The sequence below is a fragment of the Paenibacillus sp. FSL H3-0469 genome, assembly GCF_038051945.1.
Classification (GTDB): domain Bacteria; phylum Bacillota; class Bacilli; order Paenibacillales; family Paenibacillaceae; genus Paenibacillus_AQ.
Genome location: NZ_CP150302.1, coordinates 3,917,142 through 3,974,812 on the forward strand (window position 1 = coordinate 3,917,142; position 57,671 = coordinate 3,974,812).

The window sequence follows — 57,671 nt, forward strand, 5'->3', positions numbered from 1 at the left end:
CAGAATGTCCGCATTCCGCTCGTTCCTTCTGCTCCTGCGGCTGGTGCTGCGGGAGCTGGCGCGGCTGTTACAGGGGCCGGGGCCGCAGGCGGTGCACCTTCAGGCGGTGCCGGTGCTCCGGCTGGCGGTACGGGTGCCGGTGCCACAAGCGGTGCAGCTTCAGGCGGTGCCGGAGCTGCGGCTGGCAATGCCGGCGCGGGCGCGGGTGCCATGACCGGGCTGCCGACGGTGAAGCTGAGCGAGCTTGCTGCTATTGAAGTAGTCGGTAAATCGGAATCGATCTCCCGCACCAACGGCAAGGAATCCATCGGGATTCAGATTGTGAAGGCCAATGATGCCAACACCGTCGATGTCGTGAACGGGGTCAAGGACAAGACCGAAGAACTGAAGCAGCAATACAAGTCGATGGATCTCACCGTGCTGCTGGATCAAGGCAAGCCGATTGAGGATTCCGTGAACACGATGCTGTCCAAGGCCGCCTTCGGCGCCCTGTTCGCCGTGCTCATCATCCTGCTGTTCCTGCGCAATATCCGTTCTACCATTATTTCTATTATCTCGATTCCATTATCATTGCTGATCGCAGTATTATGCCTGCGGCAAATGGATATTACGCTGAATATGATGACGCTCGGCGCCATGACCGTGGCCATCGGGCGGGTAGTCGATGACTCCATCGTCGTCATTGAGAACATCTTCCGGCGGCTTACATTGTCCGGCGAGAAGCTGCGCGGCAGAGAGCTGATCAGCGCGGCTACCCGTGAGATGTTTGTGCCGATTATGTCTTCAACTATTGTGACGATTGCCGTCTTCCTGCCGCTCGCTTTTGTCAGCGGGATGGTCGGTGAGCTGTTCCTGCCGTTTGCTCTCACTATGGTATTCGCACTGCTGGCTTCACTGGTGGTTGCCATTACCCTGGTGCCTGCGCTGGCCCATACCCTGTTCCGTAACGGACTCAAGAAGGGGAAAAAGGGCCACGAAGACAAGCCCGGTGCATTGGCAGGCGGGTATGTCCGAATCCTGGACTGGTGTCTCTCGCATAAGCTGATCACCTTGGGTGTTGCTGTCCTGCTGCTGGCAGGCAGCCTGTTCCTGATCAAGCCGATCGGCGTAAGCTTCCTGCCTTCGCAGGAAGAGAAGAATGTTACACTCACCTTCTCCCCGAAGGCCGGGCAGACGCTGGAGGATGTGAAGGCACTGGGCCTGAAGGCGGAGAAATATATTCTGGCGCAGGAGCATCTGGATAAAATGCAATATTCGATCGGCGGCAGCGGCCCGTTCGGAATGGGCTCAGGCAATTCAGGCTTGTTCTATGTCACGTATGACAGCAATACCCCTGATTTTGATACCGTGAAGGAGAAGTTAATTGAAGGCTTAAGCCAAGAGGTGCCGGATGGCGTGTGGGGCGATCTGTCCGGTATGGCCGGAGGCGGACTCGGCGGCAGTACCCTTACTGTCAATATCTACGGCGATACGCTGGAGCAGCTCAAACCGGTAGCAGATGACATTGCCGGGATCGTTAAGTCAGATACCAAGAACTTCAAGGACGGGAAGACCAGCCTCTCTGAAGCCTACGATCAATATACCATCGTGGCGGATCAGGCCAAGCTTAGTTCTCTGGGTCTTACAGCCGGACAGCTTGCGATGAAGCTGAGCCCTGCCGGAACCCGGCCTGTACTGACTGAAGTAGAGCTGGACGGTAAGAATTACAAGGTCTACATTGAGACGGACAAGGATTCGTATAGCAGCATTGAAGAAATGAAGGCCGCCACGCTCACTTCGCCGCTGGGCCTTACCGTCCCGATTGGCGAGGTAGCAAGCATTGAACAGGGCCAGTCCCCGGATTCCATTACCCGTGAAGACGGCAAAATGAAAGTCGAGGTTACCGCCGACATTATCTCCAGTGACATTAATAGTGCGTCCAATGCTGTGCAGGATAAAATAGATGCTCTTGATCTCCCGGACGGCGTCACCATCACCTTCGGCGGAGTCACCGAGCAGATTAATGAGACCTTCGGGCAGCTTGGCATCGCCATGCTGGCGGCTATTGCGATTGTATACTTCGTGCTCGTAGTTACCTTCGGCGGCGGTCTGGCACCGTTCGCCATCCTGTTCTCCCTGCCGTTCACCGTCATCGGCGCACTTGTCGCCCTGCTCCTGGCTGGCGAGACCTTGAACGTCTCCGCACTGATGGGCGCACTGATGCTGATCGGGATAGTGGTCACCAATGCGATTGTCTTAATTGACCGCGTCATCCATAAGGAGCAAGAGGGGATGTCTACCCGCAAGGCGCTGCTTGAAGCCGGCGCTACGCGTCTTCGCCCGATTCTCATGACTGCGCTCGCGACCATTGGGGCTCTGTTGCCACTGGTTACCGGCCTTGAGAACAGCGCCGGAATCATCTCCAAGGGACTTGGCGTAACCGTCATCGGCGGCCTCGTCAGCTCCACGCTGCTGACTCTGGTCGTTGTACCGGTGGTGTATGAGTTCCTGATGAAGTTTCGGAGTAAGAAAACTTACGAATAAATAGGGGATGAACTTCAGTTTCAGTTATAGGGAGTGTACTGGCGAACCTCCACTTCAGGCAGGACCGTGACTGCAGAGAATGTTTGGACTTCCGGTCGCTGTTAGGTTGGAAATTCCTGATCCGAACCGCTCTTCGCGGTAGAATTTCCAACCTAAAGGCGAACGCTATCGCTCCTACAGTTCCAAACTTCTCCTCCGCCACTCTCCCTGAAGGGGATGCTCCAGATCACAACCTATAAAGTGAAAGCTTAAGTTCAAGACCCCCCGGAGCAGAAATAAGGCGCCCTTCCGATTGATGGAAGGGCGCCTTGTTGATTGTGTATGGTTGCTTATTACGCCATGGATGCTGCGCTGCTCTCCAGCGAAGCCTTCCAGGCACGCAGCATGTGCAGATCCTGCGGAAGGAATTCCTCCAGCATATGGCTGAGCCCCAGATAGAGCGGGCTGTCGGTGGCAGCGTTCATTCTTTCACAGAATTGTGGAGTCCACTTCAGCAGATGCTCTTCGAGGAACTTCTCCTGAATCTCCAGAAGCTCCATGGCACTACGGATGGAGAAGCTGTTGTACAGCATCCGCTCGTGCATCACCGCCATGAATTCCAGCTCAATGGCAATATGGTCGTCAGCTTCGCCGCTGCACTTCTTGAAGACAATGCCCGCCGATGCGTACACATCCGACAGCACGTTGCAGAATTCTTCCTCACGGCCCAGTTGGGCCGCTTCACGGGCTACGAAGGAGCTTACGGCTCGTTCGTTCATCAGACGTTTGTATTCGAGCTTTTCTTTCTCGCAGATGGCCGGGAGCATGGCTGGCTCCTGGCTGCACAGGTAACGCTTCAACTCACGGCCGCCTTCGGTCATCTCCGCAGCAACACTCATCTCACGGTTACGGCTCCACTGGGCAACCAGGGAGAGAGACGGTTTTCTTCCATAGAAGTCCACCAGAAGCTGATATATTAATCCCCGGCTCTCCAGCCAGCGGCTGCAAGCCTCCGGCACAACAAGCGATGGAACAGTTGGTATAGTCATTTTGCAAATCCTCCCTACTTAGTTTGCCGGATGCCCAGGGTATCCTTAGAGATTGCCGCCAAGTCTTCCGGTATCATAGCTGTGCTTCGCAAAAGTAAAAGTATCTAAAGTTTGAATCTTCCGCACCTAAATTATATCGAATATGTTAAACGCTTTCGGTGAGCATTCTATGACCATTCCCGGTAATTGTCGCACTTTTGTCATAATTAGGATGCTGCTTGGGCCTTCTATCCCCCTATGCTTTAGGTTATTCGCTTGTGCATTGACGCAGCGGAAAGCTTTCTTTAAAATTTAAACTAAAATGAACAGGTGAAGGAGCAACGTTATGGAGCCGCTAACTGATCCTTTTGGACGCATACATGATTACCTCCGTATCTCGGTTACAGACCGCTGCAACCTGCGCTGTATCTATTGTATGCCCGCAGAAGGAATGCAATTCCAGCCGCAGGACGAGATTATGAGTTACGAGGAAATTGCCGCTGTGGTGGAGGCGCTGGCCCCCCTCGGCTTGAGGAAGGTCCGGCTAACCGGGGGCGAGCCGCTGGTCCGCAAGGATCTGGAGAAGCTGGTCTCTATGATCGCCGTCATACCCGGCATTGATGATATATCCTTGACTACGAATGGCCTGATGCTGCCAGCCAAAGCGGCTATCCTGAAGCAGGCCGGGCTGTCGCGGGTGAACATCAGCCTAGATTCGCTACGGCCGGAGCGCTTCTCGATGATTACCCGGGGCGGCGATGTTGCCAAGGTGCTGAAGGGAATTGAAGCCGCTGAAGCCGCTGGCCTGTCCCCGATTAAGCTGAATGTCGTGCTGATGAAAGGCATTAACGATGACGAGATCAAGGATTTCATCGCCTTGACCCTGAATAGCCCGCTGAATGTGCGCTTCATTGAATACATGCCGATTGGCAGCGCCAGCGATGCCTGGCGGCAGACCTATCTGCCGCTGGAGACTGTAGTAGAGGCCTGCAAGGAAGCCGGCTGGACCACCGAGGAGGCCGACATGCCCTCCGGGAATGGCCCTTCCCAGAACCGGCGTGTCACCGGCGCGAAGGGCACCTTCGGGCTGATCCACCCGGTCAGCGAGCATTTCTGCGACAATTGCAACCGGCTGCGCCTGACCGCCGATGGTAACATCAAAGCCTGCCTGTACTGGCAGGACGAATATAATGTGCGCCCGCTGATCAGCGACCCTGCGGCGGTGCAGGCCCTGTTCCGCCAGGCGCTCGGCAACAAGCCGCATAACCATGAAATGGCCTTGGCCCTGGAGCACAAAGCCCAGAGCCATACGCCCACCGTCCGCCGCATGTCGCAGATTGGCGGGTAGATGGCACATAGAGAAATGTAACAGGCCCATGAACAAGTTCATGGGCCTGCTTAAGTAGAGCAGATTCATAGTTCAAGTGTTAAGCTACTCCAACACAGTCATTGAAGCAACCGCCTTTTCATAAGCCTCTGGATCAATTTCCTTGGCAGATTTCATGCTAAAGTAAATTCCATCAACCTCAAAATACAAAAACTCCTGGTCCCCTTTTTCCTTAATCCAGTTTCCTGTTATGGTTTGAGTAAGCTGAACTTTTCTTCTTGTTTCAATTTCATGTAACGGTTCAAGCTCTCTGGAGGACTCCGTAATTAAACCACGAATGAACGAGAGACTAACTTCATTTTCTTCGGCCTTAACGCTATGCAGGTAGTCATCAACACCCAAGCCAATTGTGGGTATGTACACTTTACTAAGTCCAGCTTTCTTCGCAGCAGTAAGGATTTCGTTTTTTTGCTCATCAGTGTAACTTAACAGTTCACCTTGTTGCTTCTCTGGATTGTCCCTCTCTCCTGAAGCGTTGCCTGCATTTACGGTTTGGATCGGCTCAGTCACAGACGGCCTAGCGGTCTGGGCTGGATCAGAAGAAGATATGTTACTAACCCGACTACAACCAACTAACAATATTTCTATTAATACGACACTCGCTAATAATCTTCTTTTATAATTCATTGTTAATTCCTCCCCACACTTCAGAAACCTATTCATCCATCATAGGCTAAACGAATTGCGGAAAGTTCTCATTAAGGTCTCAATAATATCTCATTTTTGGAAATCTATAATAATTCTATGCTGTCCAACGCATGAAGTCTGAGATTCCTTGAAGGATCTCAGACTTCATGTAAGGAGAATCTATAGTTTAAACCGTTCCTGAATACCTCAACCCGACTTAGGAATATCCGTAATCGCAATCTCGAAATCGACGGATATGGTCCCCCGGATCACTTGTTGCTCGCTGTCTAATTTGGCGGATAAGTCGACGCTTTGCATAATCACATCATCGCCTTTGTACCGCTTGCGGGTGAGATAATAGGTTGCCAGCTCACTACAGAATTGGGTGTAGTTTTTTTCATGGAGGAATTTGTTATGTTCACCAAAGATACTGTAAATCTTCCGGTACGGAATATAATCCGCAAATCTCTGTAAAACATGATCCACGTCCCACTTATACTGATTAGCCATTTGAACAATCTTGAACAGCGCCATGAATATTTCATTTTCGTGATTTGAGATGTATTCGACATATGCATCAAGAACCTCAATCTGCCCATCCATTAAGCAGTAAAGATACGTATTAGCCGTTCCCCAGTCTATATATTGAGCCTTAATACGCCATGCTTCTTCGTCATCTTCCCGTATCCAGCTATGATCCATATATATAGGTATCATATCGAGTGCAGTTTTGTAATCTCCAATCTCTTCATAAACACAGGATCTCATAAGCTGAGCATATAATATATATGTATACAGCGGCCTTTTATATAACTTATGATCTCTATGCCTACGGCCTGATTCACCATGAAGGTCATAATGGACAGAGGCCACTCGGAGCATTTCTTCTACAACCTCAGATACCTTGTCCCATTTCTGAAGCGCAAGATAGATATCCGCCAACTGCTTCAACGCATCCAACTGATTGACTTCATCCAGCTTATTGACATAATTCTCTAATAACGTAGCAGCGATTAGATTTTCCTGCGGATCATCGCCCAGATTAATCAGGAAGAGCCGATATTGGCAGAGCGCCAACCGTTCGGAATGCTGGTATTTCTCGCTGGCTCCCACATTGTCATAGATTAATGCAGCGGCCTGCCAGTTCTTCTGCTCAAATAACTCCTCCGCAACCTCGAACAGCAGCGGTGCATACAACAGATTATCCAGTAAATTCTGCGCCACGCGCTCAATACAATCCAGACGCGATAACGCCGCACATTGCAGCAGGAACGGCCGTAAACGCCGCCAAGTCGGTGTCGAATCATATAAACATTCATCCACATATTGACTGTAAAAGTAATCCTCCGGCAGCCCCATCCCGCTGGTCACACGGGTCAAATGATTCATCGCCAAAGCCTGCTGGCCTTTCATCACCCGGCTGAGTGTGCCGGAATGAATTCCGCTGGCAATTGCAAACTGATTAATAGACAATTTATGTTTTGTGAGATACGCCGCTATCTCGTCCCGGATTTTGACTGTATGCTCCACTGCATTTACCACCTTTTTTATACACGTATCCGTTGGATTTTATATTTGAATTTTAGTTATTTTCTAGATCAATGCTTAAGCAGTCGGCCGCTTGTTCATCCGATAGGCATTATCGTAGGCATTGAGCAACTCATCCAGCACTACGGATTGCCGCAAGACCTCCGGATGATTGAAACCGCCATATTGAATATGTAATTTATGAAGCATACTTCTAGCTTGCTCTATACGAATTCTAACGATTGCTGGACTATGCATGGGAATCCCGCCTCCTTATGCAACATTATAGATATTTATGTAAAACTGCATAAAATAGGTCTCTTTGCATTATCTACTATATTGGTTATAGATACAATTATTTCAAAACCATGGCGAGAAACAGTAAGTCTGCTCTGCCTCTTACAATTGACATCAACCGTTTGATAAATGTATGTACATCTACACGGCAGTTAGGTTCTGGATACATCCCCCTTTAGAAATCAGCAAATAAAAAACGTTCCCGGAATAAACGGGAACGTTAGTTGATGGATCAGTTAACCACCAATACCATGTGAGTTAGTTTGAATTATTGACTGAATGCTGCTATCTTTTACAATTCCACTAGTTGAAATTGCAGACAAAATTACGACAGATACGCTACATAGAACCAGAAGCTTGATAAATTGTTTTTTCATTTGGTTTCCACACCTCTCTCATTAAAAATTTGTATCTTTCCAACTCTTCTACACTGGCAACATCCCTGTATTGTTCAAACAAATTGACACAAGTGATTGCCACACTCTCATTGTTTATAATAGATGAAGATTCCAAACTTTCTAGTAAGAATTCAATCCCTCTGTTTCTTTTATTATGTAAATAATAGTTTGCCAATTCAGCAAGAAATCTCGCGTGTTTGTCTGCCATAATCTGTGAGTTGTATTGGCCGAATTCTGATTTATAAGTTCGATATGGGATATAGGCAGAGAAGCGCTCCAGAATGTGATCAACATTCCAATCATACCAATTTGCACATCGGATAATATTGTAAATCGCCGTAAATATCTCGTCTGTTTGTGCAGATATATATTCGACATACTCGTCTAGCACTTCTATTTGTCCGTCCAGCATACGGTATAAGTAAATATTCGCAGTACCCCACTCTCTAAACTGAACTAACGTCCGTCTCGCTTCTTCATCATCTTCCTTTATCCAGCTTCCGTCCATATAGCGCGGCACAAGTTCTATAGCAGATTTATAATCCCCGTATTCCATGCAAATACTAGAGAGAAAGAGATGAGATCGCAAAATATAGAGATATAGTGGAGTTTTAGAAGTCTTAATGTTGCCTCGATTTAAGTTTGACTGGAGCTGGAGATTATAACGTAGTGTAGCCAGTTCAAGCATCTTCTCTGCGAGTTCATTAACTTTAGGCCACTGCTGCAAGGAATAGTATACTTCCAACAAATCTTTCAGCCCATCCAACTGATCCGCCTCATTTAACCGCGGGATGTAGCTCTCGAACAGGGTAGCAGCACGCAGGTTCGTGCTCTGGTCATCACCCAGGGCAATCTGGAACAGACGGTATTGGCAGGTGGCTAAGCGTTCGGAATACTGGTATTTCTCGCTGGCGCTTACATTCTCATAGAGTAGTGCAGCCGCTGCCAAGTGGCCTTGCTGGAACAAGCCTTCCGCAACCTCGTATAGCATGGGGACATACGTCAGATTATCCAGCAAGTTCTGCACCAGCAGCTCGATACAATCTGTACGCCCGAGTTCCGCACATTTCACAATGAACGGACGAAGCCGCCGCCAGGTCGGTGACGAATAATAGAAGCATTCCTCTACATACAAGCTGTAAAAAAAATCCTCGCCAAGCCCCATTCCTGCAGTGATTAACTCCAGATGGCTCATGGCAATGGGCTGATGGCCATTAATGATCCGGCTCAGTGTTCCGGAATTAATACCGGATCTAATGGCGAACTGATTAATGGACATGTCATGCTGGGTTAAATAATCTGCAAGCTGGTCTCGAATCATGACTGCAGGCTTCAAAGGAACATCACCTCCTACATCCCAGAATTTAGAACAATATGTTTATATCTGTAATAGTAGGGGATCAGATTTGAAAATTCAATAGAATAGAGTCAAATAAAACAACTATATCTCGAAAGTGTGAAGAATTCGAAACAGTTTGGCAAGCGGCTTGCCGGGCTTTACGGATAAGGGCTGAAACTATGTTTATTATGGGAGAACTGATTAATCAGTCTCCATCTTTTTTCAGTAAGGGGGAAGTTGAAGTTTATGAGAAAATTCAGCATCATTTCAATTTCATTATTATTACTTGTTTTAATATATATTTTAGGCAGACCACATCCTGAGATTGTTAGCGTCAGTCTTATTTCCGAAACAGCGGAAATTACTTACACTGATATTGAAGGCATTCGAATATTCGACGATGCTATAAGAACGGTGAAAAAAGTACGCGGGGCTGTTGATGTGGGTCCACCAACATATAGAATGAATGTTACTTACGCGGATAGCGAAGTTGTGAAATTCAGCCTTTATTTAGATTTTAAAACCAAAAGTGGATTTTTGATTAAAGATAGTAATAGCGAAAAAATGTTGAAATTAAAAGAAAGCAGTTCTAAAGAATTAACAGATCTATTGAGTAAAGACTAATTTGAGGGAAATCTCTAGCCATACAACAGCCCCCACAACTGAACTCCCATGTAGACGGCGATCGCCCAGATCAGCAGTGCCGAAACGGTATTCATCCCACTCATGACCTTGCCGGAAGCATCCAGTCTGCCGAGTTGGCGGCCCGCTGCAGCAAGACCCAGGAACCAGAGCCAGGAGACGGCCACTGTCGCCGCCGCGAAGGTCCAGCGCACCGCCCCTTCGTATTGCAGCGAGCTGGTTCCAATCACACCCACCGTATCCAGAAGGGCATGAGGGTTCAGGAGGGACACAGACAGCGCATAGAGGATCTGTCCCTTCGCTGATAGTCGGCCCGACTCATCCTTCGCCGGAGTAGAGCGCCAGATTCTCCAGCCCATGAAGGCGAGAAACAGAATGCCCGCGCCATATATAACAGGTGTGACCCAGCGCAGCGATAAAATGACCAAGGAGACTCCACCGACTGCGGCAGCGATAAGCAGTGTGTCGCATACCGCTGACGTCAGTACGACAGGCATTACACTGCGGAATCTAGGATGCTGTGCCCCTTGGTTGAAGACGAATATATTCTGCACGCCCAGCGGCAGAATCAGCCCGAAGGCCAGGATCATTCCATGTAGAATGGCCTGCACCATTTCTTTTCCCCCTTATATCTTCCTAGTGGTGCTTCCAGATAAACAAGCCTCTCAGACTTCCTCCGGTTATAGCCTAATGATCGTACCCTGCCATAGTGGCTGCCGTAACCATCCAAGTTCTGCGACACATACCAACCAAGATGAATGAAAGAGGAGGAATCATGGTAGACTGGAAGAAAGAAGGAACGAGAAAGAGAGAACGAAATGAGAGATAATGTTAGTCAGTAGCGGCTGTGAGGGGACAGTGTGTTCGCTTTTTTTCGCTTTTGCACAATAATTCGCCCGGAAGGAGCCTGCTCTTGACACATGCACAAAGGCCCAACCATACAACAACAGAAATAAACACGCCCGGCCCATCCGTACATACGGAGGATTCCCTGCCCGCAGCTACTGGATCACAGCAAGCTGGTACCCGCTCCGTCCTGACGGACACCTGGAAGCCGGACCCGGCTTCTCCGCTGCCGCTTCACGGCCAGATCTCCGACTACTTCATGGCGAAGATCAGCACAGGGGCCTGGCCTCCCGGTATGCGTCTGGCCCCGCAGCGGGAGCTCAGCCGCCAGTTCGGAGTGAACCGCAGTACGGTGGTTACAGCGCTGGGCCAGCTGACCGCGCTGGGCCTGATCGAAGGCAGACGCGGCGGCGGAACGATAGTTACAGGCGTGCGTTCAACGCCCCCGGCTTCCGGTGGTTCCGCCAGACCGTCCGGAGAAGCCGGGGAAGCGGGGCCCTCTGAGCCGCAACGCTCCGGCAACTGGAATGACTATGTGGAGGAGGGGACTCACTATCCCAACCTGCCTACCGTGCAGGATATTAACCGGCTCGAATATGTGCCCGGTCTGATTCGGCTCGGGACCGGGGAGCCTGCGCCCGAGTTGCTGCCTGGAGCGGCGATGAATGAGGTGCTGGCCGGACTCGCGCAGCGTGTTCTGCCTCCGCTCTCCTATGAAGAGCCGCTCGGTAATCCGGCGCTGCGGGCGGCGGTCAGCGGGTTACTGGCCCGGAGCGGCATTACCGCTGGACCGGACTCGATTCTGATTACCTCCGGCGCCCTTCAGGGGCTTCAGCTCATTGCCCTTGGGCTGTTGCCGCGCGGCTCATCTATTCTGCTGGAGAAGCCGTCTTATCTGTATTCGATTCATGCCTTTCAGTCTGCGGGGGTGAAATTCAGCGGCCTGCCTATGGATGAGCGCGGTCTGATCCCGGAGCAGCTTGCAGCCGAGGCGGTCCGCAGTAAGGCCGCAATGCTGTACAGCATCCCTTCTTATCACAATCCTACAGGGATCTTGATGGATGCCGGACGCCGCCGGGAGCTGATGGAGGTTACAGGCAGACTCGGGCTGCCCATTCTGGAGGATGGGGCCTACCAGGAATTATGGCTGGACGTCCCGCCTCCGCCTCCACTGAAGGCGCTGGATCATGAGGGGCGGGTCCTGCATCTCGGTACCCTGTCCAAGGCTGTCAGCCCCGGGCTGCGCATCGGCTGGATTGCCGGACCGGAGCCGGTCGTCCGGCGGCTGGCCGACATCAAGATGCAGAGCGATTACGGCGCAAGCTCCCTGTCTCAGCTGGCAGCCGCCAGCTGGCTTACGGGCGGCTATCATGAGGAGCACCTGCAGGTGCTGCGGGGCAGACTGCGCGCGCGCCGCAGCCACATGCTTGAGCTGCTTAAGCTCCATTGCACCGGACTGGCAACCTGGAATGTGCCGGCAGGAGGCTTCTATATCTGGTTGTCTCTCCATCAGGCAGTCCCTCCGCGCAAGCTGTTCAGCGCAGCACTAAGTGCCGGACTGCTGCTGAATACAGGCGATCTGTATGACCGCAGCGACGTTAGGCATCTCAGGCTGTCCTACGCTTATGCCTCTGCGGCCGAGCTGGAGCACGGCATCCCCCTGCTGGCTGAGCTGATCCGGAGAGGACTGTGATAAGAGCCATCACCGTCAGACTACAAATAGCCCTGAACAAATGACTGCATACGGGTCATTTGATCAGGGCTATGCTATTGGGACACCCGGGTGAAGCGGAAGGACCCGCAGCTATAGCCAATCTCCGGGCGGGGGACGGCCTCTGCTGGATACCGGGGCGGACCCTCCGCATCAACGGCAGGTTCATCTGCTCTGCTGCGGCAAACGCACGATGAAGGCCGTCCCCTCTCCGGGACGGCTCGTTACGTGTACGCTGCCTTCGTGGAGCTCTACGATCTTCTTCACGAGCGGGAGGCCGAGCCCGCTTCCGCTTCCACTGCTGACGCTTCTGGACTTATCCGCCTTATAGAAGCGTTCGAAGATCCGCTCCAGCTCTTCTTCGGTCATGCCGAGCCCGCTGTCCCTGACCTCCACCTCCACCCGTTCCTCCATGCTGCGCACAAAGACGGTGATCCGTCCGCCCTGCGGGGTGAACTTGATGCTGTTATGCAGCAGGTTGGTCCATACCTGGCTCAGCAGATCCTGTACCGCGCTCACGGTGGTCTCCTGAAGCTCGGCCTCCACCTCAATCTCCTTGCCAAGCCACTGCGGCTCTGCGGCCAGGATCATCGCCTGCACTTGCTTATCCAGCCTATAAGGCTTGCGCTCGAACGGGAAGCTCTCCGCCTCCAGCACAGACAGCTTCAGCAGATTATCACTCAGGCCGGACAGACGGCGGCTCTCCGCTTCAATGATATCCAAATAATGCTTGCGGATATCCGGACTGAGGTTCTCCTCTTGAAGCGCGGCAGCGAACCCGCGGATCGAGGTCAGCGGCGACTGGATCTCATGGGAGACGCTTGCGATGAAGTCCTGCCGCATCAGCTCCATCCGGCTCAGCTCGCTCGCCATTTCATTAATTCCTTCCACAATCCCTCCGAACTGCCGGTACTGGCCGCTGTTCTCCAGTTCAATCTTGAAATCGCCCTGCGAGATCTGCCGCATGGCCGTAAGGATCGGCCTATAGAAATTCTGATCCTTGCCGCGTGTAGCGAAGGCAATAATCGCCCCGCTGACGAAAAAGATGATAATCTGCATCGCCATCACAAACAAGTGATACCCGTATTCAGAGAAGGACCAGCCGAAATGACGGACCAGCAGTTTTGATCCGAAATAGCTCCCGTTCCAGGAGATATAGAGCATAATCAACATTCCGGCTATAGGTCCAACTATACCGATTTTCTCCCATATCTTCATGATTCTGCGCTTCATGCCTATCCCTCCAGCCGGTAGCCAAGCCCCCGGATCGTACGAATGGAGAATCCGAATCGCTCCTGCGGAAACCGCTCACGCAGACGTCCCACATGTACATCCAGCGTCCGCTCATTGCCTTCATAATCATAGCCCCAAATCTCTTCAATGAGCCGATCGCGGGTCAGCGTCTGCCCCCGGTAACTGGCCAGCTTGAAGAGCAGCTCGAATTCCTTCAGCGGCAGCGTGAACTCGCCATGCTCCGACAGCACTTCGTAGGTTGTGCGGTTCATCCGCAGACTGCCTACGGTAACACTCTGGGCGGCGGAAATCTGGTAACGCTTCAGCAGTGCCTTGACCCTGGCGATCAGCACCGGCGGCTCGAACGGCTTGACCAGATAGTCGTCTGTGCCCAGCTCGAAGCCTTTGACAATCTGCGAGGTCTCTCCTTTGGCCGTCAGCATTAGTATCGGAAAATCATACTCCTTGCGCAGCTCCCGGCACAGCTCCCAGCCGTCCATATTCGGCATCATAATATCAATGATCGCCATATCCGCCGTGCTCTCTTCGAGCAGCCGCAGCGCCTCCAGTCCGTCAGAAGCGCTCAGCACCTCCGCCATCCCTTCAGCTCTCAGGAACACTCCCACCAATTCGCGGATATGCGGATCGTCGTCCACTACCAGTATTTTGACCATAGTCTGTAGTCCCCTCCTCTATCCCTTGGCTCAGAAGCTCGGGTGTGTTCAGCTGCAGCTGCTGCTCGGCGAATTCACGGTACAGCTCATGGTCCCTCAGCAGCTCCTCATGCGTGCCCTTGCCGGTAATCCGGCCCTTTTCCATGAAAATAATCTGATCCGCGTTCACCACCGTAGCTAATCTGTGGGCGATTACAATTGTGGTCCGGCCCTGCATCAGATTGCCCAGCGCCTTCTGCACTACGGCCTCCGACTGGCTGTCGAGGCTTGAGGTTGCCTCATCCAGCATGAGTATCTTCGGATCGCGCAGCAGCGCTCTGGCGATGGCAATCCGCTGCCGCTGTCCGCCGGACAGCTTCACCCCACGCTCACCGACATCCGTGTTGTACCCGTCCGGCAGCTCTTCAATGAATCCGTCAGCGTAGGCCATGGCCGCAGCCCGCTTCAACTCCTCCTTGCTGATCTCGCGGTCCAGCCCGTATCCGAGATTCTCGGCAATGGTACCGGCCAGCAGCGGACTTTCCTGTGAGACATAACCGATTTGCTTCCGCCAGGATTTCAGGGAGAACATCGATACCGGCTTGCCGTCCAGACGGATGACTCCGCTCTGCGGTTCATAGAAGCGTTCCAGCAGCGAGAACAGGGTTGTTTTACCGCCGCCGCTTGGGCCGACAATAGCGGTCACCTGCCCCGGCAGCATAGTGAAGCTTACCTTGTTCAGTACCTTCTCTCCCGTCTTGTATCCGAAGCTGAGGTCTTCCACAGCAATTGGCCCCTCTGTGCCCTCAGCCTCTTCCACGCCTTCATACATCTCTTCCTCTGCTGCAAGGGTCTCAATGATCCGCTCGGAGGCACCCTTGGCCTTCTGGAGCTGGGTGAAGAATTGCGTCAGCTGTGTCAGCGGCATAATAATCTGAATCAGATACAGAATAAAGGCGACCAGTTCACCGGCCGTGAGCGCCCCTGAGGATACCAGCATCCCGCCATAGCCGATAATAACCACCAGCAGCATCATGAAGACGAAGGAGATCAGCGGGCTGATCAGGGCGCTGATCTTGCCCTCACGAATCCCGAAGCCCAGCAGGTTCATAATCCCTTGCCGTCCGGCTTCATACTCCTTCTGCTCCGCTCCTGAGGATTTCACCAGCCGGATCTCGGACAATACGCCGCTGAGCACAGCGGTGAAGGAGGCCGTCTCGTCCTGCGTTCCCTTGGAGATCTTGTACATCTGCCGTCCCAGCGGCACCAGAATCAGCGCCGACAGCGGAAGCACCGTGAACAGCACCAGCGTCATTTTCCAGTTCAGATAGAACAACACCAGGACAGAGCCGACAATGGAGATGAGGCCGGTGAACAGACTGGCCAGATGCTCCGAGATCAGTGTCTTGAGAATTCCTGTATCATTAGTCATCCGGCTGACGCTCTCGCCTGTCCGGTTCTCATTGTAATAGGATACGGGCAGCACCAGGAATTTGCGCCACAGCCTGTCACGCAGCCCGGCTACCACCTTTTGCCCGACGGCATTCAAAAGGTAGATGGAGACTCCGCCGGCCACGGTCTGCGCAATGAACGCTCCGGCGATGCCGGCAATCTGCAGCTTGCTCACAGAAGCCAGCGAGAAGCCGTCCACCAGATTCTTCGTGAACATGGGGATGACCAGACCGACGAGGGTCGAAATGATGCTGAGGCCAAGGGCCAGCGCCAGCAGCAGATAAGATGGCTTGGTTTCGTGCAGCAGCTTCAGGAAGGGCTTCATGGCCGCGCCCTGCTTCTGCGGTGCTTGCTTGTTTTTCATAAGAACTCCCCTTTTCCGGCAGATAGATGTATGGAGCAGTCGGGCCCCGCTTCCGCCTTAGAACCCAGAATAACTGGCCTATGTAAACTGAAGTTAAACAGATATTTTGCCATTGATTTGTAATTCCCCATAAAAGTTGGTTTGTATCCCTTTTCAACAAATGTTACAGTGATATCAGCGGCATCATAAGACGGCCACAGCAAGAATGCAGGCATCCTAGCGGGAAAGGAGTGCAAAGTTTGCGGGATCATCTCGATAAGCAGCTGTCTTTCACCTCTCTGAAATGGTTCAACTTCTTCGTATATGGAACGGTTGTCCTCTTCACCAGCTTCTTTCCCTTATATCTGCAGGATGTAGGAATGAATAAGCTGGAGATCGGGAGCCTGATGTCTGTAGGCGCTCTGGTATCCATTATTGCCAACCCCTTCTGGGGCATCTGGAGTGACCGGTATCAGAATATCCGGCGGATTGTCCTCGTCATGCTGACGGGAACGCTGGTCTTGACCCAACTTGTCTTTCAGGCTAATACATATGAAATGATCTACATATCCATTCTGTTCTTCTATTTCTTCCAGGGGCCGCTGTTCGCCCAGAGCAACACGATGATTCTCAGCTATATTGACGGAACCAGCCGCAGCTTTGGCTCTTTCCGGTTATGGGGATCGCTAGGCTGGGCTTTCACCGCCATCCTTGCCGGTCCCGTGATTGAATGGGCCGGTATCTCTGTGTTGTCGTATCTGTTTGCGTCACTGCTCTGTGCAGCGATGATTGCACTGATCACGCTGCCGAAGCTGGACCATTCGATCGGAATCGCCCCCTTGCCCTTCAAAGGCATGAGCCAGATCTTCCATAACCCGTTCTTCCTGTGCTTCATCCTCTTCGGCATCCTGGTCTCGATTCCGAATACGATGAATAACACCTTTGTGTCACTGTACATCACGGAGCTGGGCGGAAGCAAGATTATGATCGGTCTCGCTGTATTCCTGTCCTCCATCCTGGAGATGGGCGTGCTGCTCCTGTGCAATTACTTTCTCCGGCGCAGAATCCCGGTCCTGCTGGCCTCGCTCACGCTGGTCAGCGCGCTGTTCTTCCTGCGGTGGTGGCTGATGGCCGATGCAACGACCCCATTGCAGGTCGCACTTATTCAGGTGCTGCACTCCATTACCTTCGGCGGCTTCTTCTATGTAGGAACCCAGTTGACCATGCTGCTGGTGCCTAGGCCCTACCGTTCCTCTGGACAGGCTCTCTACACGCTCACCTGGAGCGGAATTTCCGGCATTCTAGGCGGCGTCCTCGGCGGCTGGATGTATCAGACCCTAGGCGCGCAGACGATGTATCAATCCGGTGCGCTTCTTGCCCTGTTCGGGGCAATCGGCTTCGGAATGATGTGGCTCACTGTCATTCGCGGCAGCTACCGCCCTCCGGCTGATCCAGAGGATGAGCTGGCGGAGGACTAGCAGTGCACGCAAGATATAGCAAACAGGCTTGGCCTCCCGGTGGGAGACCAAGCCTGTTTGCTATATGCAGCTCTTCTAGCCTTTCTTGGGCTGGAAGGAGCTTTTGAGGGATACAATCAGATTGAACACCAGATGCTCCGGCGATGAATACTTGCTGTCTACGTTGAAGTACCCGTGACGGAAGAACTGGAACTTGTCCTGCGCCACACTGTCCTTCAGCCCAGGCTCCACGAAGCCCTGCAGGATCTCGATGGACTTCGGATTCAGCTGATCCAGGAAGGTTGGCTCCGGCTTGTCCGCGGAAGCTTCCAGACCTTCTACTTCGGCATCCGTCTCCGCCTCTTCAGCAGAGATCAGCGGCTCATAGAGGCGGAATTCCGCCGGCACAGCCTGTCCTGCATCTACCCAGTGCAGCGTTCCCTTAACCTTGCGGCCGGTGAACCCGCTGCCGCTCTTCGTCTCAGGATCATAGGTACAATGCAGCTCCACCACTTCGCCGTTCTCATCCTTGATGAAGTCGTTGCACTTGATGAAATAAGCATTCTTAAGGCGTACTTCATTGCCGGGGAACAAGCGGAAATACTTATTCGGCGGAACCTCCATGAAGTCATCGCGTTCAATATAGATCTCACGGGAGAACGGAATCTGGCGGTTGCCCATCTCCGGGTTCTCCACATTGTTCTCAATTTCGAAGTATTCGGTCTCGCCTTCGGGATAATTCGTAATAACCACCTTCAGCGGCCGCAGCACAGACATCGTCCGGGGAACCGTCAGCTTGAGATCTTCACGGATGAAGTGCTCCAGCATCTGCAGATCCACCAGCCCCTGGCTCTTGGAGATACCAGTCTCATGCACGAAGCTGCGGATGGCCTCCGGCGTATAGCCGCGGCGGCGCAGCCCGGAGATCGTCGGCATGCGGGGATCATCCCAGCCGTCCACATGGCCTTCATCGACCAGCAGCTTCAGCTTGCGCTTGCTCGTAACCGTCTGGGCCAGATTAAGGCGTCCGAATTCATATTGATGCGGCGCAGCCTCCATCTCACATTCCGCGACAACCCAGTCATAGAACGGGCGCTGATCCTCGAACTCCAGGGAACAGAGGGAATGGGTGACATGCTCAATGGCATCCTCCAGCGGATGTGCGAAGGTATACATCGGATAAATGCACCATGCGTCCCCCGTATTGTGGTGATGGGAGTGGGAGATCCGGTAGATGACCGGGTCACGCAGATTGATGTTAGGAGAGGACATGTCAATTTTGGCGCGCAGCACCTTCTCGCCGTCCTTGAATTCTCCCGCCTTCATGCGGTGGAACAGATCGAGGTTCTCTTCTGCTCCACGTTCGCGGTAAGGGCTATTCTGCCCCGGCTCCGTCAGCGTGCCCCGGAATTCACGGATCTGCTCGGCGCTGAGATCATCGACATAGGCCTTGCCCTTCTTGATCAGCAGCTCGGCACGCGCATACATCTCCCCGAAATAATCCGAGGCAAACCGCAGCTCCTCCCATTCATATCCGAGCCATTTCACATCCTCCTGGATGGAGTTGACGTATTCGGTATCTTCCTTGAGCGGATTCGTGTCATCGAATCTCAGGTGGGTTTTGCCGCCGAACTCATCCGCCAGCGTGAAGTTAATCCAGATCGCCTTGGCATGTCCGATATGTAAATAACCGTTCGGCTCCGGCGGAAAGCGGGTGACGACTTCCTTAACCTTACCCGAGCGGAGATCTTCGGTAATGACGTTCTTAATGAAATTGGAGGGTGTACCCTGGTTCTCCACATTGATCAACCTTTCATTCTGTAATATAACTACTTCCTTGTATGAACATGTTTCCTACTAATATACCCGTTAAGCAGTGAATGTTCAACAAGTGGAAGCGGCAGGTGCCGTCATTTTAAAGGACGGTACCGCTTCAGCGAGAAATAGAAGGATAATTTATCGTGTGAAACATATAAATTCTTATATTTTAAAAGTTAAGAAGCAGCCCCCGCATCCTTTGACTTCTCTCCTGGCGATGGAGTAGCATGATAAATATAGGAATATTACGCTAAAGGGGGATGCTTATGCAACCGGTAAAACTGCCTAAAGAGCAGCGGGAGATGATTACGGAGAATATCCGTGCCTACTTCGAGGCGGAGCGCGGGGAAACGATCGGCCACCTGGCCGCAGACAATCTGTTGGAGTTCTTCCTGAAGGAGCTGGGACCGGCGATCTATAACGGGGCGCTTAGCGACTGCCGTACGCTTGCCCTCCAGCGCATGCAGGCCCTGGAGGAAGACATCTACGCCTTGGAGTGGCAGAAGCGTTAGTTCTGCGAGGCTTATATCTCACAACGCATAGGGGGCAGCCGCATGTTTAATTATGTCATAGATGAAGAGCTGAAGCTGAAGCTGCTCATGCCGGAGCATGCCCGTCAGATGTTCGCTCTGGTGGAACGCTCCCGCCACCGGCTCAGGCAATGGCTGCCTTGGGTGGATGGCGTAACCGAGCAGGCTCATCTTACCACGTTCATCAAGAACTCCGTGAAGCAGGGCATTGATAACGGGGGCTTCACCGCCGGACTATGGGTGCGGGAGGAACTGGCCGGAATTATCGGCTATCACGAGATTGACTGGCATAACCGTTCGGTCGGCATCGGCTACTGGCTGGGAGAAGGCTATGAGGGACAAGGCTATATGACCAGCGCCTGCCGGGTCTTTGTCGATTACGCCCTGCTGGAGCTTGAGCTCAACCGCATCGAGATCCGCTGCGCTACAGGCAACCTGGCCAGCCGAGCGATCCCCGAACGGCTGGGATTCATCTTCGAAGGAGTCATCCGCCAGGCCGAGAAGCTGCCTGCCGGTTATGTGAACCACGCAGTGTACGGCCTGCTGCGCAGCGAATGGAAGCTGCTGGGCTGAACAGGGAGGGATGCAGGTCATAGAACACGGTTGGGCTGAGCATTCAGGGTGCACGGGATGGGTCGGGTAGGCGGATTCGGGGGCACTTCTTCTCCTCATTTCCGCTACCGGCCCACTTTCGGCGGATTCGGGGGCACACCGGATATAGTTGGATTTTCTCCACTTGCTGATGAACGATTTGCATTTGTGCGGACAATAGTTGGATAATCAACACTTAAATGACCACATTTCGTCTAACAGTGCTGAAACTAACTATTTTAGTTGTTCTTTTTCCACTTGTTTACTTGAAAGGCGGGTTGAGGGCGGCGGAATGACAGAGTGGCATGTGCAGATGCGAAAGTGGGAGCAGTGTCCCAGCTCCCCTCCCTGCCCCACACGTACCAATCCCCCTTCACCACCTAGCTCTCCGCCGCAGCCAGCCAGCCCCGGAACCGCTCCCGGAGGCCAGCCGCAAGGCTCTCCAGGCGGGCAAGCTCCGCGAGTCCGGTATGGTCCTTGCGTCCGTGCTCCATAGAGTACAGGACCTGCCTCACCGGGATACGGCCTGCTCCGCTCGCAAGCTTCACGATCGGGTCCCCGGCTGCAAGGCTGCCTTCGCGCAGCACGCGGAGGTAGAAGCCGCTGTAGCCGGTGGACAGCACTTGGGCCGGCATATCTGCCGGTCCATGCTTTTGCGTGAGCTTGAAGCACGGGAAGCGCGGCTGGCTCACCTCCAGCAGTGCTGTACCGATCTCTAACACATCCCCGATGCACACCTCAGTCTCCAGCAGTCCACGCGCCGTGATATTCTCGCCGAAGGCGGAATATTCCAGCTTCCGGCCCAGCCGCTCCTCCCAATGGGCATAATGCTCCAGCGGATAGACACAGACCGCCTTGTCGGGGCCTCCGTGGTTGACCAGATCCGCTTGCCCGTCCCCGGTGAACCCGCCCACCCGAAGCGCAAGCGGCCCGGCTACCGGCAGCTTGTAGATTCCGGTGTCCAGCGGCTTGCCGCGGTACTCCACCGTCTTCGGCTTGCCGACATTCAGCGAGACGACTTGCATCTTAATCTCAGTCTCCATCCCCTTCTCCTCCCGTCAGCCAGCAGCTCATAAATACTTCATCCACATAACGTCCGCTTAAGTAGAATTCCTCCCGCAGCCGTCCCTCTTCCTCGAATCCGCATTTGCGGTAGAACTTAAGCGCCGGTGTATTGCAGGACAGCACACGCAGACGCAGCTTGCGGATACCATGCTTGGCGGCATGGCGCTTAATCTCCGCAATCAGCCGCGTGCCTACACCCAGCCGCTGAAAGCGCGGGTGCACAGCGATATTCACCTCGCATACATGGCGGTTGCTCTCCATCCCGCTGGGACAGCCGAAGCCGACATAACCGCATAGCTCCCCGTTCTGCAAGGCTACCAGCTGGGAGCCGGGCGGCGCATGCAGCAGATAGTCCTCCCGCGAGCGCCACATCAGCGGACCCGGGGTTGTATTCTCCGTCCAGATCATATTATCCAGCACGATCAGCTCACGGGCATCCCTGATTTCGGAGGGCCGGATAAGCAGCGCAGCATCTCTGTTGATTGGTTGCATCATTAATACACCCCTTGCCTTACTAAGCATAGTAAAAGGATTAGTTACAGCCTGAACGATTATGCAGTCCTGCGCTCAGGCTGTACAGCCGAACGATTGATATAGGCGTGGACCGCGAAGTATCCCACGGACAGCACGGCCATGCCGCAAGCCAGCCAGGCGGTTGGCGCAAGACCGCCCCTGTCGAACTGGACGCCCATCAGATAGGGCCCGATGACACGGCCGATTGCACCAATCCCGCCGCTAAGCCCGAGATAGAACGGCGCGCTGCGCTGGGCATGCTCCGAGATGAAGGAAGGCATCGCCGGAGAGATCAGCATCTCCCCAAGCGTAGCCAGCACCATGCCCAGCAGCATCCCCGGATAGCTTGGCATCATCAGAATGACAGCATACCCGGCCAGGTAAAAGACGGCGCTTGCTGTCATCTGCGCGGTTGACGTCTGCGCGAACCCGCGCTTGATCAGGCTGACCAGCGGCTGCGCCGCGAAGATCAGCACGCCGTTCAGCGTCCAGAGGAAGCCGTATAGCTGCTTCGACCAGCCCTCCGAGATAATGAACGGCGAGACTCCGCTGTTCCAGATCGAATTACCGATCAGCAGGAACATCGAGCCCAGCGCCATGAACAGGTAGATCCGTATATGGCCGAGAAGTTTCCAGCCGGAACCTTCATTCTGCGGCTGCTTCTTAGCGGCTTTGCCCTGAGCCGGTGCCGCCCCTACCTTGCGCAGATAGACGAAGAAGAATCCGGCAAATACGGCCGAGGTAACCCCGTTGAGCACAAAGCTCAGCATATAATTGCCCAGGAAGCCGCTCAGCGAAGTTCCCAGGGCTACCCCTATATTATTGGCAACATAGATGATATTGAACAGCTCTGCCCGTTGCTCCGCGAACCGGAAGCCGATAAACGCCTGAATGGCCGGGAGGGAGAGGGAGTTGAACAGCCCCATCAGCCCCATCACGATAATGAATACGCTCCAGCTTCCGCTTGCCCACGGGAGGGCAAACAGCGTCAGAGCATTCATGGCCAGAGCACCGACAATCAGGCGGTTGACCCCTACCTTATGGTACAACGAGCCGCCCAGCAGCTGACCGGCAATCCCGCCAAGTGACTGCACCAGCAGAACGATCCCCGCGTCCTTCATACTGCGTCCCAGTTCATCGAATACATACATCGTAACCAGCGGCCACATCAGCGCACTGCCGGTAGCATTAATAAGACTGGCAATCAAGAATACTTTAATTTCCTTCGGATAGGCCTGCATGAATCTCATATCTTGTCTGTCATCCCCTGTAACATAGCTGTCATTAATCCATCCAGTATCATCCGAAAACAGGGGGCAGGGCAAGCATTCGCGTTAATGCTGTATCGCGGGAAACCAGGGAATTATTCTATTGAAAATCAATCCCGTCTTCACCGCCGCCAGCGATATTAATATTCTATAACCCGCTCTTTCACACGTAAACAAAAATACCTTGCCGGCACTGATTCGTTCCCCGGAACCCGGGGTAATGATCCATATGAAACACTCCCTATTTTATTCACCGTGAGATCCGATTTCGTTCCCCCGAATCGGATTGCACGGTGAATTTTGTTTTGTCCGGATTCTTTTATTTGCATAAAAAAACACTCCCTGTCTCTACGAATCCCTTGAAGCAGGGTGCCGAGAAGCAGGAAGTGCCTGGGCCAAGCTATGTTACAGTCCGGCGATTCACACCGGGTCAGGTCCGGTATTGATTAAGCGTGTTTCTTCAAGCCCGCAGCAGGGACGCCTGCAGCCGAGCTCACTGCTCCCGGCTCTTTGCGCAGATAGGCCATCCAGTACGCAGCAGCCACGAAGATCGCGCCGCCCGTCAGATTGCCCAGCCAGACCGGAACGAAGTTGGCCACATACTGGCCCCAGGTGAAATGTCCTTCGAAGATCGCAGCAGGGATAAGGAACATGTTAGCTACAACGTGCTGGAAGCCGATGGCCACAAACGCCATGGTCGGGAACCAGATACCGAGGATTTTGCCGCTGAAATTGTCTGCCCCGTACGACAGCCATACCGCCAGCGCTACCAGCCAGTTACAGCCGATCCCGGAGATAAAAGCCTGCAGGAACGTAGCGTCGATCTTATGCTCCGCCATACTTACCAGCTTCTCCAGATACACACCATCTGATGTAAGGCCAACGATGTGACCGAAGAAATAAGCGACGAACAAGGCGCCTGCCAGGTTGCTGAGCGTGATCAGCACCAGATTCTTGATCACTTCCAAGAACGAGATCTTCTTCGCAATGAACGCCAGTGGCACCGCCATCATATTGCCTGTCAGCAGTTCCCCTCCGGCAAGCAGCACCAGAATGAGTCCAACCGGGAACACCGCAGCCCCGATGAAGTTAGCGATGGACCCCCACTCGGCAGGCGCACCGGCAATGACACGAATATCCAGCAAAAATCCGAGCGCAATAAACGCTCCTCCCAGAAAACCGAGAATGAGTACAGTGCTAAGCGGATTATGTGCCTTCTTGACTCCGTTCTCTACCGTCACTTCAGCGATTCCCTGCGGTTTGTTATAAGCCATGATTCCTATCCCCTTCGAATTACTTAAAATTTGTTCCTTTATGCCATTGTAACGTGATCCTAATCACATTTACGTGATAAAAGTCACTATCCGAAAAACCTAGTGAAAGTTTTCACTGACATGTCAAATTTACCATAAAAGCTGGCATCATGCACTGATTTAATGCAGTTCAAGGAATTCACAGATTAAACTCAACGGAAGGAACCGGAGCATCCAGCAGCGAATAAAAAAGATAAAAGTTATACCGGCTGCTTGTTAAACAGGCCAGAGAGAGGAGTCTTTGTATGGTTAGCCAAGAAGTACAGGACATCATTGAAACGTATATCAGGGCATATAATTCTTTTGACATTCAAGGCATGGTTGACCTGATGCACCAGAATATCATTTTCCGGAATATTTCGGATGGGGTAACCACCACGGAAACCAGCGGCATCCCGGCATTCCGGGCATTGGCTGAGCAATCATCAACGATGTTCTCCAGCCGCCGCCAGATCATTATCGGGTACAGCGCAGGACCTGACAATAATGTTGAGGTGGCCATTGATTATGAAGGCATTCTTGTCGTAGATATGCCTGGAGGATTATCGGCCGGTGATATGCTGCGGCTAAAGGGAACGTCTATATTCGGCATTAAGGATGGAGAAATTGTGTTGATTGAGGACCGCAGCTGAGCACATAACATTTAAGAAACACAAGAGTAAACGGCTTTGTCGTCCTTCACAAGGACGGTACCGTTTCGGCGAGAAATAGACGGATAAGATGTAGTCGGTTTTTCGACCACATTCAGCCCGGATGACCACTCGCGTATCCCCGGCTTTATGCACCACTTATCCACATCGGAAGAAAATCATAATTCCCTTATCAAAAAAAAGAGCCCGGAATGGGCTCTAATACAAAGGTATCAATAAATTAAGCGTGGACAGGCTCCTTGACCGGAGCAGGCTTAGGCAGAGCCTGGAGGCCTGCGGTGTTCAGGAAGTTCCAAGGCTTGTTGTAGTGCGGCTGGAAGAAGAAGTCGATGAAGGCCAGCTGGTCAACGGTCATCTTATTCTGGATGCAGACCGATACGGTATTGATCGACTGCGTCAGATCCATCTTGGACATAATCTGCGCGCCCAGAATGCGGCGGGTGGCACGGTCAAAGACCACTTTTACCTGAACCTGCTCGAAGGTTGGCATGAACTCCGGACGGTAGTTGTCGATCAGCATCACACTTTCCGTATCCATTCCCTCGGCTGCGGCCGCCTCTTCCGTCAGTCCGGTTCCGGCAATATTGTCTTCATAGATCTTGATGCCCGACGTTCCTTGCGTACCCATGTAAGGGATCGTGTTCGAGACCAAGTTGCGGGCGACCAGCGTTCCCATACGCACTGCATTGGTGGCCAGCGGAATGTATGCGTGCTTACCCGTTGGATTGTAATGAATCGCACAGCTGTCACCGGCAGCATAGACATCAGGCAGGCTGGTCTGCATATAATCGTTCACCATAATCGCGCCATTCGGCAGCATATCCACTTGACCCTTCAGCAGCTCGGTATTTGGACGGAAGCCGATGCAGAGAATCACCAGATCCGTCTCATGCTCACCCTTGCTCGTAATCACCTTGGTCACTCTGCCGTTCTCCCCTGCGAAGGAGGCAACCTTTTCGCCCAGCGCCAGCTTAATGCCGTGATCCTCAAGCGACTGCTGGATCGGTGCGGTGAACTCTTCATCGAGATATTTGCTCAGGATGCGGTCTTCCCCATCAATCAGCGTAACTTCCTTGCCGTTCATCTGAAAAGCCTCCACCAGCTCGACCCCGATATATCCGGCACCGACCACAGTAATTCTGTTCACCTTCTGCGCTTCTTCGATAATGGTGTTGGAGTGATTGTAGTTCTTCGAGAGCAGGATGCCCTCCATCTCTATCCCTTCGAGCTTAGGCACGATCGGCCATGAGCCTGTTGTCATAATTAGTTTGTCATAAGTATCTTCCATTTCCTCGCCGGTCACGAGGTTACGGGCTTTCAGGGTTTTGCCGGCGGTGTCAATGTTGATTACCTCATGGCGCATCTTCGTCTGCACACCCAGCGCGGCCAGCTGTTCCGGGGAGGAATAGAAGAGTCCCTGCGGGTCCTTGACCACACCGCCAACGTATAAGGCAATGCCGCAAGACAGGAATGAGATATTATCGTTACGCTCATACACCGTGATCTGTGCATCCGGGTATAACTGTGCGGTATTTACAATGGCGGCCGTTCCGGCGTGGGTACATCCAATGACTGCTACTTTCATGATTTCTTCCTCCTCCAAGTTGAAAAGCTTATTTAGTAAGGCTTGTGTTTACGTTTGTGATTGTTTTCACTTTATACACTGATTATATTGTGATATTTATCACATTACAAGTGTTTTTGTGATTTTTCTCACATTGTTCACAATTTCAAATTTTAATAACTTTGGAGTTTCACCGCATCATCCACTCCACTAGTACCGCCGATGCGCTCTTCAACCTTCGCTTAGTTTCCCCCGGAGGAGGGGCATTATGTCTGCCAGGAGCAGGAAACAGCAGGAGGGAAATTGGCTTATGCTGCGCTCCCAGTCCAATTGTGATCGGTTTTTTGCATACAAAAATAGCCTCACCCTCCGCAGCATACCTGCGGCAAAGTGAGGCCACACTACAACTATTGGCTGGGATGTCTTATTCCAGACCGGAAATTACGCCATCCTCATCCACCAGTATTCCTTCTGCCGCAGGCTTGGCGGGGAGGCCCGGCATCGTGACCATGTTGCCAGTGATCACTACAGCGAATCCCGCCCCGAGGGACAGGGTGATGTCCCGGACGCCCATGGTGAAGCCTTCCGGGGCTCCGAGCAGCCGGGGCTGATCCGAGAAGGAATACGGGGTTTTGGCCATGCAGACCTGAAGATGGTTCAGGCCCAGCCGGTCAATAATAGCCAGACTACGCTTAGCGGCCGGAGAGAAGGCTACTCCCGCTCCACGGTAGATCTCCGTGACGATGCGGTTGATTTTGGACGGAATATCCAGATGGTCATCATACAGCGGTGCGTACTGCACAGGCTCCTCCCGGTCCAGCAGCTTCAGCAGCTCCTTCGCCAGCTCCTGTCCGCCCGCGCTTCCCTCCGCCCATACCTTGGATACCGCAGCAGGTACCCCCAGCCGCCCGCAGGCCTCCAGCACCTCATTCACTTCCGCAGGGGCATCCCCCTCAAAATGATTCAGCGCCACCAGCACAGGCACGCCAAACTTGCGCAGATTCTCAATATGACGCTCCATATTGGACAATCCGGAGAGCAGCGCCGGCCGGTTGCCCTCATACAGCTCTTCCTTGCGGACGCCGCCGTTGTATTTCAGCGACTTCACCGTTACCACCAGGACAGCAGCCGCAGGAGCAAGCCCTGCCTGGCGGCATTTGATATCCATGAATTTCTCCGCGCCCAGATCTGCGCCGAAGCCTGCCTCGGTCACCACCACATCGCCCAACTTCAGCGCGTAGCGGGTTCCGATCACACTGCTGCAGCCGTGGGCAATATTGGCGAACGGGCCGCCATGCACAATGACCGGGGTTCCTTCCAGCGTCTGCACCAGATTCGGCTTCACCGCCTCCTTCAATAGCGCAGTCATCGCCTCCACAGCTCCAATCGCCTGTGCGGTTACCGGCTGACCTGAGTGGTCATATCCGACCAGAATGCGGCTGAGCCGCTGCTTCAGATCCGCAAGGTCGCTGCACAGGCACAGCACGGCCATAATCTCGGAGGCTGTTGTAATCTGAAAACCGCTCTCCCGCACAGTTCCGTTGCCGTCGCCAAGGCCGGTCACGATATTCCGCAGGCTGCGGTCATTCATATCCATAACTCGTTTCCAGACGATGCGCTGCGGATCAAGCCCCAGGCTGTTGCCCTGGAACAAATGATTGTCGATCATCGCCGAGAGCAGGTTATGGGCTGCGCTCACCGCATGGATATCCCCTGTGAAATGCAGGTTAATCTCATCTGCCGGAACAATCTGCGCCTTGCCGCCCCCGGTCGCTCCGCCCTTCATCCCCAGACAGGGACCAAGCGAAGGTTCACGCAGCGCAGCCACCGTACGTACACCCGCTGCATTCATCGCCTGAGCAAGTCCAATCGTCGTCAGCGTCTTGCCTTCACCTGCCGGTGTAGGATTCATTGCGGTAACCAGAACCAGCTTGCCGTCCGGCTCATGCTTCAGCTCTGCCCAGAGCGAGGGCGCCAGCTTGCTTTTATATTTGCCGTACAGTTCCAGATGCTCTTCCTTAATCCCCGCTGCCGATGCTACCTCTGTAATTAACCTCATGCCTGTATGTAACCCTCCTGCCGTTATTATCCTGCATCCTTGCTTCCTGTAAGCCATTCATGGTGTCACGCGAAACATGTCTCTTCAAAGGATACAGGGTCTCTGAAAAGATTCAAGGATAATTTTCATAAAGGGCTACTTCAGAGCGGTTAATTTCAGCCTTACTACAGCAGGGATTCGATAAGCTCCTTCATGCTCTCCGGTGATTCCTTCGGCTCGACACGGGCCACTACATTGCCGCTGCGGTCCACCAGGAATTTCGTGAAGTTCCACTGGATATCACTGCTCTCGCCGTCACCCGGCTGCTGGCCCTTCAAGTATTGAAACAGCATGCTCGCCTCCGGACCATTCACATCGACCTTGGCGAACACCGGGAACGTAACTCCATAGTTAATCTGGCAAAAGGACTCCGCTTCCTCGCTTGTGCCCGGCTCCTGGCCGGCAAACTGGTTGCACGGAAAGCCCAGTACCACCAGACCCTGATCCCCGTACTGCTCGTACAGCTTCTGCAAATCTCCGTATTGCGGGGTCAGTCCGCACTTGCTGGCCGTATTGGCGATCAGCAGCACCTTGCCCTCATAGTCCTTAAACGGCACTTCTGTACCCGAAGGCTTCACTCCGGCAAAACTATAAATCGACATCTCTGCTTCGCTTCCTTTCGGCTATATAATTAACCTCTTCATTTTACCCTATTCGCAGCCAAAACCAAATTCCGGCGGGAATGGCTACGTCCTGCGCTCCAGACCGCAGGCTTCGGCGATGAGCCGGATGGATTGCAGCTTGTCCTCAAAGTCATGGATATGCGAAGAAATCATCAGCTCCCCGCAGCGGTATTCTTCCGCCAGCAGCTGAAGCTGCTCCCTGACTTCAGCAGGCGAGCCTATGACCATCCGCTTCCGGTTATCTGCAATGGTGAAGCGGTCGTACGGGGTATATGTATAGTTCAGCGCTGTCTCTACGGACGGGGTCGGGGCAGAGAGGTGTTCCCTCTCCAGGCTGACCAATGAGAGATCCATACTGGCAGCCAGCCGGTCTGCCCCGGCCGATGTCTCCGCACAGACAGCGAACACCGCAAGCAGCGACTTCGGCGATGCGGCAGCCACGGAAGGTGCGAAGCCATCCTGGTACTCATGCACCGCCCCCGCTCCTCCGTTCCTGGCAATGAACCGGGCGAAAGCATACCCGGTTCCCAGCCGGGCAGAGAGCGCCGCACTCTCCCGGCTTGAGCCCAGCAGCCAGACCTCCGGCGCTGCGTCCACCGCAGGGGTTGCCCGTAATCCGGCGTAACGCTGCGGAGATGCTCCGCCCTCAGAGTCATACAGATAGGCCATCAGCTCCCGGATCTGCTGCTCGTACCGGTCAACGTCGTCAATAGTGACACGGGTATCCTGTAGTGCTTTGGCGGCCAGAGCACCGCCGCCTGGCGCCCTCCCTATCCCGAGATCGATACGTCCGGGATAGAGTGCCTCCAGGACGCGGAAATTCTCAGCGACCTTGAACGCGCTGTAATGCGGGAGCAGCACCGCTCCCGAGCCGATGCGGATCGTAGAGGTTACCGCAGCAAGATGCGCCATCAGCACTTCAGGGCTGGAGCCGGCGAGGCCCGGCGCAGCATGATGCTCCGCGACCCAGAAGCGGTGATAACCAAGCCGCTCCGCTTCGCGGGCCAGCAGCGCAGTCTGGCGGAGCGCCTCGGCCGGAGTGCTTCCCTCCGGCACCGGGGATTGATCGAGAATGCTTAATTTCATGTGAGAGCAGCTCCAATGGGTTGGATTTTCGAGGCTTCAGCATACCGTACATCTATACTAATATACTAACTATACCCGCACCGATGTAATTCACAACCGGAAGAATGTAATGCCGCCAAGCAAACGCACGGGCTGAGGATACGGTTCAGCCACAGACTGATGTGTCAAAGGTTACTTGCACAGTAATCAGGCGGCTCCGCAAGGATCACGGAACCGCCTGATTTATTTTCATAGGAAGGAATGCAATAACGATGTTCATGTTACTTTTTCAGGGATCCATTTTACCCGATGCTGTTGGTGATACTGGTAGTGCTCCTGTTGCTTACCGGCGCTGCCTCTTTTACTGTTGCACCATCTTCACCAGCATATGCGCCAGCCGGTGGCGTTCCTCCTTGTTGCCGGCCTTCCACAATTCCAGCAGCAGCTTCTCTTCACTATTGCGGGGCTCCTCATACGCTGCCAGGTAACCGGCGATTTTCTCGGCGGCCAGTGCCAGCTGTTCGTCGCTGAGACCGATTTTTTGCGCCAATTGAATGCGCTTTCCTAAATACGCCTTGAAGTGCTCGAAGTTGTCCAGTATCATTTCCTTCTGCCCCGGATCAATCCGGTCGAGCGCCTCCGTTACCCGGTTCATGGTCACACTGCCGTCCTTACTCACCACATGATTATGTTCAGACATCAAGAAACGCCTCCCATTTCATAGTGTGCGGTTTCCCACTACTTAACCAGCGTTCCCGGGGGTGAACCACCGTTCACGAACGAGTCTCCGCCCGCTTCAGCAGCATGCAAGGCATGCAAGTGGATAAACGTATCTTATTTTCCCGGTTTCAGCGGATTGTCAGGAAGCAAGTGGATAAACAGCATCTAATTGGTGGCGTTTGACTACTTTTGCTGAATATTGATTAATTAAGTGCTCATTATCCAACTGCTGCCGGAGGATAGCTCAATCGCGCCGCAGCAGCTGGATGAAATCCACTTATTTCCTGAATGGAAGGACAGATACTGGTGACAAGTCTCCGCCCGCTTCCCAGACACACAAACGGCCCCGCAAATCGCGGGACCGCCTGATTATAGTGCGGGTTTAATTCGACACCGGGACAGCGTCATAATATTCTTCGAGTGTAATCCCTCTTTCGGCGATGGAAGCGGCAATCTCCTTACCTACGTAACGGACATGCCAAGGCTCGTACTTGTACCCGGTAATGGCCTCCTTGCCCTCAAGGAACCGGATGATATAGCCGTATTCAGCGGCATGGGCGGCCAGCCACTCCGCTTCCTTCGTCCCTGCAAAGCAGCTCTCGGCTGCACATTTGCCGTCTCTGCCGGACAGGTCAATGGCCAGTCCCGTCTGATGCTCGCTGTGTCCCGGCATGGCACTGTAGGTGCGGGCCTTCTCTTCACCGTCTCTGGCGACATAGTTATTGAACAGCCTTTTCTGGGTCGATTCCGAACGGTAGCCGGATACACCGGCCAGATAGACCCCGTCCGCCTTCGCCCCCGCGAACATCTCCTCCAGCGCCGCAGCCGCTTCACGCCGCAGCATGCGCTTCTCAATCTTTTCCGAGAAAATAAAAGGAACATCCGGGTAGACCAGATCGGAAGGCTTATACTTATCAGGCAGGCTGTACTGCTTATTGACCATGACCGCGATGCTCTCCGGCTCGGCTACCACCATCTCCGCAGCATTATTACCGGATGTTCCATTACCTGAACCTTCAGGATCTGGCTGATCCGTAGGCTCTGGTACTGCCGAAGCTTCAGGCGCTGCCCCCGGCCCCTCGGCTCCCAAATCTGTGCCTGTGTTAACATTGGTTCCGTTCTCCTGAGAAGCTGACGGTGCCGTATACTTCCCGATTCCCCAGCCGGCCGCAATGACGACGATGAGTAGAATGACAATTTTGGCGGTTTTGGACATGCTGTGTAATCCTCCTAAACGTTGTGTACCCTCGCACTCCTGAATTCGGCAGATTCCCGGCTGATCAAAAGTGCAGGCTACTTTCTATATCTCTCTATACTTGTACCCGAATATCCGAATGTTCTGGCAGCATCTATTAGACAGGCCTGATAGCCAAAAGGTTTCAGTAAATAAATATTACCATAGAGTCATTGGCTGTTACGCCGACGGCCCTATGGTAACAAGGATTAGCTATACATGTAAAGTGCCTTTATCTGGCGGAGCCGCGTCCGCCGCGTGAACCGCCGCCGGAGCCTCCGCTGCGCCCGCCGCGCGATGAATTCCCACCGCTGCGTCCGCCCGAGCTGAAGCCGCCCTTACCGCCCTTGGAGCCGCCTCGTGAGCCGCCCTTGGGAGCGGAGGCGCCTCCGCCTCCGGCATCGTTGCTGCGCGCTACATGCGCCCGGAATTTCGGGCTCGACTTCGCGCCGCCGGGATTATACCCGGCCCCGGAGCCAGCACCCTTCGAAGCGCCGTAGCTGAAGCCGCCGGCATCTGCGCCCCGCGATACGTTGGTGCTGTAGCCGCTGCTCGGCCCGCCCTGGGAGGCGTTGCCTCTGGAGGCCCCGCCCCGCGCAGCGCCGCCCTTGCCGCCGCGTCCGCCGGCGGCACCCGCACCTGCACCCGCAGCATAGCCGCTGGCTGCTGCGCTGTCGCCGCCGCTGGCGAAGGCGCCGTAGCCGCCGCCAGGTCTCGGCTTCTTCGCCGCGCCTGGCCCGGCGGAGTCGCCCTTCGGCGCCGCAGCTGCGCTGTACGCGCTGCGCTTGCCGCCTCCGGCCGCGTCCTTCCGGCTGCGGCCGCCGCCTTCCGCAGGCGCGCCCCAGCCGCCTGCGTCCTTGCCGCCGCGTCCGCGCCCGCCCGGACGCCCTGCGGCTTCGCCGCGCGGCGCACCGCCGCTGCGGCCCTGCCCGCGGCCGCCACGGCCGGCGCGCGCCGCTTCAGGCGCCGCGCTCTGCCGCCCGCGCGGCGAGCCGCCGCCTTGGACCGAGGTGAATTCGCCTACGCCGAATTCATCCTTCTCGTACCGGCGGCGGTCCAGCCGCTGGGAGATGCCGTGCTCGATCAGCTCGAGCCCGTCGCGCTCGCGCGGCGAAGCGAACGTGATCGCGAGGCCCTTGCCTCCGGCGCGGCCGGTGCGGCCAATCCGGTGAATATAGCTGTCCGCATCCAGCGGAAGATCATAGTTGAAGATATGGGTGATCCCTTCAACGTCCAGGCCGCGTGCCGCCACATCCGTAGCCACCAGCAATTGGAGCTTGGCATCACGGAACCGCTTCATGACAGCTTCGCGCTTGCCCTGCGACAGATCGCCATGCAGCTCGTCGCAGTCATAACCGGCCGCCTGCAGCGCCTCGTTCAGCTTGATGGCCCGGCGCTTCGTCCGGCAGAAGATGATCGCCAGGTAAGGACGGTCGCGCTCGATCAGGGAGATCAGCGCCTCTTCCTTATTGCGGTCCGAGCATTCCACCACCTGCTGGCGGATATTATCCAGAGGGATCGGCGATCCGCTCTTAATAATGACATCCAGCGGCTCCTTCATATAGTTCGCTGCCAGCCGCTTGATCGGGTCCGGCATTGTCGCAGAGAACAGCATCGTCTGGCGGCGGTAAGGCACCGCTGTGATGATCGTCTCCACATCCTCCAGGAAGCCCATATGCAGCATCTGATCCGCTTCATCCAGCACCAGCATCTTCACGCCGCTGAGGTCCAGCGTCTCCCGGCGCAGGTGATCCAGCAGCCGTCCCGGCGTACCGATGATCAGATGTCTGCCGCCTTCCAGCTTACGCAGCTGCTTCTCCACATCCTGTCCGCCGTAGACCGCCAGAATCTTCACGCCCGTATGACGGGCCAGCTTGCGCGCCTCCTCTGTAATCTGCAGCGCCAGCTCACGCGTCGGCGCGAGAATCAGCGCCTGCGGATAAGCGGCCTCGACCCGGATCTTGTCCATAATCGGCAGCAGAAAAGCCAGTGTCTTCCCCGTTCCCGTCTTCGCCCGCGCAATTACATCCAGACCCTGCACCAGCGGCGGAATCGCCTCTTCCTGCACCGGCGTCGGCTTCACGATGCCCTGCCCCTTGAGCAGATCGGTCAGCACTTCTGATACTCCTAAATCTTTAAAACCCGGCAATTGCTCCACCTCACTATTTTTCTAAGTTTTCATTTCAAAAAAGTCTGGTCACTCGGCCCGGTATCCAGTCAGGTTACATCCTAATTTCATAACTTATATTCATCCATGTAACGGAGTAAAGTACGCAAGGTAAGCAGAGGGGATGTCATCCTCAGGTCCTTTGACAAGGACGGTACCGTTCACATTCTTATCGTTTCAAATAAAAGCGGAAGCACCCCGTCACCGGAGCCCTTCCGTCCTATGGGCCCGCAAGGCAGCGGTCGAACGTTCGGTTATACGGCGCAGCAGCGATCCACCGGACGTTCAGACGGCACTCCATTTGCGTTCCATTACACTTTAATTGTGGCAAGTTATCTTAATATTGTACTTGATTTCGCAGCCTTTGTGTGCATCCGGCGAAGAATAATTATTTATCCGGCGCTTCCGGCTAGAATCTCCCCGATTTGAAGATGGAGAACAGCAGCCACAGAATCATCAGCAGTGCGATGACCGAACCGATCTCCACAATCGGGAAGTCCCAGAGCAGCGACGGCTCGCCGCGCAGGGAGGAGGCAACAATCAGTCCGGCCATGATAATGCTGAAGGCCAACAGCACGATACTGAAGGAGAGACGGTTGCCGATCCGGCTGAACTTATGCTCCAGGTCCTGCAGCTCAGGTACCCCGATCTCTACCTTCAGCTTTCCCTTGCTGATCAGCGAGGAGAGCTGCCGGGCCTGGGCGGGAAGCTCGACCAGACTCTCGGCAAGATCAGCCACCCCGCCCAGCAGCTTGCGCTGCAGGCGGCTTCCGCTGAAGCGCTGCTTGAGCAGACGTCTGCCGAACGGCTCGGCCATCTGCATAATGCTGAAGGCCGGGTCCAGGCTGGCGACCATGCCCTCCAGCGTGAGCATCGTCTTGCCCAGCAGCGCCAGATCCGGCGGAATGACCAGCCGGTGCTTGCGGGCAATGCTGAACAGATCATTCAGCGCCTTGCCGATGCTGACCTGCTTGAACGGGATATCATAATACTGCTCGCGCAGCCGGTCCATATCCTCGTGCAGCGCCGTCCGGTCAGCCTCCTCCGGGATCACTCCCAGGCGCAGAATGGCCCGTACCATCGAGTCCGTATTCTTGCGCATGAGAGCAATCACCAGCGCGGACAGGCCGTCCTTCATATCCTCGCTAAGCCGCCCGACCATTCCGAAGTCGATCAGAGCCAGCTTCCCATCCTTCAGCACCATGACATTGCCGGGATGCGGATCGGCGTGAAAGAAGCCATGAATGAAAATCTGATTCAGCATCATCTCCACAAACTGCTGGGCAATCGTCTTAAGCTTCATATCCAAGCCCAGCAGCTCGTCCTTGCGGTTCAGCGTAATTCCCTCCATGTACTCCATGGTCAGAATCCTGATGGAGCTGAAATCCCAATAGATGGCCGGTATATATACGTTATCTTGAGCAGTCAGCTGCCCGGCTATACGCTCGGCATTGCGCCCTTCCTGGGCGTAATCCAGCTCTGCCATCAGAGCCCGTGAGAATTCCTCGACCATCCGGGCTAAGCCGTATTGCCTGGCCCAGTCCATCTTGCGCTCGGCGAGCAGGCTTAGATCCGATAGAATCTCTAGATCCCTGCTCATCGTCCGCATGACGCCTGGCCGTTGTATTTTGACCGCTACACTCTGCCCGCCATGCAGCACAGCCCGATGCACTTGGCCGATGGAGGCGGCAGCGAGCGGATGATTCTCGAAATATTCGAAGACCGCATCAATGGACTGGTCCAGCTCCTGCTCCAGAATATTGCGGGCCGTCTCGGCTGAGAACGGCGGCACATTGTCCTGCAGCTTGACCAGCTCCTGAATAATCGCATCAGGCAGCAGATCGGAGCGCGTACTGGCGAGCTGGCCCAATTTGACGAAGGTCGGCCCCAGCTCTTCAAGCACCCTGCGGACCCGCTCAGCGAGGGTCACACTTTCATGAACCTCCTGTGTGATGATCCGGCGGGGAAGCGACAGAAGATGGTAGAGGCCCAGTTCCTCCACCATATAGCCGAAGCCATGACGCATAAGCGCCATGGCGATTGCCCGGTAACGTCCGGCATGCCTTATGCGGACAGCCATTTATTCCGTACGCTGTTCCGGCACGGTGGTCTCCTGGGGTGACTTGCCTTCCAGCTCGGCAACACGGCCCTCAAGCTGGGCAATGCGCGATTCCAGCCTGGTGATATCCTCCTGCACTGGTACCTTAAGCTCCTTCAGAACCCGCTGAACCTGCTCCTGCACGGCAGACTTGAACGCACCCCGTTCTTCATCTCCGCGCTCTACCAGCCGGTCCACCAGCGCCTTGGATTCCGACGGGGCCAGCTCGCCCCGCTTCACCAGCTCGTCTACGACCTTTTCAACCTTTTCCTTGCTGACAATGGTGAGGCCAACGCCTAATGAGATAGCTTTCTTCAACAGATCACTCATGGTACTTCCCTCCCAAAGATTGCAGTTATGGATAAAGTATACCCCTTCGCCCGCCATTTCACAAAATAACCCCACAAAGTGGGGCTTAGCACCGATATTGCTGATTATTTGCTGATTATCTGGGGATACGCGCCGCCCAGGTGGCTGCCCGCAGAATCAGCTGGCGAACAGCCGGATGCCGGAACGACGGCTCATGATGGCCCGGCATCAGATAGACCACCCGTCCAAGGCCATAGCTGTGGCACCAGGCCGCAGGCAGCATCTCCCCGTCCGCTTCGTATTCAAGCAGAATCTGCTTCTCGGTGAACGGATCGAACTCGAACCGGTACGGCTCTTCATCGAGCTGGAAGTCTTCGATGCCCTCGGTAATATCATGCTCCTGCACCTTAAACTGAAGCGGAGTATAGGCCGGGTGGCCGGTGAATCTGGCACCGATCAGCTGGGCCAGCTCATAACGCTTCGCCAAGGATACCCCTGTGTGCAGGACAATCAGACCGCCTCCTCCGCTGACATAGCTCAGCAGACCTGCCGTCTGCTGCGGAGATACGGTTTCATTCCACAATTCATTATATGCGATACACAGATCATATCCGGACAAATGCTCGCTTAGCATCAGCTTCTTGTTCTCCGAGCATTGCACAGTCAGAAGCTCATTCAGAATTTCACTGACCTGCTTGTCCACACCTTGCAACGGGTGAAACCGGGGGTGTGTGTAATCGCCTAACAACAGGCATTTTCTCTTATCCATAGGTCTCCTCCTCCATCTCTCTCTGTATTTGTAGTTGTAATTGAACGTCCGCTGCTAGCGGTTAGCCGCAATATAGCGGCCCAGGGTAACGAACATGCTGCCCATCCGCTCGTGCTCCGGCATGACGATCCGCTTCACGCCTTCTTCCTTCAGGGCCTCCGAGGTCATACGGCCTACAGAGACCGCAAGCACCTTGTCTTCAAAAGCCTGCACCAGCGCCGCAAGCTGCCCCTGCTCCCTCGCATGCTGTGCCAGGAAGCGGAATTGCGGTGCACTTGTGAACGCCACCGCATCCACCTGACCTTCCGTGATCTCTGTAAGCAGCAGTTCCAGCGCTCCAGGCTCCGGCTGAGTATACCTGTAAGGCTGCACACAGCTTACAGCTGCACCTGCCTGCTCCAGCCACCCGACCAGCTGCGGGGCAGTCTCCCCGTGCAGCTGAAGCATGACGCGCTTACCCTGCAGATCATAGTCCTGCAGGCCGCGGATCAGTCCGGCAGAGCTGCCGTCATCGTCACGCACGACCGGCTCAAGCCCCCGTTTCTTCAGGGCATTCACTGTCTTATAGCCACGGGCAGCAACAGGTGAGGCAGAGAGAACCTCCAGGAAGCGGTCTGCAAGCGCAAGCTTCGCAGCCGTCTCGAACAATGCGTCCAGCCCCATACCGGTAGTCAGAATAGCCAGATCCGGCGGCTGCTCCGTCCAGGCAATCAACCCCTCACGCAGGGCGGCATCATCCAGAAAGGTTGTCCCTTGAGCGGGACGGTGCAGCGCGGTTCCTCCCATATTCTCTACCAGCTTGGCCATGTCTTCCGCTTTACGCGGACCGGCCAGGGCTACGGTAATGCCCTTTAATTGCTCTGCCATGAACGCTTCTCCCCTTCATCACCCCGTATTGTTGTTTATCAGTATACTTGCAAAGTGAGGTAAAAGAAAAGACCGGACCGTATATTTGACCTCAGGAATTCTGCTTATCTTCAGGCACGGTAAACCCTCCGCAAGCGATGAGTTAAAAGTAATTCTCACACGTGCAGGTTTGAGGCTCTACTGGTTACCCGGGTGCAGCTTGAAGCGCCCGACCAGCTGCTGCAGTTCATCGGCTTGGCGGCTGAGGTCGGCTGAGGAAGAGGCGATCTCTTCCACCGAGGCAAGCTGCTGCTGGGCTGCTGCCGAGATCGTCTCGGTACTGCCTGCCGCAGCCTCGGTGATGCCGCGGATTTCGCTGATGGCCTGGTCCAGACTGTCTGCTTCTGCAGTCAGGGTCTGAACGCCTTCGTTCATCCCGCCTATGGTCTCCGCGGCCCCTTTAATTGCCCTGCGGATGCGCGAGAACGAACGTCCCGTTGTATCCACAGCCATAATGCCGTCCATTACCTTGCTCTTCGCCTCCTCCATGGATGCCGTAGCCCGGATCATCTCTGCATGGATAGAGGCAACCTGTTCGGAGATCAGGCTTGCCGACTTCCCGGATTCTTCCGCCAGCTTGCGGACCTCCGAGGCCACTACCGCGAACCCGCGCCCCTGCTCCCCCGCTCTGGCCGCTTCTATAGAAGCATTCAACGCCAGCAGGTTTGTCTGACGCGAGATTCCCGAGATGACACCGGTAATCCCCTGAATCTGCCCGACCCGCTCACTTAGCTGATCGATAACCGCGCCCATCTCCTCCACGGTCTCATGAATGCCGTTGATTTTGTCGACTACGCTGATGACCGAATCATTGCCCTCCGCAGCTGACAGCGAGGTCTTGTCCATCATTACCGACACCTGCTTCATGAACTCCGAGATATGGGCTACCTCAGTGGTGGTGGCAGCTGTGCTAGCCATCCCTTTATGTACACTGCTGACCTGCTGCTGCGTGCCGGCTGCCACCTCCTGGATGGCCACTGTAACATGTTCTATTGCTTTGGTCGTCTGCTCTGCCCCCGCGCTCAGCTGCTCAGCGGAGAAAGAGACATTATCCGTCATAGTCTGTACCCCGATAATCATCTGCCGCAGATTCTCTACCATCAGGCGGAAATTCCCGGCCAGCAGGCCGATCTCATCTCCCCGGAAGTCCCCGATATCCTGCGACAGGTCGCCGCCGGCAATCCGCTCGGTTGCCTTGCGCAGGCGGATCAGCGGCTTCAGGATCGACGCGATATTGAAATAGATCAGCACCAGCGCCAGCAGCACTGACACAGAGATGACCAGCCAGACTGTCTCACGGATGTCGCTGGTTGCCTGCGTAATCTCATTCAAGCTGAAGGTGCCTCCGATTCTCCAGCCCGTCAGCTCATTCACCATGAAGGTCATCTTCTTGGGTGCATCCTTATATACATAATCGAAGCTGCCGCTCTCACTCCCGAACATCTGCTTCACGAAGTCAAGCGAGGATTCCGCGCCAATTGCTTCTGTGGGATGAACCAGGAATTTCTTGCTGCTGTCGATAATCAAAATGTAGCCCTCCTGGCCGACCTTGATGTTCGTCATACCGGCAAGGAAGGACAGATCCAGATCAAGGCTGACTACACCGTTTCCGCCCGCGAGCACCGCCGATACTGCAATGGCGCTCTCCCCCTTCACCGTCTGAAATACCGGAGAGATCACTGTGCCGCTGCCCTGCTTAAGCGCATTGATATATGTATTTTCCTTGCGGGGATCATAGCCCTCCGGCAGCTCCAGCTCTGCGCTGCGGATGCTCTTGCCTTTGCTGGTTCCGGCATAAATATCAAGCACATCGGGATGCAGCGCCGCATACTCCCTCAATCTGCTCTCCAATGCAGGCGCCGCCAGTCCGGCTGCCTCGTTATTAATGGAATCTGCCGGAAGCTGTCCGGCAAAATAGAGGATATCATCTATTTTCGACTGAATATTGGAACTTATGATCTGATTCACTGCAATTACACTTTCCCGGGCATTATTAGTAAGCTGCTCCTCCATGGTGCTGCTGGCCGATTGATAGGTTAACCAGCCTATAATGATGCTCGGTACCAGCAGGACAAGCAGATAGGTAGTAATCAGCTTTGTACGGATGTTCAGACGCACCTTTTTATTCATATAATGGACTCACTCTCTCTTTCTTCATGGGTCTTAAGATGGATCATGGCGGCAGGCTTAATATATAATTAAATATCAGCCCCCGAAACCCTCTTTTTTCCGGTAATTGATGATAATTTCCCTATATTTATTGATGATTTTTATAGGAGCACAGCAAAAAGACCGTTTCAATGAAAACGGTCTTTTATTATATCCGGTTACTATGCGGACCCTCGCAGCTCATACAAACGTCCTAGTTCTGGCGTGAGTTCCTGCTCTGGCAGGCCGGGCAGATTCCCCCGAATACCACATGGGTATGAGTGATCGAATAGCCTGTATCCGCCGCCACCGAATCGCTCCACTCCTGCGGAACCTGACTCATCACTTCATCCACGGCACCGCAGATTTCACAGACAATATGCTGGTGGTCGTCCAGACGCGCATCATACCGGCTGGCCGCCTCGCCCAGCTTCAGCTCGCGGATCATCTGCTTCTCTGTAAGGTAGCGCAGGGAATTATAGACCGTTCCATAGGCCAGGTTATGCCCTTGCCCGACCAGCCGGTTCATGACTTCCGCAGCAGTAGGGTGATCATGGGAATTGCGGACGATATCGTATACGGCTTGACGCTGAGAGGTAAGGTTCAGGGTTCTCATCTTTATCATCCTCTAACTTGTTTTTAGATCAAGTATAAGTCCTGATGCCGGAAGCGTCAATGCGCCGCTACTTGATCATGCCGGAATACTTCACCTCCACCTGCGCTTTCACCTGGAAGCCCAGCCGGGGGTACAGCCTGCTCCATTCGGCCATCTCCGTGCTGTTATTCCAGTGCCGTGCACCGTAGTGCAGCCCCCAGCCCAGCGGGTCCATGCCGCTGCCTTGTATTTTGACCAGCAGTGCAGTTACGGCTTGTTCCAGTTCTGCGGCACCGGCCTCTCCAATCTCCTTCAGCATATGGTGGGTGACGATCTCCGCCGTGCTGTTCTCCTCCAGGATCGCCCGGATTTTAATGGTATAGCGGAGATAGGGATCTTCATCTGCGGGAGTAACAATCCGGTAGCTTGAAGAGGAGCTCTCCGTATAGTACTGATACATACCGCCGCCTATATGGGCGGGGAAGTTCGTCCGCAGATTGGAGCGGGACAGCAGATTGAACAGCCGGGTCTCGTCCGGGGAGAGGACCAGCTGGATTTTTCTTTTATCCAGCAGAGCGATCTTGTTAATCAGGAACTGGTCCTTCTTCTGCGCTTCAATAACCGGTAATATGGGGTCTATCCCATTCTCATAAATACTCCGCATCAGCTGGTAGGAATACACACTGGAGATGAAGGGCGACTCGGTGCCTTGCCCGCTCATTGCCAGAATCAGCGAGTTGGACGGAATGCGCTCTGACGGCGGCTTAACCTGAAGCACCTCCAGCGCCCCCGGCCTGCCCACGGCGAAATTAAGAATCAGCTGGATGTCTCTGCGCCGGACCGCCCAGTCTGTTACATGCCGGATATCACCCGCGGCAAGCCCTTCCCCCAGAATCACCGATTTGCAGTGCACATAGTCGAGCTCCTTCTCCACCTTGGACTTCATTCTGCGCAGCGCCTCGGAGATGCTCTCTGATTCCTCGGTGAGGATCTGCATCTTCTCGTCAATCTTCGTAACATCGCCCTGGGGAATGGCCAGCTTGAGGCTTACCTTGAATGTCCCTTCCTGCTGGCCGGAATCGATCCCGATAGCGACCACGAAGATTCGCCGGTCGATATCCTTGTAATTGCAGCCTGTAAGGGCCAGGGTCAGGGTTGCGGACAGCAGCATCACCAGCAGAGTCCCGATTGCCCCCGCCCTCACGCTCTTCGCCTCCTTACCATCCAGTAGCACCAGAATAACAGCAGGATCAGCAGCAGCTCCCCGTACCAGCGGATATGCAGCAGGAATACCCCGAGCATATTCAGGTCGTATTGGTCTATACGCATCATGAGCAGAGTAGCTGCTGCAAAAACCGCCAGAATGACGATCTCTTGCCGCAGCTTGGCCTTAGGTCTGCCGGGGGCGGAGGGGAGCTGGCTGAGGAGCAGCTCTTTGCCGACATGCCACTGGATAATGGCACTGACGAGCGCCAGTGTGCTGTAAGCAAAATAAAAGATATAAAGCATACGCTCAATCAAAAACGCTTCGATCCGGATGCTGTCCGCTGTGGTGAACCAGGTGTACACATGCCGCTCTACGCCAACAGTTCCGTGATATCCGATAGGCACATAAAACGTGATGGCCAGCACCAGCAGCCCCTCCAGACTCAGAATCCAGATATGCCTCAGCTTCAAGCCATGAAATACCCGGTTGAAGACCGCCATATTAATGTAGCCGCTGAATGTAAAGGTTGCTGCCGTAAGGCTGTTCCAGTCGGGAGGATGCAGGGCATGTGTCATGATCTGCAGCACGGCGTCCCAGCTAAAGTCCGAGTTCACCACCGCCTTGACTGTCGTGTACACAATTAAGGGCAGGGTGATAGCCAGTGTAATTTCCAGTCCATAGAGCAGGGACAGCGAGTCTATTCTGGCACAGAGGCAGGTCAATATCAGGAACCCGAGCAAGACTGCCATGGTGCCTGTGTCCGGGCTGATAAACCGCATGGTAATATCCACAAAGGATAAGAGAATCAGCGCCCCGGCCAGATACCAGAGTACCGCATATACGATAATCAGCGGGGAGGCCAGCAGCCTCGGCATCACTGAACCGAAGATCTCTGGCAGTCCCTTTCCCGGGAATTTATGAATGACTCTGGTGAACAGATAAATGAACAGCGTGCCCGTGCCCACCGCAACCAGAATGGAGGACTGCGCACCGTCGAAGCGGGCATCCAGCAGCTCACGCGGGGTGAAGTTAATGATATTGATCAGGGAATTCATGAGAAACAGGCAGTAGAAATAGCGGCTGTTTGCCATCAGGAGCCCCCGCTTTTCTTCTTCAGTGACGCTCCCAGCGCATCAAGAGCGAACATCTTGAAGTACGGCTGGCCGAAGCTGCGCTGGCTGCACAGGTACAGTGTGAACCCCACCAGGCAGATGACAACACCGACCAGCCCGAGCACAGCTGCGGCAATGACAAAGAAATACTTCAGCACACGGATGGAGAAGCTCATCATATTCAGCGGGACCAGGAAATTGGATATCGCCACCACAGAGACGAGAATAATCATAATGTTGCCGATCAGCCCCGCCGCTGTAGCAGCTTGCCCCAGGATCAGACCGCCGACCGTGGTCGCTGTAGGGCCGATGGCTCTGGGCAGACGCAAGCTGGCCTCCGTCAGGAACTCCATCATAATCATCATCAGAATCACCTCGACAAAAGACGGGTATGGCACTGTGGCGCGGCTTCCCCCGATCAGCAGGGCGATCTGCACCCGCACAATCTCCGGATTGTATGAGGTGAAGGCAATGTACAAGGCTGGCAGCCACAGCGTCATAGCCACGCCCAGGATGCGCAGGAGCTTCAGGAAGCGGCCGACGAAGGGCAGATGGATTTTATCATCCATGGCGGTGAAGAAATCATTGAATATGGACGGAAGCACAATCGCATACCCGGTCGTATCCAGCAGGATCGCTACCTTGCCCTCTGCCAGATTGAATACCACACGGTCGGGGCGCTCGGTCACTATAGTCTTGGGAAAAATGCGCAGCTTGTCGCTGCTGATATATTTCTCCAGTTCCCCGGCAGCCTGCAGAATGTCGAGCTTCAGCGAGTCCAGCTTCTCTTTTAACTCCGCCAGCACCTGATGATTCACCCGGCTCTCGTCGTAAAGGATCGCCGCTTTGGTCTTGGATACATTGCCGATGACGGTAAATTCCATCTTGAGCGCAGAGGACAGATAACGCCGCCGGACCAGATTGAGGTTCACCGCCAGATTCTCCCCCAGCGCATCGGAGGGGCCTTGACTGATGCTCTCCGTGATCGTCTCCTTGATACTGCTGGCCTCCGCCCGGAGGACATCGAAGCAGCAGAGCTTCCCCTCCCGCCCAATGCAGGCATACCCGCTGAGCAGAAGGTCCAGAGCACGCTGCCCGTCTGTTACCTCTTCACTGCCGGGATAATCGGCCACATAGCTGTAATAGGCTGCGGGATGCCCCATCTCATAGAACGGGGCAATGATATTGCGGCTGATGGCCTGTCCGTCTGTCACACTTTTGATATAGAGCAGGCTGACCTGTCCCGCCGGAATCGTTAAAACCTTGTCTTCAAGGTCGCCGAACCCGCTTAGCTGGCTTCTGATCCATTCGAGCGGGACCCTCTGTGTATGCTGTTGTCCTGACATAGGTCCCTCCCCCTCTCCGCCCGCTGCTCCTTGAATTTCTTCTTAGGTTGGCACTTTCTGGCGATTTTCATGCACCTGCCGGGGAAGCAGAGCGTTTCTTTTCACGGAAGAGTGGTAATAAATGAAATGGATCATCACTTAGGAGGGAATATACTATGAATGCACAGGAACCCCGTTCGCAAGGTCTTCCGCAATTTCCGGAATCATTATGGGTAGGCAGCACCGGGCGGCCGTCTTTTCCGAGACTTGCGGAAGATCATGTTACAGACGTAGCTATTGTAGGGGCAGGAATTACCGGGATTACTACCGCTTATCTGCTGTCCAAGGCCGGATATAAAGTCACACTGCTTGAAGCCGGGCAGATTCTCGGCGGGGCTACCGGTTATACCAGCGCCAAAATCTCCGCCCAGCACGGCATGATCTATCATGATCTGGTGAAGCATTTCGGCGAGGAGCAGGCCCGGATGTATTATCAGTCGAACAGCGAGGCCATGGAGTGGATGATTGCCACAGCGGAAGAGCTGGACCTGTCCTGCGGGATGAAACGGGAGGCGGCCTATCTGTATGCGGATCAAGGCGATGAGAAGACAATCAAGGCTCTGAATAAGGAATTCGAGGCTTACGGTAAGCTAAGACTGCCCGGAGAGTGGCTGGATCAGGTGCCCCTGCCGCTGGGCGCGGGCGGGGCCATCCGGATGCCGGATCAGGCCCGTTTTCATCCGCTGGAGTATCTGAAGGGGCTTCTTCAGGCGGTTCTGGACAGGGGCGGCACTGTATTTGAGCATACGATGATCGGGGAGAAGGTCGATACAGACGGACAGATAACCCTGCATACCGAAGGAGAGAAGTTCCAGATCCGTTGCCGCCATGCGGTGTCGGCTTCCCACTTCCCCTTCTATGACGGCGGCTCCCTCTATTTCTCGAGGCTGCATGCCGAACGCTCCTACTGTCTGGCGTTCGAGCCGGAGACGGATTATGAGGGCGGCATGTTTCTGAGTGCCGGTGAACCGGTCCGCTCGCTGCGGGCAGTGGAATGGGGAGACAAGAAGCTGGTCATTGCCGGCGGGGAGAATCACAAGACCGGTCAAGGCATCTGTACATTCGGCCACTATGAGAATCTGGAGCGGTTCGCCGGGGAGCTGCTGGGCATTCGCAGTATTCCGTTCCGCTGGTCCACCCAGGATCTGATCACGCTGGACCGGGTTCCCTATATCGGCAAGCGCGCCGAGGACGAGGAGATCTATATCGCCACCGGCTTCGGGAAGTGGGGTATGACGAACGGAACCGTGGCTGCCCGCCTGATCGCAGACGGCATTCTGGGGAGCAGCAACCCCTACACCGGGTTATATGATCCCTCACGCTTCAAGGCGGTGCCCGCCATCAAGAACTTCATTGTACAGAACCTCTCGGTTGCCAAGGAGCTGGTCGCCGGCAAAGTGGAGATTGTGCACACCAAGACAAAGGATCTGGAGCCGGATCGAGGTGCCGTTGTCTTCCATGACGGCAAACGCGTGGGTACCTACCGCGACCCTGAGGGCCAATTGCATCTTGTGGACAGAACCTGTACCCACATGGGCTGTGAATGCGAATGGAATAATGCCGAGCGCTCCTGGGATTGCCCGTGTCATGGCTCCCGCTTCTCCTATGAAGGCGATGTACTCGAAGGTCCGGCGACCTTGCCGCTTAAGACAATTACGCCGGAAGACTAGAGCAGGATGACCGGTCACTGCGGGGCATTAGCGGCACAAACGGTCCGGAGGGCCGGGGAGGAGCACTGCCAGAGCTGCGGCTCCGGCGTGATTGTGCCCGGCCGCTCAGGTATAATAGACAGTATCTTCTAGAATTACCCATCATTCTATATATAAGGAGCGTGACGACAGGTTATGGATTTGAGAGGAACCAGTATTGTCATTACAGGTGCAGGCAAGGGAATCGGCAAGGCGCTCGCTATGGCGCTGGCTAAGGAAGGCGCCAACCTGGGGCTGATCTCCAGAACCTCAGCGGATCTGGAGGCGCTGAAGGCGGCGCTGACCGAGGTGTACGACATTAAGGTCAGTATCGCCGTAGCCGATATTGCAGTACGTGAAGAGGCGGAGCGGGCGGTAGTGGCTCTGCAGAAGGATCTCGGCCCCTTCGACGCGCTTATTAACAACGCCGGGATCGCCCAGTTCGGCACGTTCCTGGAGATGGACCCGGCAGACTGGGAACGTCATATGCAGATCAACCTGTTCGGGGCCTATTATGTGACCCGCGCGGCACTGCCTGCGATGATTGAGCGTTCGAGCGGCAATATCATTAACATCTCCTCCACCGCAGGAGAACGCGGCTTCGCCACAGGCTCTGCCTACTGTGCCTCCAAGTTTGCTCTAATGGGCATGACGGAGTCACTGGCGATGGAGGTACGCAAGCATAATATCCGTGTCGTAGCGCTGACCCCAAGCACAGTGAATACAGGCCTTGCTTCCGATGCGGGTCTTAAGATCGGGGACGAGGACCGGATGATGCAGCCGGAGGACGTTGCTGAGCTGACGCTCGCTGCGCTTAAGCTGCCTGACCGCGTCTTCCTGAAGACGGCAGGCATCTGGACCACGAATCCGCAATAACGACAGACTTTACGTAAAGTAAAGCCCTACAAGGAGGACTTGGCATGCTGGTAGTTACCAATACGATTAAGATCAAGGAAGGGCATGGTGAAGCACTGGCCTCACGGTTCAGCGCAGATAACGGGGTGCAGAGCATCCCCGGCTTCATCCGTATGGAGGTGTGGCACGCCGCTCCTAAGGAAGGCGTGGAGGAGTTGAAGATCTGCACCGTGTGGGAGAATGAGGAGGCACTGAACGGCTGGACCTCTAGTCCCGCCTTCCGGGACTCGCACCGCGGTGCCGGCCGGAACGAAGCCATTGTCGGCTCCTCGCTCGACAAGTACGAGCTGGTGCACAGCCGCACTCCGGACGTTCAGGCTGACTAGCCTGCTTCTTAAGCAGCAATAAGTGGAGAGGGCCGGCCGTTTAGGACGGTCCCCTTTTCTGCGTGAAGGATAAGATTCTTATGTGACATCCTATGTATATGCTGGACAAAATTACTGTGCAATCCATTGTGTCCGGATTTTTCACATACATTTGCTCCATAGGCCTGCTTGCGACCACAATGTATGCTGTTTTTCGCATACATTCGGCATACACGTCATCGCCACCAGCACACTGTATTCGGTTATTCACTTACATTTAGTCCGCTATCCTAAACATCTTATCGCAGAAAACAGGGATACCCCGCCAGCCGTCAGGCTTAGCGGGGCATCCCTGTTGTTATTGCTGTGTATCCGAAGCAGAAGCTTCGCTGATCTCCTGATGCTTACCCGGCCAGAAAGCCGCACGGCCAAAGAGGACGGTGATGGCCGGGACCAGGAACGGACGGACAACGAAGGTATCCAGCAGGACACCGATCGCAGTGATGAGACCAAACTGGACCAGCACCTGAATCGGAAGGCTTGCCAGCACGGCGAACGTACCGGCCAGGATAAGTCCGGCGGAAGTAATGACCGAACCGGTCTCATTCACACCTTCTGCAATCGCCTGCTTTAGCGGCATATGCTTACGCTTTTTCCAGATATTCGAGATCATGAAGATGTTGTAATCCTCTCCGAGCGCTACCAGGAAGACGAAGGAATATAGCGGAATAGCCCCTTGAATCGCATCTGCTCCAAGCACGTAATGAATGATGATCCAGCCCAGGCCCAGTGCCGAGAAGAACGATAGAATTACTGTCCCCACCAAATATACTGTGGCTACGACAGATCTGAGATAGACCAGCAGCAGCACCGTAATCAGGCCGATAACGACCGGGATGATCAGATCGGTGTCCCGTTCCCCAATCTCCTTGGTATCGTGCTGGGTAGCGGTCTGGCCGCTAATCCATACCTTATCCTGCGCGTTCTCAATCCCGGATTCCGTCAGAGCCGACTCAACCGTAGCCTGAAGTGCCGGTATATGATCCATCGCCTCAATCGAATACGGATTGTCCTTGAATTCGATATCATAGGCAGTAATCTTCGGGTTGACGGCCCCTTGCTGCGGGTCTGAGACCACATCCACGTAGGACAGGCTGCTCAGCACGGATTTCAGGTCTTCTCCGCCGGATAACCCTTCCGTATCAACCATCAGCTTGGCAGGCGCCAGCTCGCCAGGGGAGAATTGCTTGCCGATCAGGTCAAAGCCTTCCCGCGACTCCATAGTCTTCGGGAACGACGACAGAATATCATAAGTGAACTTAATTCCGCTGGAAAATGAGGCCAGCACTCCCAAAAGCACTACTGTAATTCCGACAATGGCCCACGGGCGGGATACCACCAGGTATCCAATTCCCTTGCGGCGGGCAGGCTGCGGCTGCGGCACCGGTTTGCCCTTGGCCTTGGCCCGCTCCGCTTCCATCTGCGGCGTGCGCGGCACAAACGGGAAGAAGGAGGTCCGTCCGAAGATTGCCAGCAAGGCTGGAACCAGGGTCAGACTGGCTACTCCCATAATCAGAATGGAGACGCTGAACGGCACTGCGAACCGGTGGTACGCGCCATATTTCGCCAACAGCAGAGCGAAGAGGGCCAGCACCACGGTGAAGCCGCTCATCGCAATCGCCCCCGAAGAGTGGGAAATGGCGCTCAGCAGTGCACGCCCCTTGTTCTCCTCCACCTTCAGCATCTGGCGGAAGCGCGAGATCAGGAACAGGCAATAGTCTGTCCCTGCCCCGAAGAGCAGCACCGTCATAATCGAGACCGCCTGTGAATCCACCGTAATCCAGCCTTCCTTGGCCATCAGACCAAGCACCGGGCTGGTTACGCCATAAGCAAAGCCTACAGCAACCAGCGGAATCAACGCCAGAATAGGTGAACGATAGATCAGCAGCAGGAAGACCAGCACCAGAATGACGGTGGCAATCAGCAGCGACACATCGGCATTCTTGAATAGCCCTGTAGCATCTACTGAGATTCCAACCGGGCCGGACACACGCAGGCTTAAGTCTCTGCTATCCGGCTTGGCAGCAGACGGGTCAGTCCCCGTCTCCGTCCGGACCAGCTCCTTCAGGCTCTTGAGCGACTCCCCAAGCTGGTCGCTGTCCGCTGTCTTGTCGAACAGCACCGGGGTGACGAGCGTGCTCCGGTCCTCCGACAAGGACGCCTGCAGTGCCTGCGGCGGCAGCTTGCCCAGCGGCGGAACAAAATTCTGATGCTCCAGCGGCTGCTGCTCAAGCTTGCTGTATACTGCGGTTATATGTACGAGATCCTCCTCTGAGATCCCCCCGTCACGATGCCAGACGAGCAGTGCCGGCACTCCGCTTCCGGCCGGAAATTCTCTCTCGGCAACGACCGATGCTCTCACCGATTGGGAATCCTCCGGCAGATTGGAAGCATTGTTGGCCACCTGCGAATTCACCGAAGGCCATAGCATTGTAAGCACCCCAACCAGTACAATCCACACCAGTAGCGTGATCCATTTGGTCTTGCTCCCTGCTACCCATTTTCCGTAGCCCGACATACCTTTCATCCTCTCTCCTATCCGTCCGCCCAAGCAGAAACGGCTGTGCCGTCCTTTAAAGGACGACACCGTTTCAGCGAGAAATATAAGGAAAATTTATAGTGCGAAACATATAAATTCTTATATTTCAAAAAATGAGCCGCGGGTCATTTTGATATCCTTATCATATATACCCCGAAAATTTTAAGCAAATCTTTTTTTGAAAAACATAGGAAACCCTTAATAAATCATCCAATTTAAGCTAGTGGATTGGTCACCTCGCCTTCAGGGACAACCTCCAGGGTGGGATTTCTTCTTCACGGGCGTTTGACCCGGCTTAGCGGACTGAGGCGCTCTTATTCGGGAAGAATGTTGTCATTGGGGCGAGTAACGGACACCATGGAGCTTATCCCCTGCACTTCCACTCCAAGACGTCTTGTAGCGAGACGTTAAGGTCGCCTGAGTCCGTTATGCTGCGAAAAGGGGTGTTTTCGTGGTGATAACGTCTCTCCGGTCCGTTAGGTGCAGACTCCCCTGGGGGATGGAGCTTCAGTAAACGCACCTCTGAGTTTCACAAACTTATCCACCGTTTAAAATCTGATGCTGTAATAGTAGCCCTTGCCGCGCCGTCACCGGTATATCCTCATATGGTGCGATTCAAGGAAATGCTGCATTTAAAGCAGCTTCTTCCCCCCAGTAACCCGGGTATTCGGAAGATTGTTGCACAAAATACAGGAACTTTGAGTTATACCCGATGTATAGGCGAGGGATTATGCCTTCTATACAACAATTCCCGATTTCGGTGGATTGAATACGGGAATTGTTGTATTTTGGGCAGGAATGAAGGGGGGGTTGACCTAGTTCGGTTAGTTGCAAAAAAAAGCGTTCATACAGAGAATGTCCGAAGACGCTCTGCATGAACGCTGGTTATAGTTGGCTGTGGTCTACAGCCGGCTGTATTCAGAGGACTATTCTATTACAAATTCAGATCAGCCTGCGTCCGGCAGGTCATCCCCGGAGAACTGGCTGTTATAGAGATCGGCATAGAAGCCGCCGGCTTCCAGCAGTTCCACATGGGTGCCCTTCTCAATGACACTGCCCTGGTTCATCACCAGGATCAGATCGGCGTCCTTGATGGTGGACAGGCGGTGAGCGATCACGAAGCTGGTTCTGCCGTGCATCAGCGTGTTCATCGCCTTCTGGATCTGCACTTCTGTGCGCGTATCTACGCTGCTGGTTGCTTCATCCAGAATAAGGATGGACGGATCGGCCAGAATCGCCCGGGCGATGGTCAGCAGCTGCTTTTGACCCTGGGAGATGTTGGAGGCCTCTTCATTCAGAATCGTGTCATACCCGAGCGGCAGCGTACGGATGAAGTGATCGGCATGCGCAGCCTTGGCTGCCCGCACCACATCAGCCTCCGTAGCCCCTTCCCGGCCGTAAGCGATATTATCGCGGATGGTCCCGTTGAACAGCCAGGTATCCTGGAGCACCATACCGAATTTGCTGCGCAGCTCGCTGCGCTTCATATCGGTGATGTTCACACCGTCGATCACAATCTCCCCGCCGCTGATCTCATAGAAGCGCATGAGCAGGTTGATCAGCGTGGTTTTGCCGGCTCCGGTTGGTCCTACAATTGCGATGGTCTGTCCAGGAGTGACTTCGATGTTCATGTCTTCAATCAGGAGTTCACCCGGCTTGTAGCCGAACTGCACGTGACGGAATTCCACAGAGCCCTCTTCTGCATCTGCTGAACGTTTCGCCAGTGTAGCTGCCGTTTCAGGGACTTCCTCTTCCTCATCCAGCAGTTCAAATACACGTTCTGCCGAAGCGATGGTGGACTGGATGATGTTGGCGATATTCGCGGTCTGCGTAATCGGCATGGTGAACTGGCGCGAATACTGGATGAACGCCTGGATGTCGCCGACATCGATCGCTTTTTTGGTCACGAAGATCCCGCCGACCACACACACCAGCACATACCCCAGGTTCCCGATAAACATCATCAGCGGCATAATAATCCCGGAGATGAACTGGGAGCGCCAGCCGGAGTTATACAGGTCCTCATTGATGGCATTGAAGTCCTTCAGGGAGTTCTTTTCCCGTCCAAAAGCCTTGATGATCCGGTGCCCGGTATACATCTCCTCCACATGACCATTCAGCTGGCCCAGCGATTTCTGCTGTCCGACGAAATAGGTCTGGGAGCGCTTGGTGACCAGCATAATCACTACGAAGCTCAGCGGCAACGTAACAATCGTAATCAGGGTCAGCCATGGGCTGATTGTCAGCATCATCACAATAACCCCGACAATCGTCACTATGGAGGTGATAAGCTGGGTCAAGCTCTGCTGCAGGGTAGTACTGATGTTGTCCACATCATTGGTCGCCCGGCTGAGAATCTCCCCGTGGGTCCGGGAATCGAAATATTTCAGCGGCAGCCGCTCCAGCTTGCTGTTGATCTGCTCACGCATATCGTATACAACCTTCTGTGCCACACCGGCCATTACATACTGCTGGATATAACTGAACAGCGCACTGAACAGATACAGGCCTGCCAGCAGGATCAGAATATCATTCACATAGCCAAAATCAATCTTAGCTCCAGGCACGCCCATCATCTTGCCATAAGCACCTTCGAAAAGCTTGGTCGTTGCTTTCCCCATGACCTTGGGGCTGAAAATACTGAATACGGTACTGGCAATCGCCATCACGAATACAATAATCAGCTGGACCTGGCGCGGACGCAAATACCGGACCAGGCGGCGCAGGGTGCCCTTGAAATCCTTTGCCTTCTCGGCGGGCATTCTCATGCCGGGACCGCCGCCCGGCCCGCCGCCGAAGCCGCCGTGTCTGCCGCCCTGCGGCGGCTTCGCTGCTTTGTTCTGTTCACTCATGCTATTTCCTCCTCTGACAGCTGCGAGGATACGATCTCGCGGTACACCTCATTGTTGTCCAGCAGCTCACGGTGCGTGCCCATTCCGACAATCTTACCTTCATCCAGTACGATAATCCGGTCTGCGTCCATTACCGTGCTTACCCGCTGTGCCACAATAAGGACAGTAGATTCCGTAGTCTCCTCCTTGAGAGCAGCCCGCAGCTTGGCATCCGTCTTGAAGTCCAGCGCGGAGAAGCTGTCGTCGAACAGGTACACCTCCGGTTTGCGGACAAGGGCACGGGCGATCGACAGGCGCTGCTTCTGGCCGCCGGAGACGTTGCCGCCCCCCTGGGAGATGCTTGAATCGAAGCCTTCCTTCATCGCCGAGACGAAGTCATAGGCCTGCGCCACCTTGGCGGCATGAAGAATCTCTTCCTCGGTAGCATCCTCTTTGCCGTAACGGATATTCTCGTTGATGGTACCGGTGAACAGCACGGCTTTTTGCGGAATATAACCAATCTTGCTGCGCAGATCCTCCTGCGTCATCTGGCGCACATCCACACCGTCCACACTTACCGTACCCTCTACAGCATCATAGAATCTCGGAATCATGTTCAGCAGCGTGGACTTGCCTGAGCCGGTTCCGCCGATAATAGCAGTAATCTCACCGGGGCGCGCACTGAAGGTAATTCCCGACAAGGCCGCCTGTTCCGCACCCGGATAAGCGAAGGATACATTGTCAAACTCCACATACCCGCGCATCTCGTCACGGCCGTCCGCATGAGTCGCTGTAGCCGTAGTCTTCAGTTCTGCAGAGGTAGGGTCCTTAATCTCAGGCTGCATATCCAGCACTTCATTAATACGCAGCGCTGAAGCTGAAGCTCTTGGAATGAGCACGAACATCATCGATACCATGATCAGCGAGAACATAATCTGCATCGCATACTGAATGAATGCCATCAGGGAACCCACCTGCAGATCGCCGTCGCCGATACGGATTCCGCCGTAATACAGAATGGCAATCATCGAGAAGTTCATGACAATCATCATCAGCGGCATGAGTCCCGCCATCACCTTGTTGACTTTAATCGCCGTATCGGTAAGATCGCGGTTCGCTGCACTGAACCGTCTGTTCTCATGCTCAATCCGGTTGAACGAGCGGATGACGCGGATACCGGTCAGATGCTCGCGCAGCACCAGATTTAATTTGTCCAGCTTGATCTGGATCGCCTTGAACAGCGGAAGCCCCTTCATTCCGATGAAAAATATCGCTCCGACCAGCAGCGGAATCACCACCACAAAGATCAGCGAGAGCTTGGCATCCTCCGACACCGCCATAATAATCCCGCCGATCATCATCATCGGGGCACCGACCATCATGCGGAGCATCATAGTCAGGACGGTCTGAACCTGTGTAATATCATTAGTGGTACGTGTAATCAATGAGGCCGTGCCCAGCTTATCGAATTCATGGAGCGTAAAGTTCTCCACATGATTGAACACCCGGGAACGGGTATTCTTCCCGAAGCCGGCCGCCACTCTGGCTGACAGATAGCTGGCAATAACAGAGCACAGCACGCCTCCGGCCGCCACCAGCAGCATGAAGCCGCCGATTCTCCAGATATACGGCTGGTCTCCGTCCACAATCCCTTTATCGATAATGTCACTCATCAAGGTGGGGAGATACAGGTCCCCCATGGACTGCAGGAATACCAGAATCAATACCCCTGCGACGGCCAAGCGGAAGGGCTTCAGTTGTTTCATTAATTTAATCAAGCTTCTCATCTCCGTTCATTTGTAGCCGGTCTAGATTAGGCGGAGGATTATCCTCCATAAAGGCATAGACTTTCAGCAGCAGTTCCGCCAGTTGATCAGATTCTTCCTCACCTAAATACTCCACCATCCTGTGAAGTGTGGCGTCCATATGGTCCCTGGCCTTGCGGGTAATAATTTTCCCCTGTTCGGTCAACTTGATGCGCACTACCCTGCGGTCAGACGGATCTGCCTGCCGTTCTACCATCTTCTTGGCTTCCAGGCTGTTAATCAGCTGGGTTACCGTTGGCGGAGTCAGTCCCAGGAAACGGCTGATCTCCGACACCTTAAGTCCCAGATCTGAAGCATGCGACGCCCGTGCAATACATATCAGTAAAGTCATCTCACTTGGCTTATGCCCCTCCACCGAGTGATGCCAATGCCCTTTGCGCAGCTTCCGAAGTGCAGAGAAAAGCTTGTGTCCGACTGAGTTTTCACCTTCGCGATTTATCCCAATGCTTCCACCCCATTTTTAGTTAGGTTTCCAAATAATTAAACCATGTATTAATTAGGCTACCTAATTATATTTTCGTGCCTGCAATTTGTCAATTCCTGATTATGCTCTTACTATGTAATTTATTTCACATTACCACGCGCAAACGCTCCCGCGACACAGAGGGTCGGGGAGTCTCTCTTAGCTATCCAATTAACTGCTCTAATCTGCTCTAAAATTCCACTCCGTGTTCAACAGCGGTAAAGCCTTTCACCTTCGACCTCTGGTCTGTTCCTGTACCCGCAAGAATGAAGCTAAACAATACCAAAACGCTGGCCGTCATCAACAGTGATCTCTTCATGTGCTCTCACCTCCCTGATCAGCTCCCGGTAAGCATTCTGCTGGGTATCCGAAGCGTAGTCTCTGTTCACTTCAAATAAGGTTACACAATTAATAAAGTCCTTGCCGCTGTTCAGCCTGATGGTCAGGCGCAGACAATGAAGAATATAGTCAATTCCCCTGGTATACTGCATGCGGGAGATATGGTAGATCGCAATCTGATAATAGAGACGGTACACCCGGTCTACATTAATCGTATCCTGGAATTGTTCAAAGCGCAGCATCTCCCGGGAAAAGCGCGACATCACTGCATCAGCGGAGAACCCGAAGCGGTTGGCCGACTCCATAATGATTACCATGCCGGACAGAATCTCGCCGGGATGCTCGGACAAGAAAGCGATATAGGACGGCAATACAGAGATGTTGCCCATCAGAATCTCCAGCGTGAATCCGTTGGCCGTAGCAAACAGCTTGAAACTGTCCACACTGCTGCGCCCCTCGTCATCCAGCATCTCGAACCAGCTCAGGTCTGCATACCCGGCGGTATATTTCTTGGCCTGCTCATACTCCCCTTGCTTGGTAAGCGCCGATGCCTTCAGCAGATAACCGTGCCCGTAATAGACCACCAGCGGACGTTCTGCCTGAAAGGCCTCTGCCCTCTTCCCCTTACTGCGGCGCAGCTCCTCGCGGTAGATTCCGCTGGCTAATGCCCTCAGCTCGTCGGCGAATTTCTCAACATCCTTCCAGCGGTGCAGCGCGAAGCATACCTTCGCCAGCTTCAGCAGCCCGTCCAGCTGCATCTCCTCGGGAAGCAGCCCGCGGTACGGCTCGAAGCTGATTACAGCGCGCAGCTTCTGCTCCATATCCACATCGGGCGTGGACTGCAGCGACTTGAAGATACGGTACTGGCTAATCGCCATGCGCTCGGAATAGCTGTCTTGTTCATGGTCTACTATCAGCTTGTAGAACACGATGGATTCCTGTACTTTTCCGCTGCAGAATAGCCTCTCTGCCACCCTGTAGATGATATCCAGCGGCCGCTGATATTCCATAATCCGCCTTAAGACCTCTTCAATGCATTGCTGCTTGCCCATCTCGGCACATTTGACCAGGAAGGGCTCAATGCGGCGGCGGGAGATCCGCTCTTCACTGAAGCACTCATCCACATACAGCGGATACAACCAGCCTTCCGGGAAGCCAAAGGCCCGGATCATGGCATCCAGCTGTCCCAGCGAGATGGGCTTCGGCGGATTGCCGTGAAGAATGGCGCTGAGACTGCCGCGGTTCAGGCCGGAGACTTTGGCAAATGAGGCAAGATTATGGCCCGAGCGGGACAGACTCTTCTCAATTTCCGTACGTAATGTAGTCAGCTTCGCTTCCACCCGGCACCTCCCTATCCATCATTCAGGTTATCCTTCTATTAATTGCCATTATAGGACAACACTATGAAAAGCACAACGAAAAGCACAACAAAATGGCCCCACATTAGTAGGACCATGATTACATTCACCATCAATTATTGCTGCAAAGCCGCCTGATTCCGGATCCGCTGGCTCT

At 54.4% G+C, this 57,671-nt stretch carries 47 protein-coding genes (2 of these 47 cut by a window edge); 11 read left to right on the forward strand and 36 right to left on the reverse strand.

Annotated elements, in window-relative coordinates:
• On the forward strand, nt 1-2,523 hold the 3' portion of the coding sequence (locus NSS83_RS17180) for an efflux RND transporter permease subunit (RefSeq protein ID WP_341346120.1). 720 nt of this gene lie to the left of the window's left edge; 2,523 of the gene's 3,243 nt are visible here — the last part of the coding sequence; the start codon falls outside the window, past its left edge; the stop codon is at nt 2,521-2,523.
• A gap of 332 nt (nt 2,524-2,855) precedes the next feature.
• Here NSS83_RS17180 and NSS83_RS17185 read toward each other — a convergent pair whose 3' ends face one another.
• Nucleotides 2,856-3,551: a molecular chaperone TorD family protein gene (locus tag NSS83_RS17185; protein ID WP_341346121.1), complete on the reverse strand. Its 696-nt coding sequence runs from the start codon at nt 3,549-3,551 to the stop codon at nt 2,856-2,858.
• A gap of 325 nt (nt 3,552-3,876) precedes the next feature.
• On the opposite strand from NSS83_RS17185, the gene moaA reads away from it, so the two are divergent.
• A complete protein-coding gene (moaA, locus tag NSS83_RS17190; protein WP_341346122.1) occupies nt 3,877-4,878 on the forward strand; it encodes a GTP 3',8-cyclase MoaA in 1,002 nt (333 codons plus the stop codon).
• Nucleotides 4,879-4,962: 84 nt separating this feature from the next.
• Here moaA and NSS83_RS17195 read toward each other — a convergent pair whose 3' ends face one another.
• The 4 genes from NSS83_RS17195 to NSS83_RS17210 form a co-directional block, all read right to left on the reverse strand.
• The gene (locus tag NSS83_RS17195) at nt 4,963-5,544 is read right to left on the reverse strand and encodes a hypothetical protein (protein ID WP_341183579.1); all 582 of its coding nucleotides are present in this window, start codon (nt 5,542-5,544) and stop codon (nt 4,963-4,965) included.
• A 207-nt stretch (nt 5,545-5,751) separates the two neighbouring features.
• Nucleotides 5,752-7,074 (reverse strand): helix-turn-helix transcriptional regulator, encoded by a 1,323-nt coding sequence (locus NSS83_RS17200; RefSeq protein ID WP_341346123.1) that lies wholly within the window; start codon nt 7,072-7,074, stop codon nt 5,752-5,754.
• Between the two features lie 75 nt (nt 7,075-7,149).
• Nucleotides 7,150-7,329, reverse strand: coding sequence for an aspartyl-phosphate phosphatase Spo0E family protein (locus tag NSS83_RS17205; RefSeq protein ID WP_341346124.1), 180 nt, complete (start codon nt 7,327-7,329; stop codon nt 7,150-7,152).
• 378 nt (nt 7,330-7,707) lie between these two features.
• Nucleotides 7,708-9,102 carry a helix-turn-helix transcriptional regulator gene (locus tag NSS83_RS17210; RefSeq protein ID WP_341346125.1) on the reverse strand — a complete coding sequence of 465 codons (1,395 nt, stop codon included), beginning with the start codon at nt 9,100-9,102 and terminating at the stop codon, nt 7,708-7,710.
• Between the two features lie 249 nt (nt 9,103-9,351).
• On the opposite strand from NSS83_RS17210, the gene NSS83_RS17215 reads away from it, so the two are divergent.
• Nucleotides 9,352-9,729, forward strand: a complete 378-nt coding sequence (locus NSS83_RS17215) for a hypothetical protein (protein ID WP_341183576.1) — start codon at nt 9,352-9,354, stop codon at nt 9,727-9,729.
• Nucleotides 9,730-9,743: 14 nt separating this feature from the next.
• On the opposite strand, the gene NSS83_RS17220 is transcribed toward NSS83_RS17215, so the two are convergent.
• Nucleotides 9,744-10,361, reverse strand: a complete 618-nt coding sequence (locus NSS83_RS17220) for a LysE/ArgO family amino acid transporter (RefSeq protein WP_341183575.1) — start codon at nt 10,359-10,361, stop codon at nt 9,744-9,746.
• Between the two features lie 299 nt (nt 10,362-10,660).
• Between NSS83_RS17220 and NSS83_RS17225 the strand changes: the two genes are divergently transcribed.
• Entirely contained in the window at nt 10,661-12,286 is a 1,626-nt protein-coding gene (locus NSS83_RS17225; RefSeq protein WP_341183574.1) for a PLP-dependent aminotransferase family protein, read from the forward strand.
• 183 nt (nt 12,287-12,469) lie between these two features.
• Here NSS83_RS17225 and NSS83_RS17230 read toward each other — a convergent pair whose 3' ends face one another.
• The 3 genes from NSS83_RS17230 to NSS83_RS17240 are packed head-to-tail and all read right to left on the reverse strand — an operon-like array spanning nt 12,470 to nt 16,006.
• Nucleotides 12,470-13,537: a HAMP domain-containing sensor histidine kinase gene (locus NSS83_RS17230; protein ID WP_341183573.1), complete on the reverse strand. Its 1,068-nt coding sequence runs from the start codon at nt 13,535-13,537 to the stop codon at nt 12,470-12,472.
• Nucleotides 13,538-13,539: 2 nt separating this feature from the next.
• Nucleotides 13,540-14,211 carry a response regulator transcription factor gene (locus tag NSS83_RS17235; protein ID WP_341183572.1) on the reverse strand — a complete coding sequence of 224 codons (672 nt, stop codon included), beginning with the start codon at nt 14,209-14,211 and terminating at the stop codon, nt 13,540-13,542.
• The gene (locus NSS83_RS17240; protein WP_341183571.1) at nt 14,141-16,006 is read right to left on the reverse strand and encodes an ABC transporter ATP-binding protein; all 1,866 of its coding nucleotides are present in this window, start codon (nt 16,004-16,006) and stop codon (nt 14,141-14,143) included. Before NSS83_RS17240 ends, NSS83_RS17235 begins: the two co-directional genes overlap by 71 nt.
• A gap of 239 nt (nt 16,007-16,245) precedes the next feature.
• Here NSS83_RS17240 and NSS83_RS17245 point away from each other — a divergent pair, with 239 nt between their 5' ends.
• Nucleotides 16,246-17,463, forward strand: coding sequence for an MFS transporter (locus tag NSS83_RS17245; RefSeq protein WP_341183570.1), 1,218 nt, complete (start codon nt 16,246-16,248; stop codon nt 17,461-17,463).
• Nucleotides 17,464-17,538: 75 nt separating this feature from the next.
• Here the strand turns inward: NSS83_RS17245 and NSS83_RS17250 are convergent, their stop codons facing one another.
• The gene (locus tag NSS83_RS17250; protein ID WP_341185188.1) at nt 17,539-19,242 is read right to left on the reverse strand and encodes a glutamine--tRNA ligase/YqeY domain fusion protein; all 1,704 of its coding nucleotides are present in this window, start codon (nt 19,240-19,242) and stop codon (nt 17,539-17,541) included.
• A gap of 284 nt (nt 19,243-19,526) precedes the next feature.
• Between NSS83_RS17250 and NSS83_RS17255 the strand changes: the two genes are divergently transcribed.
• Entirely contained in the window at nt 19,527-19,772 is a 246-nt protein-coding gene (locus NSS83_RS17255; protein ID WP_036690395.1) for a DUF2164 domain-containing protein, read from the forward strand.
• A 42-nt stretch (nt 19,773-19,814) separates the two neighbouring features.
• Nucleotides 19,815-20,363 carry a GNAT family protein gene (locus tag NSS83_RS17260; RefSeq protein WP_341183569.1) on the forward strand — a complete coding sequence of 183 codons (549 nt, stop codon included), beginning with the start codon at nt 19,815-19,817 and terminating at the stop codon, nt 20,361-20,363.
• Nucleotides 20,364-20,761: 398 nt separating this feature from the next.
• Here the strand turns inward: NSS83_RS17260 and NSS83_RS17265 are convergent, their stop codons facing one another.
• From NSS83_RS17265 to NSS83_RS17280, 4 genes are all read right to left on the reverse strand, one after another.
• Nucleotides 20,762-21,424, reverse strand: a complete 663-nt coding sequence (locus NSS83_RS17265) for an MOSC domain-containing protein (protein ID WP_341183568.1) — start codon at nt 21,422-21,424, stop codon at nt 20,762-20,764.
• On the reverse strand, nt 21,414-21,938 hold the full coding sequence (locus NSS83_RS17270) for a GNAT family N-acetyltransferase (protein ID WP_341185187.1): 525 nt from the start codon (nt 21,936-21,938) through the stop codon (nt 21,414-21,416). The genes NSS83_RS17265 and NSS83_RS17270 overlap by 11 nt, the downstream gene beginning before the upstream one ends.
• Before the next feature lie 59 nt (nt 21,939-21,997).
• Nucleotides 21,998-23,209 (reverse strand): MFS transporter, encoded by a 1,212-nt coding sequence (locus NSS83_RS17275; RefSeq protein ID WP_341183567.1) that lies wholly within the window; start codon nt 23,207-23,209, stop codon nt 21,998-22,000.
• 464 nt (nt 23,210-23,673) lie between these two features.
• A complete protein-coding gene (locus tag NSS83_RS17280; RefSeq protein WP_341183566.1) occupies nt 23,674-24,501 on the reverse strand; it encodes a formate/nitrite transporter family protein in 828 nt (275 codons plus the stop codon).
• A gap of 284 nt (nt 24,502-24,785) precedes the next feature.
• On the opposite strand from NSS83_RS17280, the gene NSS83_RS17285 reads away from it, so the two are divergent.
• Complete coding sequence (locus NSS83_RS17285; protein WP_341183565.1) at nt 24,786-25,172, forward strand: nuclear transport factor 2 family protein; 387 nt, start codon at nt 24,786-24,788, stop codon at nt 25,170-25,172.
• Between the two features lie 238 nt (nt 25,173-25,410).
• Here NSS83_RS17285 and NSS83_RS17290 read toward each other — a convergent pair whose 3' ends face one another.
• The 16 genes from NSS83_RS17290 to NSS83_RS17365 form a co-directional block, all read right to left on the reverse strand.
• Complete coding sequence (locus tag NSS83_RS17290) at nt 25,411-26,775, reverse strand: FAD-dependent oxidoreductase (protein ID WP_341183564.1); 1,365 nt, start codon at nt 26,773-26,775, stop codon at nt 25,411-25,413.
• Between the two features lie 403 nt (nt 26,776-27,178).
• Nucleotides 27,179-28,813 (reverse strand): formate--tetrahydrofolate ligase, encoded by a 1,635-nt coding sequence (locus NSS83_RS17295; RefSeq protein WP_341346126.1) that lies wholly within the window; start codon nt 28,811-28,813, stop codon nt 27,179-27,181.
• Between the two features lie 164 nt (nt 28,814-28,977).
• Nucleotides 28,978-29,454 carry a glutathione peroxidase gene (locus NSS83_RS17300; RefSeq protein WP_341183562.1) on the reverse strand — a complete coding sequence of 159 codons (477 nt, stop codon included), beginning with the start codon at nt 29,452-29,454 and terminating at the stop codon, nt 28,978-28,980.
• Nucleotides 29,455-29,538: 84 nt separating this feature from the next.
• Nucleotides 29,539-30,561, reverse strand: coding sequence for an LLM class flavin-dependent oxidoreductase (locus tag NSS83_RS17305; protein WP_341346127.1), 1,023 nt, complete (start codon nt 30,559-30,561; stop codon nt 29,539-29,541).
• A 340-nt stretch (nt 30,562-30,901) separates the two neighbouring features.
• Entirely contained in the window at nt 30,902-31,240 is a 339-nt protein-coding gene (locus NSS83_RS17310) for a DUF3243 domain-containing protein (RefSeq protein ID WP_340751213.1), read from the reverse strand.
• Between the two features lie 402 nt (nt 31,241-31,642).
• Nucleotides 31,643-32,476 carry a M15 family metallopeptidase gene (locus NSS83_RS17315; RefSeq protein WP_341183560.1) on the reverse strand — a complete coding sequence of 278 codons (834 nt, stop codon included), beginning with the start codon at nt 32,474-32,476 and terminating at the stop codon, nt 31,643-31,645.
• 250 nt (nt 32,477-32,726) lie between these two features.
• Nucleotides 32,727-34,610: a DEAD/DEAH box helicase gene (locus tag NSS83_RS17320; RefSeq protein WP_341346128.1), complete on the reverse strand. Its 1,884-nt coding sequence runs from the start codon at nt 34,608-34,610 to the stop codon at nt 32,727-32,729.
• A gap of 460 nt (nt 34,611-35,070) precedes the next feature.
• The gene (locus NSS83_RS17325) at nt 35,071-36,741 is read right to left on the reverse strand and encodes an AarF/UbiB family protein (RefSeq protein WP_341346129.1); all 1,671 of its coding nucleotides are present in this window, start codon (nt 36,739-36,741) and stop codon (nt 35,071-35,073) included.
• The gene (locus NSS83_RS17330) at nt 36,742-37,089 is read right to left on the reverse strand and encodes a polyhydroxyalkanoate synthesis regulator (protein WP_341016074.1); all 348 of its coding nucleotides are present in this window, start codon (nt 37,087-37,089) and stop codon (nt 36,742-36,744) included.
• Nucleotides 37,090-37,204: 115 nt separating this feature from the next.
• Complete coding sequence (locus NSS83_RS17335) at nt 37,205-37,837, reverse strand: ThuA domain-containing protein (protein WP_036728279.1); 633 nt, start codon at nt 37,835-37,837, stop codon at nt 37,205-37,207.
• Nucleotides 37,838-37,891: 54 nt separating this feature from the next.
• Nucleotides 37,892-38,704: a uroporphyrinogen-III synthase gene (locus NSS83_RS17340; protein WP_341183557.1), complete on the reverse strand. Its 813-nt coding sequence runs from the start codon at nt 38,702-38,704 to the stop codon at nt 37,892-37,894.
• A gap of 177 nt (nt 38,705-38,881) precedes the next feature.
• On the reverse strand, nt 38,882-40,873 hold the full coding sequence (locus NSS83_RS17345; protein WP_341183556.1) for a methyl-accepting chemotaxis protein: 1,992 nt from the start codon (nt 40,871-40,873) through the stop codon (nt 38,882-38,884).
• Between the two features lie 232 nt (nt 40,874-41,105).
• Nucleotides 41,106-41,507, reverse strand: a complete 402-nt coding sequence (locus NSS83_RS17350) for a transcriptional repressor (protein ID WP_341183555.1) — start codon at nt 41,505-41,507, stop codon at nt 41,106-41,108.
• 67 nt (nt 41,508-41,574) lie between these two features.
• The gene (locus tag NSS83_RS17355; RefSeq protein ID WP_341183554.1) at nt 41,575-42,690 is read right to left on the reverse strand and encodes a Ger(x)C family spore germination protein; all 1,116 of its coding nucleotides are present in this window, start codon (nt 42,688-42,690) and stop codon (nt 41,575-41,577) included.
• On the reverse strand, nt 42,687-43,784 hold the full coding sequence (locus tag NSS83_RS17360; RefSeq protein WP_341346130.1) for a GerAB/ArcD/ProY family transporter: 1,098 nt from the start codon (nt 43,782-43,784) through the stop codon (nt 42,687-42,689). The genes NSS83_RS17355 and NSS83_RS17360 overlap by 4 nt, the downstream gene beginning before the upstream one ends.
• Nucleotides 43,784-45,151: a spore germination protein gene (locus tag NSS83_RS17365; protein WP_341183552.1), complete on the reverse strand. Its 1,368-nt coding sequence runs from the start codon at nt 45,149-45,151 to the stop codon at nt 43,784-43,786. Before NSS83_RS17365 ends, NSS83_RS17360 begins: the two co-directional genes overlap by 1 nt.
• 155 nt (nt 45,152-45,306) lie before the next feature.
• Here NSS83_RS17365 and NSS83_RS17370 point away from each other — a divergent pair, with 155 nt between their 5' ends.
• The 3 genes from NSS83_RS17370 (at nt 45,307) to NSS83_RS17380 (ending at nt 48,119) form a co-directional block, all read left to right on the forward strand.
• A complete protein-coding gene (locus NSS83_RS17370; protein ID WP_341346131.1) occupies nt 45,307-46,860 on the forward strand; it encodes an FAD-dependent oxidoreductase in 1,554 nt (517 codons plus the stop codon).
• A 174-nt stretch (nt 46,861-47,034) separates the two neighbouring features.
• Complete coding sequence (locus tag NSS83_RS17375; protein WP_036692186.1) at nt 47,035-47,754, forward strand: 3-ketoacyl-ACP reductase; 720 nt, start codon at nt 47,035-47,037, stop codon at nt 47,752-47,754.
• Between the two features lie 44 nt (nt 47,755-47,798).
• Nucleotides 47,799-48,119, forward strand: coding sequence for an antibiotic biosynthesis monooxygenase (locus NSS83_RS17380; RefSeq protein ID WP_341183550.1), 321 nt, complete (start codon nt 47,799-47,801; stop codon nt 48,117-48,119).
• Between the two features lie 337 nt (nt 48,120-48,456).
• Here NSS83_RS17380 and NSS83_RS17385 read toward each other — a convergent pair whose 3' ends face one another.
• The 6 genes from NSS83_RS17385 to NSS83_RS17410 form a co-directional block, all read right to left on the reverse strand.
• Nucleotides 48,457-50,685: an MMPL family transporter gene (locus NSS83_RS17385; protein WP_341346132.1), complete on the reverse strand. Its 2,229-nt coding sequence runs from the start codon at nt 50,683-50,685 to the stop codon at nt 48,457-48,459.
• Between the two features lie 959 nt (nt 50,686-51,644).
• Entirely contained in the window at nt 51,645-53,549 is a 1,905-nt protein-coding gene (locus tag NSS83_RS17390; protein WP_341346133.1) for an ABC transporter ATP-binding protein, read from the reverse strand.
• On the reverse strand, nt 53,546-55,306 hold the full coding sequence (locus NSS83_RS17395; RefSeq protein ID WP_341183547.1) for an ABC transporter ATP-binding protein: 1,761 nt from the start codon (nt 55,304-55,306) through the stop codon (nt 53,546-53,548). Before NSS83_RS17395 ends, NSS83_RS17390 begins: the two co-directional genes overlap by 4 nt.
• A complete protein-coding gene (locus NSS83_RS17400; RefSeq protein ID WP_341183546.1) occupies nt 55,299-55,685 on the reverse strand; it encodes a MarR family transcriptional regulator in 387 nt (128 codons plus the stop codon). Before NSS83_RS17400 ends, NSS83_RS17395 begins: the two co-directional genes overlap by 8 nt.
• A gap of 404 nt (nt 55,686-56,089) precedes the next feature.
• Nucleotides 56,090-57,496, reverse strand: coding sequence for a DNA-binding protein (locus NSS83_RS17405; RefSeq protein ID WP_341183545.1), 1,407 nt, complete (start codon nt 57,494-57,496; stop codon nt 56,090-56,092).
• Between the two features lie 134 nt (nt 57,497-57,630).
• On the reverse strand, nt 57,631-57,671 hold the end of the coding sequence (locus NSS83_RS17410) for an aspartyl-phosphate phosphatase Spo0E family protein (RefSeq protein ID WP_341016056.1). The gene runs 244 nt beyond the window's last position; 41 of the gene's 285 nt are visible here — the last part of the coding sequence; the start codon falls outside the window, past its right edge; the stop codon is at nt 57,631-57,633.

Coding starts and splice junctions, on each gene's coding strand:
- NSS83_RS17185 (WP_341346121.1), bottom strand. CDS start 3,551: ATGACTATACCAACTGTTCCATCGCTTGTTGTGCCGGAGGCTTGCAGC.
- moaA (WP_341346122.1), top strand. CDS start 3,877: ATGGAGCCGCTAACTGATCCTTTTGGACGCATACATGATTACCTCCGT.
- NSS83_RS17195 (WP_341183579.1), bottom strand. CDS start 5,544: ATGAATTATAAAAGAAGATTATTAGCGAGTGTCGTATTAATAGAAATA.
- NSS83_RS17205 (WP_341346124.1), bottom strand. CDS start 7,329: ATGCATAGTCCAGCAATCGTTAGAATTCGTATAGAGCAAGCTAGAAGT.
- NSS83_RS17215 (WP_341183576.1), top strand. CDS start 9,352: ATGAGAAAATTCAGCATCATTTCAATTTCATTATTATTACTTGTTTTA.
- NSS83_RS17220 (WP_341183575.1), bottom strand. CDS start 10,361: ATGGTGCAGGCCATTCTACATGGAATGATCCTGGCCTTCGGGCTGATT.
- NSS83_RS17230 (WP_341183573.1), bottom strand. CDS start 13,537: ATGAAGCGCAGAATCATGAAGATATGGGAGAAAATCGGTATAGTTGGA.
- NSS83_RS17235 (WP_341183572.1), bottom strand. CDS start 14,211: ATGGTCAAAATACTGGTAGTGGACGACGATCCGCATATCCGCGAATTG.
- NSS83_RS17240 (WP_341183571.1), bottom strand. CDS start 16,006: ATGAAAAACAAGCAAGCACCGCAGAAGCAGGGCGCGGCCATGAAGCCC.
- NSS83_RS17255 (WP_036690395.1), top strand. CDS start 19,527: ATGCAACCGGTAAAACTGCCTAAAGAGCAGCGGGAGATGATTACGGAG.
- NSS83_RS17260 (WP_341183569.1), top strand. CDS start 19,815: ATGTTTAATTATGTCATAGATGAAGAGCTGAAGCTGAAGCTGCTCATG.
- NSS83_RS17265 (WP_341183568.1), bottom strand. CDS start 21,424: ATGGAGACTGAGATTAAGATGCAAGTCGTCTCGCTGAATGTCGGCAAG.
- NSS83_RS17270 (WP_341185187.1), bottom strand. CDS start 21,938: ATGCAACCAATCAACAGAGATGCTGCGCTGCTTATCCGGCCCTCCGAA.
- NSS83_RS17275 (WP_341183567.1), bottom strand. CDS start 23,209: ATGAGATTCATGCAGGCCTATCCGAAGGAAATTAAAGTATTCTTGATT.
- NSS83_RS17280 (WP_341183566.1), bottom strand. CDS start 24,501: ATGGCTTATAACAAACCGCAGGGAATCGCTGAAGTGACGGTAGAGAAC.
- NSS83_RS17285 (WP_341183565.1), top strand. CDS start 24,786: ATGGTTAGCCAAGAAGTACAGGACATCATTGAAACGTATATCAGGGCA.
- NSS83_RS17290 (WP_341183564.1), bottom strand. CDS start 26,775: ATGAAAGTAGCAGTCATTGGATGTACCCACGCCGGAACGGCCGCCATT.
- NSS83_RS17295 (WP_341346126.1), bottom strand. CDS start 28,813: ATGAGGTTAATTACAGAGGTAGCATCGGCAGCGGGGATTAAGGAAGAG.
- NSS83_RS17300 (WP_341183562.1), bottom strand. CDS start 29,454: ATGTCGATTTATAGTTTTGCCGGAGTGAAGCCTTCGGGTACAGAAGTG.
- NSS83_RS17305 (WP_341346127.1), bottom strand. CDS start 30,561: ATGAAATTAAGCATTCTCGATCAATCCCCGGTGCCGGAGGGAAGCACT.
- NSS83_RS17310 (WP_340751213.1), bottom strand. CDS start 31,240: ATGTCTGAACATAATCATGTGGTGAGTAAGGACGGCAGTGTGACCATG.
- NSS83_RS17315 (WP_341183560.1), bottom strand. CDS start 32,476: ATGTCCAAAACCGCCAAAATTGTCATTCTACTCATCGTCGTCATTGCG.
- NSS83_RS17325 (WP_341346129.1), bottom strand. CDS start 36,741: ATGGCTGTCCGCATAAGGCATGCCGGACGTTACCGGGCAATCGCCATG.
- NSS83_RS17330 (WP_341016074.1), bottom strand. CDS start 37,089: ATGAGTGATCTGTTGAAGAAAGCTATCTCATTAGGCGTTGGCCTCACC.
- NSS83_RS17335 (WP_036728279.1), bottom strand. CDS start 37,837: ATGGATAAGAGAAAATGCCTGTTGTTAGGCGATTACACACACCCCCGG.
- NSS83_RS17340 (WP_341183557.1), bottom strand. CDS start 38,704: ATGGCAGAGCAATTAAAGGGCATTACCGTAGCCCTGGCCGGTCCGCGT.
- NSS83_RS17345 (WP_341183556.1), bottom strand. CDS start 40,873: ATGAATAAAAAGGTGCGTCTGAACATCCGTACAAAGCTGATTACTACC.
- NSS83_RS17350 (WP_341183555.1), bottom strand. CDS start 41,507: ATGAGAACCCTGAACCTTACCTCTCAGCGTCAAGCCGTATACGATATC.
- NSS83_RS17360 (WP_341346130.1), bottom strand. CDS start 43,784: ATGGCAAACAGCCGCTATTTCTACTGCCTGTTTCTCATGAATTCCCTG.
- NSS83_RS17365 (WP_341183552.1), bottom strand. CDS start 45,151: ATGTCAGGACAACAGCATACACAGAGGGTCCCGCTCGAATGGATCAGA.
- NSS83_RS17370 (WP_341346131.1), top strand. CDS start 45,307: ATGAATGCACAGGAACCCCGTTCGCAAGGTCTTCCGCAATTTCCGGAA.
- NSS83_RS17375 (WP_036692186.1), top strand. CDS start 47,035: ATGGATTTGAGAGGAACCAGTATTGTCATTACAGGTGCAGGCAAGGGA.
- NSS83_RS17380 (WP_341183550.1), top strand. CDS start 47,799: ATGCTGGTAGTTACCAATACGATTAAGATCAAGGAAGGGCATGGTGAA.
- NSS83_RS17385 (WP_341346132.1), bottom strand. CDS start 50,685: ATGAAAGGTATGTCGGGCTACGGAAAATGGGTAGCAGGGAGCAAGACC.
- NSS83_RS17390 (WP_341346133.1), bottom strand. CDS start 53,549: ATGAGTGAACAGAACAAAGCAGCGAAGCCGCCGCAGGGCGGCAGACAC.
- NSS83_RS17400 (WP_341183546.1), bottom strand. CDS start 55,685: ATGACTTTACTGATATGTATTGCACGGGCGTCGCATGCTTCAGATCTG.